Annotated in this window: 21 protein-coding genes and 6 pseudogenes (1 of these 27 running past the window's edge); 23 read left to right on the plus strand and 4 right to left on the minus strand. The window is 66.7% G+C overall.

Features of this window, described 5'->3' with window-relative positions; translation table 11 throughout:
* From NJ1_RS41125 to NJ1_RS13830, 17 genes and pseudogenes are all read left to right on the plus strand, one after another.
* A pseudogene (locus tag NJ1_RS41125) lies at positions 1-2,636 on the plus strand (type I polyketide synthase); the annotation flags it as partial.
* Between the two features lie 102 nt (positions 2,637-2,738).
* Positions 2,739-5,246 (plus strand): annotated as a pseudogene (locus tag NJ1_RS41130) (SDR family NAD(P)-dependent oxidoreductase); the annotation flags it as partial.
* 84 nt (positions 5,247-5,330) lie between these two features.
* A complete protein-coding gene (locus NJ1_RS41135; protein WP_422615756.1) occupies positions 5,331-6,062 on the plus strand; it encodes an acyl carrier protein in 732 nt (243 codons plus the stop codon).
* Positions 6,059-21,976: a type I polyketide synthase gene (locus tag NJ1_RS39005; protein WP_067693044.1), complete on the plus strand. Its 15,918-nt coding sequence runs from the start codon at positions 6,059-6,061 to the stop codon at positions 21,974-21,976. Before NJ1_RS41135 ends, NJ1_RS39005 begins: the two co-directional genes overlap by 4 nt.
* A gap of 131 nt (positions 21,977-22,107) precedes the next feature.
* Positions 22,108-24,570: pseudogene (locus NJ1_RS41140) on the plus strand (type I polyketide synthase); the annotation flags it as partial.
* A gap of 165 nt (positions 24,571-24,735) precedes the next feature.
* Positions 24,736-26,559: pseudogene (locus NJ1_RS41145) on the plus strand (type I polyketide synthase); the annotation flags it as partial.
* Positions 26,560-26,889: 330 nt separating this feature from the next.
* The gene (locus NJ1_RS41150; RefSeq protein ID WP_439957694.1) at positions 26,890-27,228 is read left to right on the plus strand and encodes an acyl carrier protein; all 339 of its coding nucleotides are present in this window, start codon (positions 26,890-26,892) and stop codon (positions 27,226-27,228) included.
* An 80-nt stretch (positions 27,229-27,308) separates the two neighbouring features.
* Positions 27,309-29,825, plus strand: a pseudogene (locus NJ1_RS41155) (type I polyketide synthase); the annotation flags it as partial.
* 168 nt (positions 29,826-29,993) lie between these two features.
* A pseudogene (locus NJ1_RS41160) lies at positions 29,994-31,823 on the plus strand (type I polyketide synthase); the annotation flags it as partial.
* Between the two features lie 282 nt (positions 31,824-32,105).
* Entirely contained in the window at positions 32,106-32,513 is a 408-nt protein-coding gene (locus tag NJ1_RS41165) for an acyl carrier protein (protein ID WP_439957695.1), read from the plus strand.
* A 12-nt stretch (positions 32,514-32,525) separates the two neighbouring features.
* Positions 32,526-38,639 (plus strand): type I polyketide synthase, encoded by a 6,114-nt coding sequence (locus NJ1_RS13800; RefSeq protein WP_067693053.1) that lies wholly within the window; start codon positions 32,526-32,528, stop codon positions 38,637-38,639.
* A complete protein-coding gene (gene asnB / locus NJ1_RS13805) occupies positions 38,627-40,468 on the plus strand; it encodes an asparagine synthase (glutamine-hydrolyzing) (RefSeq protein ID WP_067693056.1) in 1,842 nt (613 codons plus the stop codon). The genes NJ1_RS13800 and asnB (NJ1_RS13805) overlap by 13 nt, the downstream gene beginning before the upstream one ends.
* Before the next feature lie 225 nt (positions 40,469-40,693).
* Positions 40,694-41,272 carry a VOC family protein gene (locus tag NJ1_RS13810; RefSeq protein ID WP_067693060.1) on the plus strand — a complete coding sequence of 193 codons (579 nt, stop codon included), beginning with the start codon at positions 40,694-40,696 and terminating at the stop codon, positions 41,270-41,272.
* Between the two features lie 97 nt (positions 41,273-41,369).
* Positions 41,370-42,590 carry an FAD-dependent monooxygenase gene (locus NJ1_RS13815; protein WP_067693063.1) on the plus strand — a complete coding sequence of 407 codons (1,221 nt, stop codon included), beginning with the start codon at positions 41,370-41,372 and terminating at the stop codon, positions 42,588-42,590.
* Positions 42,587-43,375, plus strand: coding sequence for a 2,3-dihydro-2,3-dihydroxybenzoate dehydrogenase (locus tag NJ1_RS13820; RefSeq protein ID WP_084478162.1), 789 nt, complete (start codon positions 42,587-42,589; stop codon positions 43,373-43,375). Before NJ1_RS13815 ends, NJ1_RS13820 begins: the two co-directional genes overlap by 4 nt.
* Positions 43,376-43,424: 49 nt before the next feature.
* Complete coding sequence (locus NJ1_RS13825) at positions 43,425-44,057, plus strand: isochorismatase family protein (protein ID WP_084478223.1); 633 nt, start codon at positions 43,425-43,427, stop codon at positions 44,055-44,057.
* On the plus strand, positions 44,054-46,081 hold the full coding sequence (locus NJ1_RS13830) for an anthranilate synthase family protein (RefSeq protein ID WP_067693069.1): 2,028 nt from the start codon (positions 44,054-44,056) through the stop codon (positions 46,079-46,081). Before NJ1_RS13825 ends, NJ1_RS13830 begins: the two co-directional genes overlap by 4 nt.
* 17 nt (positions 46,082-46,098) lie before the next feature.
* On the opposite strand, the gene asnB (NJ1_RS13835) is transcribed toward NJ1_RS13830, so the two are convergent.
* The gene (gene asnB, locus NJ1_RS13835) at positions 46,099-47,955 is read right to left on the minus strand and encodes an asparagine synthase (glutamine-hydrolyzing) (RefSeq protein WP_422615752.1); all 1,857 of its coding nucleotides are present in this window, start codon (positions 47,953-47,955) and stop codon (positions 46,099-46,101) included.
* 242 nt (positions 47,956-48,197) lie between these two features.
* On the opposite strand from asnB (NJ1_RS13835), the gene NJ1_RS13840 reads away from it, so the two are divergent.
* The 4 genes from NJ1_RS13840 to NJ1_RS13855 all read left to right on the plus strand — a co-directional run bounded on the left by NJ1_RS13840 (position 48,198) and on the right by NJ1_RS13855 (position 51,005).
* Positions 48,198-49,229, plus strand: coding sequence for a methyltransferase (locus NJ1_RS13840; RefSeq protein WP_084478164.1), 1,032 nt, complete (start codon positions 48,198-48,200; stop codon positions 49,227-49,229).
* 98 nt (positions 49,230-49,327) lie between these two features.
* Positions 49,328-50,425 carry a cytochrome P450 gene (locus NJ1_RS13845; RefSeq protein WP_422615753.1) on the plus strand — a complete coding sequence of 366 codons (1,098 nt, stop codon included), beginning with the start codon at positions 49,328-49,330 and terminating at the stop codon, positions 50,423-50,425.
* 47 nt (positions 50,426-50,472) lie between these two features.
* A complete protein-coding gene (locus NJ1_RS13850) occupies positions 50,473-50,670 on the plus strand; it encodes a ferredoxin (protein ID WP_067693078.1) in 198 nt (65 codons plus the stop codon).
* A 5-nt stretch (positions 50,671-50,675) separates the two neighbouring features.
* Positions 50,676-51,005, plus strand: a complete 330-nt coding sequence (locus NJ1_RS13855) for a hypothetical protein (protein ID WP_157573947.1) — start codon at positions 50,676-50,678, stop codon at positions 51,003-51,005.
* A 166-nt stretch (positions 51,006-51,171) separates the two neighbouring features.
* Here NJ1_RS13855 and NJ1_RS13860 read toward each other — a convergent pair whose 3' ends face one another.
* Positions 51,172-52,191 (minus strand): asparaginase, encoded by a 1,020-nt coding sequence (locus tag NJ1_RS13860; RefSeq protein ID WP_218025190.1) that lies wholly within the window; start codon positions 52,189-52,191, stop codon positions 51,172-51,174.
* A gap of 311 nt (positions 52,192-52,502) precedes the next feature.
* On the opposite strand from NJ1_RS13860, the gene NJ1_RS13865 reads away from it, so the two are divergent.
* Together NJ1_RS13865 and aspT are read left to right on the plus strand one after the other, a co-directional pair.
* Positions 52,503-54,137: a bifunctional aspartate transaminase/aspartate 4-decarboxylase gene (locus NJ1_RS13865; protein WP_067693087.1), complete on the plus strand. Its 1,635-nt coding sequence runs from the start codon at positions 52,503-52,505 to the stop codon at positions 54,135-54,137.
* 30 nt (positions 54,138-54,167) lie between these two features.
* Positions 54,168-55,850: an aspartate-alanine antiporter gene (gene aspT / locus NJ1_RS13870; RefSeq protein ID WP_067693090.1), complete on the plus strand. Its 1,683-nt coding sequence runs from the start codon at positions 54,168-54,170 to the stop codon at positions 55,848-55,850.
* A gap of 5 nt (positions 55,851-55,855) precedes the next feature.
* Here aspT and NJ1_RS13875 read toward each other — a convergent pair whose 3' ends face one another.
* Together NJ1_RS13875 and NJ1_RS13880 are read right to left on the minus strand one after the other, a co-directional pair.
* Complete coding sequence (locus NJ1_RS13875) at positions 55,856-57,232, minus strand: HAMP domain-containing sensor histidine kinase (protein ID WP_067693093.1); 1,377 nt, start codon at positions 57,230-57,232, stop codon at positions 55,856-55,858.
* Between the two features lie 279 nt (positions 57,233-57,511).
* Positions 57,512-57,671, minus strand: the final stretch of a protein-coding gene (locus tag NJ1_RS13880; protein ID WP_157573948.1) for a hypothetical protein. 422 nt of this gene lie beyond the right edge of the window; the window shows 160 of its 582 coding nt (coding positions 423-582); its start codon lies beyond the right edge, outside the window — the gene reads right to left on this strand; the stop codon is at positions 57,512-57,514.

The raw sequence follows: 57,671 nt of genomic DNA on the forward strand, positions 1-57,671 counted from the left end.
AGGCGCTCGAAGATGCCGGGATCGAACCGGAGAGCTTGAAGGGAAGTGCGACAGGGGTTTACGCGGGCCTGATGTACCACGACTATCCGGACAGTGATGGGTTCGGCGCCGTGGCCTCGGGTCGGGTGTCGTATGCGCTGGGTCTGGAGGGTCCCGCCGTCACGGTGGATACGGCGTGTTCGTCGTCGCTGGTGGCGTTGCATCTGGCCGGGCAGGCGGTGCGGTCCGGTGAATGCGACCTGGCTCTGGTCGGCGGTGTGACCGTGATGGCGACACCACACATGTTCGTGGAGTTCTCGCGGCAGCAGGGGCTTTCGCCGGATGGGCGATGCCGTTCGTTCTCCGGTGCCGCCGATGGCACCGGGTGGGCCGAGGGTGTGGGCGTCCTGGTTGTCGAACGGCTGTCGCGTGCAACGGAGTTGGGTCATCGGGTGTTGGCGGTGGTGGCGGGTTCGGCGGTGAATCAGGATGGTGCGTCCAATGGTTTGACCGCGCCGAACGGTCCGTCGCAGCAGCGGGTGATTCGTCAGGCGCTGGCCAATGCGGGGCTCGATGTCGGTGATGTGGATGTGGTGGAGGCACATGGCACCGGTACGAGGTTGGGTGATCCGATCGAGGCGCAGGCGCTGTTGGCGACGTACGGTCAGCGCGAAGGTGGTGAGCCGCTGCGCTTGGGGTCGATCAAATCCAACATGGGTCACGCTCAGGCCGCTGCGGGTGTGGCGGGTGTGATCAAGATGGTGCAGGCCATGCGCTTCGAGCGGATGCCTGCGACGTTGCATGTGGATGAGCCGTCGCCGCATGTGGATTGGGCGTCGGGTCGGGTGGAGTTGTTGACCGAGGCGCGTGAGTGGCCGCGTAACGGTCGCCCTCGGCGTGCGGCGGTGTCCTCGTTCGGGATCTCGGGGACAAATGCCCATGTCATCCTCGAAGAACCACCGGCTGTCACGGAAATCGCGGCAGGGGAGAAGGATTCGGTGATACCGGAACCGCGGCCGCTGCCCTGGGTGATCTCCGCGAAGACCGCGGCGTCGCTGCGCGGACAGGCTGATCGGCTCCGGCGCTTCGGCAGTTCGTCCTCGGTGTCGGCCGCGGACGTGGCGGTGTCCCTGGCCGGCCGTTCGCTCTTCGAGCACCGAGCCGTCGTCATCGGTTCCGGTACAACGGAACTGCTCGCGGGATTGGACGCACTGGGCGCATACGGCACCACTGCCGGAGTGGTTACGGGCCGGGCGGAACCCGGACGCACCGGCCTGGTGTTCTCGGGGCAGGGCTCCCAGCGACTCGGAATGGGCAAGGAGCTGGCGTCCGCGTTCCCCGTGTTCGCTGCGGCGCTCGAGGAGGTCCTCGCGGAACTGGATCGCTGGCTGGATCGGCCTCTGCGCGAAGTCATGTGGGGTGGCGACGAGGCCCTGCTGCGTTCGACTCGGTACGCGCAGCCGGCGCTGTTCGCCGTCGAAGTCGCGCTCTTTCGGCTCGTGCGATCGTGGGGCGTCGGGGTCGATGCTGTCATGGGGCATTCGGTCGGCGAGATCGCCGCCGCGCATGTGGCCGGGGCGTTGTCCCTGATGGATTCGGCGCGCCTGGTGGCGGTGCGCGGCCGGCTCATGCAGGCCCTGCCCGCCGACGGAGCCATGCTCGCCATCCGTGCCCGCGAGAGCGACATCGAGGATCTGCTGTCCACCGACGTGAGCGTGGCGGCGGTGAACGGGCCTATGTCGCTGGTGATTTCGGGCGCCGTCGCCGCAGTCGAGGCAATCGCGAGACTCTGTGCCGAACGCGGTCACACGACGAGCAGACTGCGCGTCTCACATGCGTTCCACTCGGCACTCATGGATCCGATGCTCGAGGATTTCGCCGCCGAGATCGCCGGGATCTCGATCACCGAACCGCACATTCCGGTGCTGTCCAACCTGACCGGGCAACCAGCCGGTCCCGGCTACGCGACGCCTCGATACTGGGTGGAGCATGTGCGCCGACCGGTGAGATTCGCCGACGGTGTCGTGGCCATGTCCGCTGCGGGGGTGTCGCGTTTCCTCGAGATGGGTCCCGGCGCGGCGCTGACCGCGATGATCGCCGAATCGGTCGATCCCGCGGTGGCGGTCGCGAGCCTGCGTGCGACCGTTCCGGAGCCCTCGGCATTGCTGACCGCGGTCGCCCACCTGTTCACCGCGGGTGGGGCAGTGGACTGGAGCGCGGTGACCGACGGTGCCGGCGGCCGGCGAGTTTCGCTGCCGCCGTATGTGTTCGATCGGCAACGGTACTGGCGCGATCAGTCCTCGCGTACACCGATGGCCGGGCTCGGTCTCCCCACACTCGAACACCCGCTGCTGAACGTGGTGGTGGAGTCGCCGGACAGTCGCAGACTGGTGGTGACCGGTGGGCTGTCGCGCGCTGCGATGCCTTGGCTGGCCGACCATGCCGTGTTCGATCGGGTCCTGTTGCCGGGCACGGGATTCGTCGATCTCGTGACCGCTGTCGCCGAGCGGCTGGACGGTGCGATGGTGCGGGAGCTGACCATCACCGCACCGCTGGTGCTCACCGATGTTCCTGTCGCGCTGCGGATCATCGTCGATGAGCCCGATGCCGAACACGTACGAGCCGTCACTGTCTATGCCCGCGCGGAGGCTGGAACGGACAACGACACAGCGGAGATCGGCGCACGTCCGTGGTCCGTGCACGCCGAAGGACTCATCGCGCCACCGGAATCGGCTCCCCGGCCGGTGCCCGAGCTGCGAGACTGGCCGCCCGCCGGGGCCCGCGCGATGGATCTCGACCGAGCATACGAAACTCTGGCCGAGCGCGGTTATCGGTACGGGCCGGTATTTCAGGGGCTGTCGCGGGTGTGGCGTACCGATACCGCGACGTTCGTCGAGGCGGCCCTACCGGACGGCGGCGGCACGCCCGGGTTCGGCATTCATCCCGCGCTCCTGGACGCAGTGTTTCAGGCTGTGCTGCTGACCTCCGGTAACGACGAGCAAGTCGTCCTGCCGTTCGCATGGTCCGGTGTGCGGTTACACGCCGAGGGCGCGACCAAGGTCCGGGCGCGTTTGCAGGTCGTCGCACCCGGCAAGGTCACGCTCGACGTGGCGGATTCGTCCGGTCGTCCGGTCATGACAGTGGAATCGCTGTCGCTGCGGCCGATTTCGGCTGAGCGACTGGCGGGCGCCCTCGCGGCCACGGCAACCGAGGGCCTGCACCATATGCGCTGGATTTCGGTCGGCACCGATCTCGGTCGGGGCGGGACCACCGGGGTCCGAATCGCCGGCATCACCGAGCAGGACTGCCTGTCGCACTTGATGAACGGGGACGATCTACCCGGTGCGACGCACGAGGCGGTGGCATTGCGATGCGTACCCGACTCGGGAGTAGATCGCGCCACAACCGATCTCGACATGGCCGCGCGAGCCCACACTCTCACCGGACGTGCGCTGTCAGTGCTCCAGGAATGGCTGTCCGAGGATCGGTCCGCGAGGAGACTGGTGGTGCTCACCAGGGGAGCGGTCGAGACCGACGGCTGTCCGGCCACCGACCTGGCCGCTGCGGCGGTGTGGGGGCTGGTGTCGTCGGTTCAGTCCGAACATCCTGGTCGAATCGTGTTGCTGGACAGTGATATTCCGATCGATGGGACTGTTGTCGGGCGGGCGCTGGCGCGGGTGTCCGCAGAGGAATCGCAGATCGCCCTGCGGGGTGATCAGGTGCTGGTGCCGAGGCTCGAGCGCGTGGACACCGTAGCGGTCGTTCCCGCCGCCGGCCCGTGGCAGCTGGACGTCACCGAGGTGGGCACGCTGGAGAACGTCCGATTGCTCTCGACGGTTCACGAACCGCCGACGGCGGGTCAGGTGCGCGTCGCGACCCGAGCAGTCGGCCTGAATTTCCGCGATGCGCTCATCGCCTTGGGAATGTATCCCGGACAGGATGCCGGGATCGGCAGCGAGGCCGCCGGCGTGATCACGCAGGTGGGTCCGGGAGTGACCGGGTTCACGCCCGGAGACCGCGTCATGGGGATCTTCGGGGATGGGATCGGATCGGAGTCGACCACCGATCAGCGAATGATCGTACGGATTCCGTCCGGGTTGTCCTTCGCGCAGGCCGCGGCCGTCCCGGTGGCATTCGCCACCGCCTATCTCGGATTGTTCGAACTCGCCGACCTTCAGGCGCACGATCGCGTGCTCGTTCACGCGGCCACCGGCGGTGTGGGACACGCCGCGGTTCAACTCGCCCGATACCGTGGCGCCGAGGTCTTCGCCACGGCGAGTCCGGCGAAGTGGAGCGTGCTGCGGTCGATGGGTGTCGACGAGTCGCACATCGGCAACTCCCGGACGCTCGACTTCGAGTCGAAGTTTCTGGCGGCCACCGGGGGTCGCGGTGTGGACGTGGTATTGGACGCTCTCGCAGGCGAATTCGTCGACGCCTCGATGCGGCTGATGCCGCGTGGCGGCCGATTCATGGAGATGGGCAAAACCGATCCCCGCGACCCGCTGGTGATTGCCGCGAAGTACCCCGGCGTGGACTATCGACCCTTCGACCTGCTGCGCGTCGGCCCCGATCTCATTCAGCGGATTCTGACCGACCTCGTCGGTCTGTTCGACAGAGGCCTGCTCACACCCCCGCCGGTCATGCAGTGGGGCATCGAGAACGTGTGCGAGGCACTGCGATACCTGAGCCAGGCCCGGCACATCGGCAAGCTGGTGCTGACGGTTCCGCCCCCTGTTTCCGACGGCGCGGTACTGGTATCGGGTGGGACAGGTGGTCTGGGGGCGGTACTGGCCCAGCACCTCGTCGATGCGCATGGGGTGCGGGACCTGGTCCTGGTCAGCCGCAGCGGGCCGGACACACCCGATGTGGGCGTGCTGGTGGAGCGACTGCGCTCCGCCGGTGCACGGGTTCGAGTCGAGTCCTGCGATATCGCGGATCGAGTCGCGGTGAGCGGGTTGGTGTCTCGGATCGTCGCGTCGGGTCGGCTCACGGGCGTGGTGCACGCGGCGGGAGTGCTCGACGATGGTGTGTTCGAGTCGTTGACCGAGCATCGATTGCGGAGTGTGCTTGCTCCCAAGGTCGACGGTGGCTGGAACCTGCACGAGGCGACCGCGGGCCTCGATCTGTCGTTGTTCGCGGTGTTCTCCTCGATCGCGGGCGTCCTGGGCACACCTGGGCAGGCGAACTACGCCGCGGGCAACCGCTTCCTGGATGGGTTGGTCTCGTATCGGCGGACGCACGGACTGCCCGGCGTTTCCCTGGCCTGGGGTCTGTGGGATCAGGCCACGGGGATGACCGGGGGTTTGTCCGCTGACGACGTCTCACGGATGAACCGCACGGGTTTGGTCGCGATGACAACCGCGGAGGGTCTCACACTGTGGGATGCCGCGCTGGTTTCCGGTCACTCCCTGGTGGTCCCCGCCCGTGTGGACCGAATCAGCGTGCGTGCCTTGGCCGAACAACGCAGGTTGCCGCTTCTGCTGTCGAGGCTCGCTGGGGCCTCACGTGCGAAGGCTGCGTCGGATGATCAGGTGGACGAGCCCCGCCTGCTGGATCGCCTGGCCGGCGCGAGCGACGATCGCCGGTACGAACTCGCGTTGGACTTGGTGCGCGAGCAGGCCGCCGCGGTCCTGGGGCATTCCGGCTCGAATGCGATCGAGGCGCGAAAGCCGTTCGAGGAATTGGGCTTCGACTCGCTCGGCGCTGTCGAGTTCCGCAACCGTATGAACGCGAAGACCGGCCTGGCTTTGCCGACCACCGTCATGTTCGACTATCCCAACGCGGAAGCGCTCGCCCTGCACATCCGCGATCTGACTGCGAATTCCGCAGGGGCGCAACCGGATCAGTCCTCGGACGAAGAGACCGAACTGCGGCGACTGCTGCTCGGCATTCCCCTGTCGACCCTGCGGGAAACAGGGCTGCTGAGCAGTCTGATGGAACTTGCGGGTGCGCCCGCCCTCGACGTCGGTGACGGGGCCGACGGCGGGGATATCGACGGCATGGATGCCGAGAGTTTGATTCGCCGTGCCTTGAACGCCGACCTGTTCGATGAGCACGAATCTGCCGTGGAGGAAAACAAATGACCGGCGTCTCCGATTCGAATCTTCTCGACGCGCTGCGCGCCTCGATGAAGCAGGTGGAACGACTGCGCCGCGAGAACCGCGGCCTGCTCGGGAAATCGGCGCCGGAGCCCTTGGCGATCGTGGGTATGGGCTGCCGGTATCCGGGTGGTGTGACCTCCGCGCACGGACTGTGGGAGATGGTCGATTCCGCCGCCGACGCCATCGGGGACTTTCCTCGCCGGCGCGGCTGGGACGTGGACGGACTGTACGATCCGCAACCCGGCACGGCCGGGAAGACATACGCGCGCTCGGGTGGATTCCTTTACGACGCAGGCGAGTTCGACGCAGAGTTCTTCGGCATCAGCCCCCGGGAAGCCCTCGGGATGGATCCGCAGCAACGTCAGTTGCTCGAGGTGTCCTGGGAAGCGCTCGAGGACGCCGGTATCGACCCCGAGACGCTGCGCGGCACCAGTACGGGTGTTTATGTCGGCGTCGCCTCGCTGGCCAGATACGGCACGGCGGGCAACGGGATTCCCGCTACCGCGCCGAGTGTCGCGTCCGGTCGGGTGTCGTATGTGCTGGGTTTGGAAGGACCGGCCGTCACGGTGGATACGGCGTGTTCGTCGTCGCTGGTGGCGTTGCATCTGGCCGGGCAGGCGGTGCGGTCCGGGGAATGCGACCTCGCACTGGTAGGCGGCGTCACGGTGATGGCGACACCGGAACTGTTCGTGGAGTTCTCCCGGCAGCAGGGGCTTTCGGCCGATGGGCGATGCCGTTCGTTCTCGGCCTCGGCCGATGGGACGGGCTGGGGCGAGGGTGTGGGTGTGCTGGTTGTCGAACGACTTTCGCGCGCACAGCAATTGGGTCATCGGGTGTTGGCGGTGGTGGCGGGTTCGGCGGTGAATCAGGATGGTGCGTCCAATGGTTTGACCGCGCCGAACGGTCCCTCGCAGCAGCGGGTGATTCGTCAGGCGCTGAGCAATGCCGGACTCGGTATCGGTGATGTGGATGTGGTGGAGGCGCACGGGACCGGTACCAGGTTGGGTGATCCGATCGAGGCGCAGGCCCTTTTGGCGACGTACGGCCGGCGCGAAGGTGGTGAGCCGCTGCGTCTGGGTTCGATCAAGTCGAATTTCGGTCATACGCAGGCCGCTGCGGGTGTGGCGGGTGTGATCAAGATGGTGCAGGCCATGCGCTTCGAGCGGATGCCCGCGACGTTGCATGTGGATACGCCGTCGCCGCATGTGGAGTGGTCTGCGGGTCGGGTGGAGTTGTTGACCGAGGCGCGTGAGTGGCCGCGTAGTGGTCGCCCTCGGCGTGCGGCGGTGTCGTCGTTCGGGATCTCGGGGACCAATGCCCATGTCATCCTCGAAGAAGCGCCGCCGGTTGAAACAATTGCAGCCCAGCAAGACTCGGCGCTTCCGACGCAGATACTGCCGTGGGTGTTGTCTGCCAAGAGCGCCGCGTCGCTCACGGCACAGGCCGCCCGTCTTCGCGAATTCGTGACCGGCGCCGATGTCTCGGCCGCCGATGTCTCCGCGGCACTCGCCCGGCGCAGCGTATTCTCCTACCGCGCTGTCGTTCTCGGATCGGACCTCGCGCAGCTGACCGCCGGGTTGGATGCCGTGGTACCGGTGTCGCCCGTCGGTGCGACCGGACGGACCGCTCTGGTGTTTCCGGGGCAGGGTTCGCAGTGGATCGGCATGGGCCGGGAATTGCTGCACAGCTCGGCTGTATTCGCCGACCACATGCGTGCGGTCGATCAGGCGCTCTCGACGCTGGTGGAATGGTCGCTGCTGGAGGTGATTTCGGAAACCGCCGGGGACGTGGATCCCGAGCGGGTGGATGTGGTCCAGCCGCTGTTGTTCGCGATGATGACATCGCTGGCACGGTGGTGGGAATCGATCGGTGTTCGTCCCGACGTGGTGATCGGGCACTCTCAAGGTGAGATCGCGGCGGCGTACATAGCGGGTGGCCTCTCGCTGGAGGACGCGGTGCGGGTGGTGGTGGGACGCAGCCGCGCGATAGCGGCGATCGCCGGGTCGGGCGCGATGGTCTCGGTGGCCGTGCCGGCCGACCGGGCCCGTGAGTTGATCGGCGGCTGGGGCGCCGCCTTGAGTATCGCGGCGGTGAACGGCCCCGCCGCGACGGTGATCTCCGGCGACGCACTCGCGTGTGCCGAACTCGTCCTCGCGTGCGAACGCCAGGGGGTTCGGGCGCGACGGATTCCGGTGGACTATGCCTCACATTCGGAACAGGTCGCGCGGGTGCGGGATTCGGTCCTCGATGCGCTGGCCGGCATCACGCCGCGCACGGTGGCGGACGGTGGACCGGTGTTCGTCTCCACGGTCACCGGTCGGCCGATGGATACCGCGGAGTTGACCGCGGAGTACTGGTACACGAATCTGCGCGAGACGGTCGACTTCGAGCGGGCGGTGGAATCGGCGTTCGAGATCGGCTGCCGGATTTTCGTGGAGTCGAGCCCGCATCCGGTACTGACGACCAGTACTCACGACATCACCGGCATGCTGATCGAAAGCCGCGGCGACAGAGCGGAAGCCGGCACCGAATCCACGGAATACCCGGTGATAGTGGAGTCGTTGCGCCGTGACGACGGCGGCGAGCGACGCTTGCTCTCCTCCGCGGCGGCCGTGTTCACAGGAGGCGGCGCGGTCGACTGGCCCGCGATCGCCACGGCGGCCGGTGGACGATGGATATCGCTGCCTCCGTACGCCTTCGAGCATCGGCATTTCTGGCAGGCGGCGGCGACCGCCGACGCGGCGGGATTCGGTCTGCGCTCGGCCGAGCATCCGCTGCTGAGCCTCGCGATAGAACCCGCGGACGCGGGAGAGTTGGTGCTCACCGGCCGAGTCTCGCTCAGTGCTATGCCGTGGCTGGCCGATCACGCGGTGTTCGGGCGCGTACTGTTCCCCGGAACCGGATTCGTGGATCTGGTCCTGCACGCGGCCGACCAGCTCGATTGCGACCTGGTGCGGGAACTGACACTGCGCAGCCCCCTGATCGTGCCGTCCGAGGGCGCGATTCAGCTGCAGGTGATCGTGGGGGGCGAGACCGATGCGGTAGCCGAGCGCAGCCGCCGGGTGTCGGTCTACTCCCGACCCGACGACGGAGCCGGCCTCGAGTGGATCCTGCACGCCGAGGCCACGGTTGCGATGTCGGGCCACGACCGATCCGGCCGGACGGAGCAGGAGCTCCCCGTGTGGCCACCGGCGGGCGCGACGGCAGTGGACATCTCCGGCGTTTATGAGGATCTGAACTCGCGCGGGTACGAATACGGTCCGGCGTTCCAGGGCCTGATCGGTGTGTGGCGTGTCGCGGACGAGGTATTCGTCGAGGCGGCGTTGCCGAGTACCGAGGGCCCGCAATTCGCGTTGCATCCCGCCCTGCTCGATGCCGTTCTACACGCCCTGGCCATTACCTCCGACGCCGAGCGGGTGATGCTGCCCTTCGTGTGGTCAGGAGTGCGATTGCACGCGGTCGGTGCGCCACGGGTCCGAGCACGCGTGCGCCCGCTCGGCGGGGACAGCGTATCGATCGAGGTGTTCGACGCCGCCGGGCAACCGGTACTGACGGTGGAAACCTTACTGACGCGGCCGATTTCGGCAGATCAGCTCACGGAGGCCTCGAAGTCGATCGTCCCCGAGGGTTTGCATCGTGTGCGGTGGAACCCCGTCGTGGTCGACACGCTGAACGGTCGCACCGGAGGTATCCGATCGATAGAGCTGGCGGATGGCGGCATCGAGGACGACCCGTGGGCGCAGCTCCCGGATGAGATCTCCGATGTCGTTCTCCTGCGATGGGCGCCCGCGGACGCCGCCGCGGACCCGATCGCCGGTGTGCACGCAGGCCTGCCGCAGGTGATGCGCACGCTGCAATCGTGGCTCGGTGAGGAGCGCTTCGCCTCGACTCACCTGGTGGTGCTGACCACGACCGCTGTCGATACCGACGACACGGCCGTGCAGGATCTCGCCGGCGCCGCTGTGTGGGGCTTGGTGGCTTCGGCGCAGTCGGAGAATCCTGGCCGGATCACACTGCTGGACAGCGATGTCCACCTCACCGACGCCGAGGTCGCGCAGCTGCTGAGCCGGGTCGCAGACGACGAACCTCAGCTGGCATGGCATGACGGGAAACTGTTGCGGCCGCGTCTGGAGCCTGTCGAACGTGTCTCCACGGAACCGGAATCGGACGATCTACCGCGAATCGCGGACGGGGCGGTGTTGGTCACCGGCGGCACCGGCGGCCTGGGTGCGCTGGTGGCCCGGCATCTGGTGCTGGCCCACGGGGTACAGGACCTGGTGCTGACCAGCCGTCGTGGTCCGCAGGCGCCCGGCGTGGACTCGGTGGTGTCGGACCTGCGTGCTGCGGGTTCCCGGGTGCGGGTCATCGCCTGCGATGTCGCTGATCCGAATGCGGTGCGGGAATTGGTTTCCGGCATCACCGCCGGTGCCCGGCTCAGCGGCGTGGTGCACGCGGCCGGAGTGCTCGATGACGGTGTACTTCCCTCGCTGTCCACCGAACGACTACGCGCCGTTCTGCGTCCCAAGGCCGATGGCGGCTGGAACCTGCACCAGGCCACGGCCGGTCTTGATCTGTCGCTGTTCGTGGTGTTCTCCTCGATCGCGGGGGTGCTGGGCACCCCAGGACAGGCCAATTACGCGGCGGGAAATCGCTTCTTGGACGGACTTGTCTCCTACCGGCGCGCGCACGGGTTGCCGAGTGTCTCGCTGGCCTGGGGGTTGTGGGACAGGGCTACCGGCATGACCGGGCATCTGGACAGCGGCGCGGTCACGCGTATGAATCGTGAAGGGCTGGCGGCGATGTCGACCGCGCAGGGCCTGGCGCTGTGGGACGCGTCTCTGGCGAGTGGTCGTGCGCTGCTGGTGCCCGCCCGAATCGATCGCGCGGTCCTTCGGACACACGCGGGTGCCGGTCAGCTGCGGCCGCTGCTTTCCGGCCTGGTGGGCAACGCGCGTCGAGCGGTCGCCGGCGTCGCCGACGCCACCTCGATCGGGTTGCGCGAACAGCTGATGCGGGTTCCGGCCGAACACAGGTACCCCCTCGTGCTCGATCTGATCCGCACGCAAGCGGCGTCCGTACTCGGGCACGACACGTCGGCAGCAGTCGATCCCGACCGCGCCTTCAAGGACCTGGGGTTCGATTCGCTCTCCGCGTTGCAGTTCCGCAACGCGCTCTCTGCCGCGACCGGCCTTCGCCTGCGCTCCAGCCTGGTCTTCGACTATCCCGCCGCCGCGGTATTGGCGCGGTACCTGCTGCGGGAATGCGGCGCGAGCGAGCCGGTCACCGGGGTGAGGGCGGCAGTGGCGACAGCCGACGAGCCCCTGGTGATCGTGGGAATGGCGTGTAGGTATCCGGGTGGGGTGGATTCGCCGACCGCGCTGTGGTCCATGGTCGATCGTGAACTCGACGTGATCGGGAACTTCCCGGCCGACCGCGGCTGGGATATCGCCGCGCTGTACGACCCGATGCCGGGCCGGGCGGGCAAAACTTATACACGCTCGGGGGGATTCCTCTGTGACGCAGGAGATTTCGATCCATCTTTCTTCGGCATCAGCCCCAAGGAAGCGCTGGCGATGGATCCACAACAGCGGCTGTTGCTCGAGGCCTCGTGGGAGGCGCTCGAAGATGCCGGAATCGATCCGCACGGCCTCAAGGGTAGCCCCACCGGCGTTTATGCCGGTTTGATGTATCACGACTACCCCGATGCCGACGGGGTCGGGGCGATCGCGTCGGGGCGAATTTCCTACGTACTGGGCCTCGAGGGTCCCGCGGTGACGGTGGATACGGCGTGTTCGTCGTCGCTCGTCGCGTTGCACCTGGCCGGGCAGGCGGTGCGGGCGGGGGAGTGCGAACTGGCTTTGGTCGGGGGCGTCACCGTCATGGCGTCACCGGAAGTGTTCGTGGAATTCTCTCGGCAGCAAGGCCTTTCATCCGATGGGCGGTGCCGTTCGTTCTCGAGCGGGGCCGACGGCACGGGCTGGGCCGAGGGCGTCGGAGTACTCGTCGTGGAACGCCTCTCCCGTGCCGAGGAACTGGGTCATCGGGTGCTGGCGGTGGTGGCCGGTTCGGCGGTCAACCAGGACGGCGCGTCCAATGGTCTGACCGCGCCGAACGGCCCTGCACAGCAACGGGTGATCCAGCAAGCACTGGCCAACGCCGGGCTGGGTGTGGGTGATGTGGATGTGGTCGAGGCGCACGGGACGGCCACCACGCTCGGTGATCCGATCGAGGCCCAAGCACTGTTGGAAACTTACGGGCAGCGTGCGGGCGGTGAGCCGTTGTGGCTGGGTTCGATCAAATCGAACATGGGCCATGCCCAGGCCGCCGCAGGCGTGGCGGGTGTGATCAAGATGGTGCAGGCCATGCGCTTCGGGCGTATGCCCGCGACGCTGCACGTGGATGAGCCTTCGCCGCATGTGGATTGGTCGGCCGGCCGAGTGGAGTTGCTGACACGGCCTCGAGACTGGCCGCGCAATGGACGGCCTCGGCGAGCGGCGGTGTCGTCGTTCGGGATCTCGGGCACGAACGCTCACGTCATTCTGCAAGAGCCGGCCGTTCCGCCCGCGCCTCGGGGCGAGGGCCTGGACCCGGACGGATCTGTCGCCGCACGCACCGAGCGGGTCCTTCCGTTCGTGCTGTCGGGGAAATCCGCCCGGGCGGTCGCCGACCAGGGCACTCGCCTGCGGGAATACATTGCGGCCGAGGATGTCTCGACCGGAGACGTGTCGGTCTCGCTCACCGCTCGAACCGTCTTCGAGCACCGCGCCGTCGTGGTGGGAGCCGGAATCGGGGAGCTGCTGGCCGGACTCGAGGAACCGACGGTGACCGGGAGGGCGCGGGTCACGGGTACTCGCACGGCGCTGGTGTTTCCGGGTCAGGGTTCGCAGTGGATCGGCATGGGCAGGGAGCTGCTCGAGAGCTCTCCGGTGTTCGCCGAACATCTTTCGGCAGTGCAGGAGGTGTTGTCGGAGCTGGTGGATTGGTCACTGCTCGAAGTGGTGTCGGGGACGGCCGCTGACGTGGACTTCGAGCGGGTCGATGTCGTGCAGCCTGCGTTGTTCGCGGTGATGACCTCGCTGGCGACGATGTGGGAGTCGGTCGGGGTGCGCCCGGATGTGGTGATCGGTCATTCACAGGGGGAGATCGCGGCCGCATACGTCGCGGGCGCGCTCTCTCTGCAGGACGCCGTGCGGATCGTGGTGGGTCGCAGTCGTGCGATTTGCGCGATCGCGGGGTCCGGAGCGATGGTCTCGGTGGCGGCACCCGTGGACCGTGCCCGGAATTTGATCGCTGGCTGGGGCCCTGCCCTGAGCGTTGCGGCGGTGAACAGTCCTGCGGCGACGGTGATCTCCGGCGACGCGAACGCGTGTGCGGAGTTGATCGCCATGTGTGAGCGCCAAGGCGTGTGGGCCCGTCGCATCCCGGTGGACTATGCCTCGCACTCGTCGCATGTGGACTCGCTGAGGGAGTCCGTGCTCGAGGCGCTGTCGGGGATCGCTCCTCGGTCCGTCCCGGACGGCGGTCCGGTATTCATCTCGACCGTGACCGGACAGCCGATGGACACGGTCGGATTGACCGCTGAGTACTGGTTCACGAACCTGCGTGAGAGCGTGCGCTTCGATCAGGCGTTCGCGGCGGCGTTCGAGGCGGGATGTCGCGCGTTCGTGGAGTCGAGTCCGCATCCGGTGCTGACCACCGCGGTCCACGACAATCTCGACGTTCTCGCCGGTTCCGGATCTCAGGCGGGCGGCGATGCCGTTGTGGTGGGGACGCTCCGTCGTGAGGAGGGGGGATCGCGACGATTCCTCATCTCGGCAGCGGAGCTGTTCGTCGCCGGCGGCCCCCTCGACTGGGCAGCGGCGACGGCCGACTGCGGCGGTCGGCGGGTCTCGCTGCCGCCGTACGCCTTTCAGCATGAGCGGTATTGGCAGCTTCCGGACTCTGCCACCGACGCCTCGGGACTCGGGTTACGCGCCATGCCGCATGCACTGCTGGGCGCGATCGTGGACGTCCCGGACAGCGGACGCGTCGTCGTGTCCGGACGTTTGTCGGTCGCTACCATGCCCTGGCTGGCCGACCATGCGGTTTTCGGCCGGATCCTGTTCCCTGGAACGGGTTTCGTCGAACTGGCGACCGCCGTCGCGGACCGGGTCGGTTGCGATTCGGTCCGCGAACTGACCCTCACCGCGCCACTGCTGTTGGACGACAAATCCGTTCAGGTGTGCGTCGTGCTCGATGAACCCGGCGCCGACGGCGACCGGAGGGTGTCGATCCATTCCCGCATCCAGGGCGACACCGACGAGGGCGCCGCCGGAACGCGAGACTGGACCCTCCACGCCGAAGGTGTGATCGGCACAGCCGAGAGCATCCAGGGGCCCGAGGCGACGCCGAACTTCGCGCTCGATCCTCCACAGGGGGCGATCGCCGTCGACATCGCGGGAGCCTATGAGTTGCTGGCCGGTCGCGGCTACGACTACGGCCCGGCGTTCCGAGGGCTGAGCGCCGTCTGGAGCACCGAGGAGGAGATCTTCGTCGAGGCCGAGTTGCCCGGCGGCGACGGGACCGGTTTCGGGACGCATCCGGCTTTGCTGGACGCGCTGCTGCACGCGGTGCTCATCACCTCCGGTACCGATTCGGAAGTCCGGTTGCCCTTCGCCTGGTCGGGAATTCGATCGTTGGCAGTGGGCGCGACGCGGGTGCGTGCTCGGCTGCGCGCCACCGGCGCCGACACCTTCTCGATCGAGGTGGCGGACACGGCAGGCCGGCCGGTCATGACCGTGGACTCACTGCTCTCGCGCCCGGTCTCGCCCGGGCAATTGGCCGCGGGCCAGACCTCGGACGCGATTGAAGGGCTGCATCTGCTCGGTTGGATCGACGCCGAGACCGACACCCGGATTCGCGAGATCGGCGACATCCGAGTACTCGAAAGCGGTTCTTCGGCAACGGTGTTCGATGAGTTCTCGACGGCGATGGATGCCGCCGACACCGGGCCGCTCGCGGAGTTCTACGCGATCCGCTGCGCGGGCGCCGCGGCTGTGAACGCCGCCCCGCAGTCTGCCGACCTCGCCGTCGCCACACACGAGCTGACCGCATATGTCCTGCACGTCCTGCAGCACTGGCTGGGTGAGGCACGATTCGCGGATGCCCGTCTGGTGGTGGTGACACGAGGAGCGATCGAGACCCCCGGCACTCCCGTGACCGATCCGGCGGCAGCAGCGGTCTGGGGGTTGGTGGCCTCGGCGCAGACCGAGCACCCGGATCGAATCATTCTGCTCGACAGTGATATTCACGTGGACGAGACCGATATCGGGTGGGCGCTGAGCCGGATCGCGGCGACCGAGCCGCAGCTCGCACTACGTGGAGACGCGATCCTGCTGCCGCGCCTAATCGCGGCGGACCGCGGGCCGGCAGTGTCACGACCGGACGAACTCTGCCTCGGCGCCGGCGCGGTTCTGGTGTCCGGCGGCACCGGTGGCCTGGGTGCGCTGATGGCGCGGCATCTGGTCGACGCCTACGGCGCGCGCGACCTCGTGCTGACCAGTCGCAGCGGACTCGCCACACCGCAGGTGCATGCCGTGGTCTCCGAACTGGAAGCGGCCGGCGCCCAGGTTCGAGTGGTCTCGTGCGACGTGACCGATCGCGTCGCACTGAACGACCTGGTGTCGGAGATCGTGTCCTCACGGCGTTTGGTGGGCGTGGTGCATGCGGCCGGCGTCCTCGACGACGGCGTCATCGAGTCGTTGAGCGCTGCCCGATTGCGGGATGTACTGGCGCCCAAGGTCGACGGTGGCTGGAATCTGCATCTCGCGACGGCGGAACTCGAGCTGTCTCTGTTCGCGGTGTTCTCCTCGATCGCGGGCGTGCTGGGTACAGCGGGCCAGGCGAACTACGCGGCCGGCAACCGGTTCCTGGACGGCTTGATCTCGCACCGCCGTGCCAGTGGCTTGGCAGGGATTTCCCTGGCCTGGGGTCTGTGGGAGCAGGGAACCGGATTGACCGGGCGACTGAACTCGCATGACGTGTCACGGATGAACCGTGACGGCCTGACGTCGATGAGTGACGAACAAGGCCTGGCGCTGTGGGACGCGGTGCTGGACACCGGCGAACCGCTGGCGGTGCCCGCGCGACTGGACCGAACGGCGCTGCGAGCCCGAGCCGAGGAGGGCCGACTGCCGGCGCTGCTGTCCGGCCTTGTGCGCGTGGGACGCCGTGCCGCCACGAACACGGCGCCCGAGATCGGCAACGCACTGCGTGACCGCTTGGCGGCCCTCGAACCGGATCGCCGCTTGGACGCGGTGCTCGAGTTGGTGCGTGAGCAGGCGGCAGCGGTGCTGGGACACTCGGGGGCAGCCGCCATCGAACCCGATCGCGCTTTCAAGGAGTTGGGCTTCGACTCCTTGGACGCGGTGGGTTTCCGGGACCGCCTGGGCAACGCCACGGGCGTCAAACTGCCGGCGAGCGCGGTCTTCGACTACCCGTCACCAGATTCCCTGGCCCGATTCCTGTTCTCTGAGTTGGGGTTCGAGGACGAGTCGACCTCCGGACGCCGCGCCATGACGACCACGATCGACACGGCGGGTGATCCGCTGGCCATCGTGGGCATCGCATGCCGATATCCAGGTGGTGTGAATTCGGCCCGCGCACTGTGGGACATGGTGGACCGAGGTCTCGACGTGATCGGCGAGCTACCCGCCGACCGTGGCTGGGACCCAGCGCGGCTGTACGACCCCGAACCCGGGAAACCGGGGAAGTCCTACGCTCGAGCTGGTGGATTCCTCTATGACGCAGCGGAATTCGATGCCGACTTCTTCGGCATCAGCCCGCGCGAAGCTCTCGGTATGGACCCGCAGCAACGACTGCTGCTCGAGGTGTCGTGGGAGGCTCTCGAAGACGCGGGCATCGACCCGCACGACCTGAAGGGCAGCGACACCGGCGTCTTCACGGGGTTGGCATCGCCGCAGGGATACGGCGGTGAGGGCTTCGGAATCCCGTCTATCGCGGCAAGTGTCGCCTCCGGTCGGGTGTCCTATGTGCTGGGCCTGGAGGGCCCGGCGATGACGGTGGACACGGCGTGCTCGTCCTCGCTGGTGGCGCTGCATCTGGCCGGGCAGGCGGTGCGGTCGGGCGAGTGCGACCTGGCTCTGGTCGGCGGTGTCACGGTCATGTCGACACCGGAGGTATTCATTGAATTCTCACGGCAGCAGGGCCTTTCACCGGACGGGCGGTGCCGATCCTTCGACAGCGGCGCCGACGGCACCGGGTGGGCCGAGGGCGTGGGCGTGCTGGTCGTCGAACGGCTCTCACGCGCAGAGGAATTGGGGCACCGGGTGTTGGCGGTGGTGGCCGGGTCGGCGGTGAATCAGGATGGTGCGTCCAATGGTTTGACCGCGCCGAACGGTCCGTCGCAGCAGCGGGTGATTCGTCAGGCGTTGGCCAATGCCGGGCTCGATGTCGGTGATGTGGATGTGGTGGAGGCACACGGGACCGGTACCAGGCTCGGTGATCCGATCGAGGCGCAGGCGTTGCTGGCGACCTATGGTCGGCGTGAGGCTGGTGAGCCGCTGCGCTTGGGGTCGATCAAATCCAACATGGGTCACGCTCAGGCCGCTGCGGGTGTGGCGGGTGTGATCAAGATGGTGCAGGCGTTGCGCTTCGAGCGGATGCCTGCGACGTTGCATGTGGATACGCCGACTCCGCATGTGGAGTGGTCCGCGGGTCGGGTGGAGTTGCTCACCGAGGCGCGTGAGTGGCCGCGTAACGGTCGCCCTCGGCGTGCGGCGGTGTCCTCGTTCGGGATCTCGGGAACCAATGCTCACGTCATCCTCGAGGAAGCCCCGGCGGAGTCCGAATCCACAGCGGAATCCGTCGTCGCGACCTCGCCAGTGGTGCCGTGGACGCTGGCGGCGAAATCCATGCCCGCACTCTCCTCGCAGGCCACAGCGCTACTGGCGCACCTGGAGGCAGAGGAGGTCTCGAATCGAGAGATCGCCGCATCGCTGTTGTGCCGCAGTGTCTTCGATCACCGTGCGGTTGTGCTCGGTGCCGACCGCGCAGACCTGACGGCCGGTCTGGAGTCGTTGGCTACCGGTCTGCCGGGTCCCGGCGTGATCTCCGGTCGCGTCGTCCCCGGGCGCACCGCTGTGCTGTTCTCAGGTCAGGGTTCGCAGCGGCTGGGCATGGGTCGTGAACTGGCCGAAGCCTTTCCGGTGTTCGCGGAGGCCTTGGATTCGGTCCTGACCGAGGTGGATCGATGGCTGGATCGACCACTGCGAGAAGTGATGTGGGGCTCGGACGAAGCACTGCTCGAATCGACCCGATACGCGCAGCCGGCGCTGTTCGCCTTCGAGGTGGCCATGTTCGGGCTGCTGCGATCGTGGGGTGTGACCGTGGACGCCGTAGCGGGTCATTCGGTGGGCGAGATCGCCGCGGCGCACGTGGCAGGAGTGTTGTCGCTGTCCGATGCCGCGCGGTTGGCGGTGGTGCGCGGGCGTTCGATGCAGGCGCTACCGTCGGGCGGAGCGATGGCCGCGATCCAGGCGAGCGAAGCGGAAGTCACCGGTGAGCTGCGTGAGGGTGTCGATCTCGCGGCGGTCAACGCCGAAGGGGCCGTAGTGATTTCCGGAGTCGCCGCAGCGGTGGAGTCGGTGGCGGCGGTGTTCGCCGAGCGCGGACGCAAGACCTCGCGCCTGCGTGTCTCACATGCGTTTCACTCCGTGTTGATGGATCCGATGCTGACTCGGTTCGCCGATGACATCGCGGATCTGACCGTGTCGGCTCCACAGATTCCGGTGGTGTCGAATCTGACCGGGGAGCTCGCCGGAGACGGCTACGCGGAGACCGGCTACTGGGTCGATCATGTGCGCCGCTCGGTGCGGTTCGCCGCAGGGGTGGCGGCGCTGTCCGATGCGGGGATCACCCGCTTTCTCGAGGTCGGTCCGGACGCGATGCTGGCGCCGATGATCGCTCAGGGCGTGGACCCGGCTCGGACCCGAGTGATGGCCATGGCGCGCCGCGAGGTCGCCGAGGTGATGGCGGCGTTGTCGGGTGTGGCGGAACTGTATGTCGCGGGCGGCGCGATGGAGTGGTCCGCGCTCGCCCCCGAAGCACACCGACGCCGGGTGTCGTTGCCGCCGTACGCGTTCCAGCGCCGGCGGTACTGGCTCGATCAGCGCCCGCGGACCGATATCTCGCGACTGGGATTGCGTGCGGTCGACCATGCGCTGCTGGGCGCAGAGGTCGAGTCGCCGGACAGTGGCCGGATCGTGGTGACGGGCCGATTGTCGGTGGCTTCGGCGTCGTGGCTGTCCGATCACGCGGTGTTCGGCCGGGTGTTGCTGCCAGGAGCGGGTTTCGTGGATCTGATGGCGACCGTGGCCGATCGCGTGGATTGCGCCGTGGTGCGTGAACTGACGCTCACGACGCCGCTCGTTCTGACCGACTCGGCCATCGCGGTGCAGATCGTGGTCGCTGAACCGGCCCTCGACGGGACCCGCACGGCGACGGTATTCGGACGACCGGAGACCGAAACAGGTTCCGGGGCAGATGAATCCGCCGAGTGGACCATCCACGCCGAGGCGGTGCTCGCCCCTGCGGAGCAGAAGAACGTGCCGGAATCGACCACTTGGGCGGCGTGGCCGCCCCCGGGAGCGACAGCCCTCGACCTGACCGAGGTGTACGACCGCCTGGCCCGTCGCGGCTACGGTTACGGGCCGGTTTTTCGTGGGCTGGAGGGTGTCTGGCGCGACGGGGCGGATGTGTTCGTCGAAGCCGCGTTGCCCGGTGGCGACGGCTCCGGCTTCGGAATCCATCCCGCGCTCCTGGATGCGGTTCTGCACGCCGTCCTGATCACCTCGGCGGACTCGGATCGGACCGTTCTGCCCTTCGCGTGGTCCGGAATCGAATTGTTCGCGACGGGTGCGACCCGAGTCCGGGCTCGGCTCCGGACGACGGGCACCGACTGTGTCTCGGTCGAGATCGTCGATCCGGCCGGGTATCCGGTGCTGACGGTGGACTCGTTGCTGTCGCGGCCGGTATCGGCGGAACAGCTCGCCGCTGTATTGACGGACGTCCCAGTGAAGGGTCTGTACGAGACGCGGTGGGTTCCCGCCGCCGAAGAGCCGCGCCCCGACCCGGCGGAACTGCCGAACATTCAGGTGCTGCGTTGCATCGGAGACACTGTCGTCCCCGATGTGGCTGCCGAAGTCAACACGCGGGTAGCCGCCGTGCTGAGTTCCGTGCAGTCGTGGATGAGTGAACCCGGGTACCCCGATTCGCGTCTGATCGTCCTGACGAGGGGCGCGGTCGATACCGAGCTGGGAGGGGTCACCGACCTGGCCGGGGCAGCCGTTTGGGGATTGGTGGGTTCCGCGCAGGCAGAGAGCCCGGAGCGGATCGTTGTGCTCGACAGCGATATCGAGCTGGACGACGCGCAGATCGGGCGAGTGGTGAGTCGCGCACCGCGTGGGGAAACACAGCTCGCCCTTCGTGCGGGGGACATACTCGTCCCGCGGTTGACCGTCGTCGAAACACGGGGCGCAGACACGGAATCCACGCGTACTCCGCTCGGCGAAGGAATTGTGATCGTGACGGGCGGGACGACCGGCCTGGGTTCGGTCATCGCCCGGCATCTGGTCACCGCGCACGGCGCTCGGAATATCGTACTGACCAGCCGCCAGGGTGCCCGGACTCCGGGGGTCGAGCCGGTTGTCGAAGAACTGCGCACCGCGGGAGCGCGGGTGCGAGTCATGGCCTGCGACGTAGCCGACCGAACCGCGGTGCGCGAGCTGATCTCCGAGCTCCACGCGTCCGGGCCTCTGACCGGGGTGGTGCACGCGGCCGGAGTACTCGATGACGGTGTCATCGAGACGCTGACCGCCGATCGGCTGCACGCCGTAATGGCTCCCAAGGTCGGGGGTGCGTGGAACCTGCACGAGGCGACCGCGGACCTGAATCTGTCACTCTTCGTGGTGTTCTCGTCGATCGCGGGCGTCCTCGGTACCCCGGGACAGGCGAACTACGCGGCGGGAAACCGCTTCTTGGACGGGTTGATCTCGTATCGGCGGGCACAGGGCCTGTCGGGCACCTCACTCGCCTGGGGATTGTGGTCGCAGGAGACAGGGATGACTCGCCGGCTGACCGACGGCGACAGGTCACGTGTCGGCGGCGACGGACTCACCGCCATGACGACCGATCATGGTCTGGCGCTGTGGGACGCCGCGCTGGCCTCCGATCGAGCGCTGCTCGTGCCCGCGCGGCTGGACCCGGCGGCGCTGCGAACCCTGGCTGATCAACGGCGTCTTCCGGCGGCGTTGTCGAACCTGGTGCGCGCCGGACGCCGAGTGGCCGCCGCGACAGCCGGCACCGGTGGGCCCGATCTGCGGCAACGGGTGGCGGGGCTGGATGACGACCGTCGTCGAGACCTGCTGCTGAGCGTTGTGCGAGAACAGGTCGCCGCGGTTCTGGGACATGACGGGGCAGCCGCGATCGAGCCGGACCGCGCGTTCAAAGAACTCGGTTTCGATTCCCTGGCCGCAGTCGACTTCCGGAACCGTCTGGGCGTGACGGCGGGTCTCCGACTCCCCGCGAGCCTGATTTTCGACTACCCGGATCCGGCCGCACTGGTCGACTATCTGGCCGCTGAGTTGGTCGGCGGCACCCCCGCCCCGGAGTCCTACTCCGCCCATGCGGTGGACAACCTGCTCGGCGGTCTGGAGGCGGCCTTGACCGGGTCCGCGTGGGCTGGTCGCGACGACCCGACCACACAGCACGTGCTCACACGCCTCCGGGCGCTCACCGAGAGATGGACAGGGCTCACCGAGTCCGAGTCCGACCCGAACAGCGATATCGAATCGGCGAGCGGTGAGGAGCTCTTGGCGCTCATCGATCGCGAATTCTGAGCTCCGGCACTGCGATCGAAGGACTGAGACACATGGCCGACGAAGCCAAGTACACGCAGTATCTGAAACGGATGACGGTCGAGCTTCGAGAAGCCCGCAACCGGATACACGCACTCGAGCACGCGGCATCCGAACCCATGGCGATCGTGGGCATGGCGTGCCGGTATCCGGGCGGAGTGCACTCCGCGGCCGATCTGTGGACGATGGTCGATCGACGTGCGGAGGGCATCGGCAGTTTTCCGTCCGACCGTGGCTGGGATGTGGCGGGACTGTACGATCCGGAGCCGGGCGTGCCCGGCAAGACGTACACGTGCTCTGGTGGATTCCTCTACGACGCAGGGGATTTCGACGCCGCGTTCTTCGGGATCAGCCCTCGCGAAGCCATGACGATGGACCCACAGCAGCGTCTGTTGCTCGAGACGTCATGGGAGGCGCTCGAGGACGCCGGGATCGAGCCGGGGTCCCTGCGCGGATCGGACACGGGTGTGTTCTCGGGGGTGATGTATCACGATTACGGCCCGATGGAGCAGGCCGGCTCGGTGGTGTCGGGCCGAATCGCCTACACCCTGGGCCTGCAGGGCCCGGCGGTGACCGTGGATACCGCGTGCTCCTCCTCTCTGGTCGCATTGCACACGGCGGCGCAGTCGTTGCGATCGAGGGAGTGCGGTCTTGCCCTCGTCGGCGGGGTCACCGTGATGTCGAAACCGGACATCTTCGTGGAGTTCTCCCGGCAGCAGGGGCTTTCGCCGGATGGGCGATGCCGTTCGTTCTCCGGTGCCGCCGATGGCACCGGGTGGGCCGAGGGTGTGGGCGTCCTGGTCGTGGAAAGGCTTTCGCGTGCAACGGAGTTGGGTCATCGGGTGTTGGCGGTGGTGGCGGGTTCGGCGGTGAATCAGGATGGTGCGTCCAATGGTTTGACCGCTCCGAATGGTCCGTCGCAGCAGCGGGTGATTCGTCAGGCGTTGGCCAATGCCGGACTCGGTATCGGTGATGTGGATGTGGTGGAGGCACATGGCACCGGTACCAGGCTCGGTGATCCGATCGAGGCGCAAGCGTTGCTGGCGACCTATGGCCGGCGCGAGCACGGTGAGCCGCTGCGTCTGGGTTCGATCAAGTCGAATATGGGTCACACCCAGGCGGCCGCGGGTGTGGCGGGTGTGATCAAGATGGTGCAGGCGTTGCGCTTCGAGCGGATGCCTGCGACGTTGCATGTGGATGAGCCGTCGCCGCATGTGGATTGGGCGTCGGGTCGGGTGGAGTTGTTGACCGAGGCGCGTGAGTGGCCGCGTAACGGTCGCCCTCGGCGTGCGGCGGTGTCCTCGTTCGGGATCTCGGGGACCAATGCTCACGTCATCCTCGAAGAGGCACCGGATATCGACACCGCTGTGCCGGAATACATTCGGCCGCAACATGATCCATCGGCCTGGGTGATTTCTGGGAAAACTGCCACCGCCCTGGCGGAGCAGGCCGCGCGACTGCACCGCTTCGTCGCTGATTCCGATGTCTCCGCAGTGGACGTGGCCGGCTCGCTGACGGCTCGCTCCGTGTTCGACCATCGCGCGGTGATTCTGGGCAGCGACAAGAGCGAACTCATCGCAGGGCTGGAATCGGTCGCCGCCGGGCGCTCGCGGTCGAATGTGGTGTCGGGACAAGCGATCACCGGCCGCACGGGTGTGTTGTTCTCCGGGCAGGGATCACAGCGGTTGGGCATGGGCAGGGAACTCGCCGAGGCGTTTCCGGCATTCGCGAGGGCGTTCGACGAGGTGGTCGAGGAAGCCGACCGGTGGCTGGATCGTCCACTGCGCGACGTGATGTGGGGCTCGGACGAGGCGGTGTTGGAGCAGACGGAGTTCGCGCAACCCGCACTGTTCGTGTTCGAGGCAGCGCTGTTCGCCCTGCTGAGATCATGGGGCCTCGCGGTGGACGCGGTGGCCGGTCATTCGGTGGGCGAGATCACCGCGGCCTATGTGTCGGGAGCGCTGACGCTCGCGGATGCGGCGCGGTTGGTGGTGGTGCGGGGCCGGTTGATGCAGGCTCTGCCTCCGGGCGGAGCGATGGTGGCGATCGCGGCCGAAGAATCGGAGATCGCCGAGTTCCTCGCACCCGAGGTGAGTCTGGCGGCAATCAACGCAGCGTCCTCCGTGGTGATTTCCGGTACCGCCGGTGCAGTGGAATCGGTGGCGGCGAAGTTCGCGGCCCGGGGGCGCAAGACCACCCGGCTGCGTGTGTCGCATGCCTTTCATTCGCATCTGATGGACCCGATGCTCGAGCGGTTCGCTGCCGACATCGTGGGAATCACGGTGTCGCGCCCCGGAATGCCGGTCGTGTCCAACCTGTCGGGGCAGATGGCCGGGCAGGGGTGGGCGACGCCCGACTACTGGAAGGCGCATGTGGCCTCCCCGGTTCGGTTCGCCGACGGTATAGCCGCCCTGAACCGATTGGGGGTGACCCGCTTCGTCGAGGTCGGCCCGGGGTCGGCGCTCACGGCGATGGTCGGGGAGTCCATCGACCCCGACTCGGCTATGGCCGTGGCGGCAATGCGGAATTCGATCCCGGAACCTGTCGCGGTGTCGACGGCTCTCGCGCGGGTGTTCGCGGCAGGGGCCGAGGTGGCGTGGCCCGCCGTGATCGGCCATGACGTGAAGAGGCGAATATCTCTGCCACCCTATGCGTTTCAACGAAAGCGATATTGGTTCAGCTCGCGACGTCAGGAGAATGCGGCGGGCCTCGGGCTGCGCGACACCGGTCACCCTCTGGTTGGGGCGGTCATGGACAGCGCGGTGGAACCCGGCGTCGTGCTGTCCGGGCGCCTGTCGCTGGGCGAGCATCCGTGGCTGGCCGATCACGAAGTGCTGGGCCAGGTGTTGTTCCCCGGCACCGGATTCGTGGATCTGGCTCTGCGCGCGGGCGAGGAGGTCGGCTGCCGAGGTGTGTCCGAACTGACGCTGCTCGCGCCGCTGATTCTCCCTGGCGATGGCGTAGTCCGGATCCAGGTGGTGCTGCGTGCGAACGCGGTGGCGCGGGAGCACACGGTGTCGGTGTACTCCCGCGCCGAGGACGCGTCCGAGTGGACACTGCACGCCCGTGGAGTGGTATCGGAGAGTACGGCTTCCGACGATTCCTTCGATTGGGCGACCTGGCCGCCGGCGGGTGCGGAACCCGTGGACGTGGAATCGGCCTACGACGTACTGGCAGAGCTGGGTTTCGGCTACGGTCCGATGTTCCGAGGCCTGCGATCGGCATGGCTGCGCGAGGGCGAGGCATTTGCCGAAGTCGAGCTGGGCGAGGGCATGTCGGCTTCGGGATTTGTGGTGCATCCAGCACTGCTGGACGCGGCCATGCACACCTCGTTGCTGGCAGGTGGTCGATTGATGCTGCCGTTCTCCTGGTCCGGGGTCGCGGTGCCCGCGCGGGCCGTGGATCGATTGCGAGTGCGGGTGGTGACGGTGGGGGAGGACTCACGGTCGGTGCACGCGGCAGACGAGTCGGGCCGACTGGTGCTGTCGGTGGCCTCGCTGGCCGGGCGTGCGGCTTCTCGTGAGCAGCTCGTCGCCGGTGGGGTGCGCGATGCGCTGTTCGGGATCGAATGGAACTCGGTCGTGGTGCCCGCATCCGCTGTCCCGATGCGAACCGCCGTATGGCGGGACGGCGGCGAAACCGATCCCTCGGCCGAACTCGTCCTGCTCCGGGCCGACGGTGACGAACGGACGTCGCCGCGCGATCGGGTCGTTCGTGTGCTCACGGCTGTGCAGCAATGGCTGGCGGACGAGCGTTTCGAGTCCTCGCGCATGATCGTGGCAACCCGCGGCGCAGTGGCCCTGCCCGGTGAGGATGTGAAAGATCTTGCAGGGGCACCGATCTGGGGGCTGGTGCGCGCCGCGCAAGCGGAACACCCGGGTCGGATTCTTCTTCTCGACAGCGATGTCGAAGAGCTGGACGTCGCTGCGACAGTGGCGACGGGCGAACCGGAGTTGGCTCTTCGTGACGGCAATGGCTGGGTGCCACGACTGGCGCCTATCGCCACCTCCGGTGCTCCGGCGCCGGTCGAGATCGACGGCACCATCGTGATCAGCGGCGGCACCGGTGGTTTGGGTGCAGTGCTTGCCCGTCACCTGGTCCGCGTCCACGGCGTGAAACATCTGCTGCTTCTGGGCAGACGGGGAATCGCGGCTCCGGGAGCGGAGACGTTGCGGCGGGACCTCACCGAGGCAGGCGCCTCGGTACGGATCGAAGTCTGTGATGTCGCCGATGCCGAGCGGCTGCGCGAGACCCTGGGCACGATCCCCACCCACGCACCGCTGACCGGCGTGATTCACACCGCGGGTGTGCTCGACGCGGGAGTGATCGGCGCCCTGACGCCCGAGCGCGTGGACGCCACACTGCACGCGAAAGTCGACGGCGCCTGGAACCTGCACGAGCAGACGGCGAACGCGAACCTTCGAATGTTCGTGCTCTTCTCCTCCGTCGGCGGCCAGATCCTCGCCGGCGGCCAGGGCGGGTACGCCGCGGCCAACGCATACCTCGACGCGCTGGCCACGCATCGTCACGCCAATGGTCAGGTCGCCACCGCTCTGGCGTGGGGGCCGTGGGCCGATATGCGGATGGGCGCCGACATCACCGATCGGCAAATGCGCCGGATCCGCCGTCAGGGCGTCATTCCCTTGAGCACGGTCCAGGGGCTCGCGCTGTTCGATACCGCTGTGGCTCAGTCGGATCCGGCGCTGACTCCGGTCCGTCTCGACCGCGCCACGATCAGCGCGCGCACCGATGAGCTACCCGCCCTGCTGCGGGGCCTCGCCCGAACCGTGTCGCGTCGCGAGTCCGGCCACGAGAAGAGGTCATCACAGGCAGAGGACCTGCGGCAGCTGGCCCATCCCGAGAGGCAGGATCGGCTTCTCGGGCTTGTTCTCGACATGGCTGCCGAGGTCCTGTCGTACGACGGGGGCGATCTCGCAGCGGAGAGCGCGTTCCAGGATCTCGGCTTCGACTCCCTCAGTGCCATGGAATTCCGCAACAAGATCAAGTCAGCGACGGGGCTGCCGGTACCCGTCACCGCGATCTTCGATTACCCGACGCCACGCGATCTGGCGAAATACCTGGCCGCGCAGTTCGGCGAGGACGAATCGGTGCCCCTACCGGAGGCGGCGGAAGGTGCGCAACCGAGCCCGGAATTCGAAAGCATGGATGCGGGCGAACTGGTGCGGCGATTCCTCGACCCTCGACCCGACGCCATGGAAGGCGTTCAATCATGACCTCGAACGAAGAACTGATCCAAGCCCTGCGCACCGCAGCTCGTCAGCACGACACCCTGCTGCGAGAGAACGCCGAACTGCGCCGCAGAGACACCGAACCCGTTGCGATCGTGGGCATGGCCTGCCGGTTTCCGGGCGGGGTGAATTCCGCGTCCGAGCTGTGGGACGCGGTGAGCAACGGTCGTGACCTGGTCGGTGATTTCCCCACCGATCGCGGATGGGACATCGACCGTCTCTATGATCCCGAACCGGGCAAGACCGGCACGACCTACACTCGATCCGGCGGATTCCTCTCCGGCGCAGCCGATTTCGATGCCGACTTCTTCGGCATCAGTCCCCGCGAGGCCGTCGCCATGGATCCACAGCAACGCCAACTCCTCGAGGTGTCCTGGGAAGCACTCGAGGACGCGGGTATGGATCCGAAAGCGTTGCGCGGCAGCGATACCGGGGTCTACATCGGATCCTTCTCCTGGGACTACCTGCCGCGCATGGGCGAGGTCTCGCACGAGCTGTACGACTACATCCTGACCGCCAACGGCGGGTCCGTCCTGTCCGGGCGAGTTGCCTACCTTCTGGGCCTCGAGGGCCCGACGGTCATGGTCGACACGGCATGTTCTTCCTCCCTGGTGGCGTTGCACCTGGCCGCGCAGGCCGTGCGCGGCCGGGAGTGCACACTGGCCCTGGTCGGTGGCGTCACGATCATGTCTACGCCCGGCATGGTGCTGGGTTTCGCTCGGCAACAAGGACTTTCGCCCGACGGTCGCTGTCGCTCGTTCGCCGGTGAGGCGGACGGGGTGGGGCTCTCGGAGGGTGTGGGTGTGCTGGTGGTCGAGCGGCTCTCTCGCGCACGGGAGTTGGGCCATCGTGTGCTGGCGGTGGTGGTGGGTTCCGGCGTGAATCAGGATGGCGCGTCCAATGGTTTGACCGCTCCGAACGGTCCGTCGCAGCAGCGGGTGATCCGCAAAGCGCTGGCCGATGCCGGGCTGGGTGTCGGTGATGTGGATGTGGTGGAGGCGCACGGGACCGGTACCAGGTTGGGTGATCCGATCGAGGCGCAGGCGCTGTTGGCGACGTACGGCCGGCGCGAAGGTGGTGAGCCGCTGCGTCTGGGTTCGATCAAGTCGAATATGGGTCACACCCAGGCGGCCGCGGGTGTGGCGGGTGTGATCAAGATGGTGCAGGCCATGCAGTTCGAGCGGATGCCCGCGACGTTGCATGTGGATACGCCGACTCCGCATGTGGAGTGGTCCGCGGGTCGGGTGGAGTTGCTCACCGAAGCGCGCGACTGGCCCGCGAACGGCATCACCCGCCGTGCGGCCGTGTCGTCATTCGGCCTGTCGGGAACGAACGCCCATGTGATCATCGAGGAAGCCCCGCGGGAAACCGATGCGGTTGCGGTAGAGAACGATTCGCGCGAATCCGTGCTGCCGTGGGTGTTCTCGGGGAAGACGGCCGCGGCGCTGCTCGCGCAGACCGGGCGGGTTCTTGATTCCCTCTCCGCCGGTGAGGCGCCGGCCGCGAATCTGGCGGCGTCGCTCGCGCGACGCTCGGTGTTCGAGCACCGAGCGGTCGTGCTCGGCACCGGGACCACGGAGCTGATGGCCGGCGCACGGGCGATGCACACCGGCCTGCCTCATCCCGGTGTGGTGTCCGGTCGTGTGCTGTCGGGTCGTACGGGCTTGGTGTTCTCGGGCCAGGGGTCACAGCGGTTGGGGATGGGTCGTGAACTGGCCGAGGCGTTTCCGGCGTTCGCGGTGGCGCTGGACGAGGTGGTCACGGAGGTGGATCGGTGGCTGGACCGTCCGCTGCGTGAGGTGATGTGGGGTGCGGACGAGGCGTTGCTGGAGCGAACGGAGTTCGCGCAGCCGGCCCTGTTCGCGTTCGAGGTGGCGTTGTTCGGCCTGTTGCGGTCGTGGGGTCTGGTCGTGGACGCGGTGGCCGGTCATTCGGTGGGTGAGATCGCCGCGGCCCATGTGTCAGGCGCGTTGTCGCTGTCGGATGCCGCGCGACTGGTGGCAGCGCGCGGCCGTCTGATGGGGGCTCTGCCCTCGGGCGGAGCGATGGTGGCGATCGCGGCGAGCGAGCGCGAGGTCGCTGAGTTCCTGTCGACGGAGGTGAGTGTGGCGGCGGTGAACTCCCCGACTTCAGTGGTGATCTCCGGGACCGTTGCTGCCGTGGAGTCGGTGGCGGCGATATTCGCGGGCCGGGGGCGCAAGACGTCGCGGCTGCGGGTGTCGCATGCCTTTCATTCGCATCTGATGGAGCCCATGCTCGAACGGTTCGCCACCGAGGTCGCGGGAATCACGGCGGTCCGGCCGCGAATCCCGCTCGTATCGAACGTGACCGGGCAACGCACCACTGACGGTTACGCGGATGTCGGCTACTGGCTGGACCATGTGCGGCAACCGGTTCGATTCGCCGACGGTGTGGACGCGATGAGGGCCGCAGGCATCACCCGGTTTCTGGAGGTCGGTCCCGCCCCCTCGCTCTCCGCCTCGATGGCTCAGAGTGTCGATCCGCGAGGGACGCGGGTGACGACCACCGCCAGGAGTGGCACGGGCGAACCCACCGCGCTGCTGACAGGTCTGGCGGACCTGTTCGTCGCGGGCGGTGCGATCGATTGGCGGCTGGTCATCGGATCTCAGGGCGGACGATGGATAGCGCTGCCGCCGTACGCATTTCAACATGAGCGGTTCTGGCTGGCGCCACATCCACGAACCGACGCCGCGGGCCTCGGGCTGAAAAGCGCGGAGCACCCGCTGGTGAGCGCGGTGGTGGACTCGGCCCTGGACGGCGGGGTGATACTCACCGGAACCGTGTCCCTGGCAACTCACGCCTGGCTGGGCGATCACACGGTGCTGGGGCAGGTGGTGTTCCCCGGCGCCGGATTCGTGGAGCTCGCCCTGCGCGCGGGCGCCGAGGTCGGCTGCGACACCTTGTCGGAGCTGACGATCGTGGCGCCACTCGTGCTCGAGGACACCGGAACCGTACGGATCCAAGTGGTTGTCGAGTCCGAAGGGACCGGCCCGGCGGTCTCGGTGTTCTCCAGTGCCACAGACGATTCCGGATGGACGCTGCATGCTCGCGGGGCGCTGGCGTGTGGCGGCGAGCCGCGATCGGCCGAGTGGGCCCAGTGGCCACCGGTGGACGCGGAGCCGGTGGATGTGAGGTCGGGGTACGACGCACTGGACGAGTTGGGCTTGGGCTACGGCCCGGTGTTCCGCGGGGTGCGATCGGCATGGCGGCGAGGCGAGGAGGTCTTCTCGGAGATCGAGTTGGCCGATGCGGGCTCAGCGTCCGGATTCCTGGTGCACCCGGCGTTGCTCGATGCCGCGATGCACGCGTCGGTGATGGTGGCAGGACAGCTCGTGCTGCCCTTCGCCTGGTCGGGGGTGACGCGCGGCGTCGGCGGCGCGACTCGATTGCGGGTACGTGCGGCAGTGGCGGGGGACAAGTCGCTGAGTGTCGAGATATCCGACGAGACAGGGCATCGGGTGCTCGGGGTGAAGTCGGTGACCGGTCGCCCGGTCACGCGGGAACAGCTCGCCGTCAGCGGTCGGCGGGATTCGTTGTTCGGACTCGAATGGTCCGATCTCGAACCCCCGACCGCGACCGATGATCCTGTCCCGGCGGCGATAGTGGATTGGCCGCCGAGTGCACTCGAGGCCGCCACAGCAGGCGCCGTTGTGCTGCGGTGTGCTCCGGACCCGCACACCGATGTCGGTCGCTTGCGGCACCGGGTCGGTGCCGTGCTGGAGGTGTTGCAGGCCTGGCTGGCGGATCCGCGGGTGGATCGATCGCGACTGGTCGTGGTGACGCAGGGGGCGGTCGGCCTGCCCGGCTCCGACGTGAGCGATCTGGCGGGATCGCCGATCTGGGGCCTGGTACGCGCCGCGCAGTCGGAGCACCCTGGACGAATCATCCTCGTCGATGCCGACGACGCGGATCCGGATGTGTCCGCGGTGCTCGCCGCGAACGAGCCGCAGATCGTCCTGCGCGAGGGCCGGATGCTCGTGCCGCGGCTGGTGCCCGTGGACGCGCCCGCCGATATGCCGGAGATCGAGACCGGCGGCACCATCCTGATCACCGGCGGCACCGGCGGTCTCGGTGCGGCGGCGGCACGTCATCTGGTGCGGGAGCACCGCGTTCGCCGTCTGCTGCTACTGAGCAGACAGGGGATGGCCGCCCCGGGCGCCTCGGAACTGTATGCGGAGTTGACGGACGCCGGTGCGGCAGTGCGAATCGAGTCGTGTGATGTCGCCGATCACGAGCGACTACGCGAAATCCTGGACGGGATTCCCTCCCACGCGCCCCTGACCGGTGTGCTCCACACCGCCGGCGTGCTGGAGGACAGCGTGGTGACGTCGTTGACGCGGTCCGGAATCGACACGGTCTTCGCTCCCAAGGTCGACGGCGCCTGGAATCTGCACCAGCTGACCAAGGACATGGACCTCACGATGTTCGTTCTGTACTCCTCGGTGTCGGGCGTCCTGGGTGGACCGGGTCAGGGAAACTACGCTGCCGCGAACGCGTTTCTCGATGCCCTCGCCATACACCGGCGAGCCCATGGATCGGCCGCCGTCTCGTTGGCCTGGGGTCCCTGGGCACAGGAGGGAATGGCTGCGCGCCTGGCCGAAGCGAACCGCAGCCGACTGAACCGATCCGGGCTGGCCGAGTTGACTTCCACCGAGGGGCTGAGCCTTCTCGACCAGGCTCTTGCGGGTGGGAAGAGTCATTGTGTGCCAGTGCGTTTGGATCGGAGCGCGCTCGCCGCGGTCGACACGCCGCCACCGATCTTCGAGAAGATCCTGCGTCGGGAACGTGGCCGCGGGCCCGCGCGCGCCGGAGCCGGCGACGCCGCTGCAGCCCTGCGGGCAATGGATGTCGCGGCTCGGCGCCGGACACTGCTCGATCAGGTGCGCGGGCACGCGGCCGCGATCCTCGGCTACGCGGGTGCGCACCTCATCGACGCCGACCGGCCGTTCCAGGAGATGGGTTTCGACTCGCTGACCGCTGTCGAATTCCGCAATCGACTGAGCACAGCGATCGACGCCGGTCTACCGGCAACGCTCGTATTCGACTACCCGACATCACGGACCCTGGCCGATCACCTGGCCGAACTGGTCCAACCCGAGAGCGCCGCCGCCGATTTCACGCAGCGGACCGCAGCCGGTGGTGAGGCGACAGCTCGCGCCCGGTCCGCCGCCTCGGTCGGCCGGATTCGGGACATGGATGAAGAAGACCTGATCCGCCTCGCGCTCGGCGACGCGTACAGCGAGAAGTAGGCGGTGACAGTCATGACGAACTCCGACACCAGGCTGGTCGATGCGCTGCGCGCGTCGTTGATCGAGGTCGAACAGCTTCGTTCCGCTCACCGTGTGGTGACCGAGCCGTTGGCGATAGTGGGCATGGCGTGCAGATATCCAGGTGGGGTCGATTCCCCTGCGGCACTGTGGGCGATGGTCGAGCAGGGACAGGACGGCATCGGTGATTTCCCGGCTGATCGTGGCTGGGACACCGCACGTATCTACGATCCCGAACCCGGAGTGCCGGGCAAGACGTACACACGCTCGGGCGGATTTCTGTGCGGCGCGGGCGACTTCGACGCTGGATTCTTCGGTATCAGCCCCAGAGACGCCCTCGAGATCGATCCGCAACAGCGGTTGCTGCTGGAAGTGTCGTGGGAGGCGCTCGAGGACGCCGGAATAGATCCGAAGTCCCTGCGGGGTTCCGACACGGGTGTGTTCGCGGGGGCGATGTATCACGACTACGGGCAGATGGAGCAGGCCGGATCGGTGATCTCGGGCCGGGTCGCCTACACACTGGGACTCGAGGGCCCCGCGGTGACGGTCGACACCGCCTGCTCGTCCTCGCTCGTTGCCCTGCATCTGGCCCGGCAAGCCGTGCGCGCGGGCGAATGCGAGCTGGCCCTTGTCGGGGGAGTCACGGTGATGGCGACTCCTCAGATGTTCGTGGAATTCTCACGACAGCAAGGGCTTTCACCGGACGGACGCTGCCGGTCGTTCGACGCCGGCGCGAACGGCACCGGCTGGGCCGAGGGCGTGGGTGTCCTGGTGGTCGAGCGGCTTTCTCGCGCGAAGGAATTGGGCCATCCGATACTGGCGGTGGTCGCCGGGTCGGCGGTGAATCAGGATGGCGCGTCGAATGGTTTGACTGCTCCGAATGGTCCGTCGCAGCAGCGGGTGATTCGTCAGGCGTTGGCCGATGCGGGGCTGGGTGTCGGTGATGTGGATGTGGTGGAGGCGCACGGGACCGGTACCAGGTTGGGTGATCCGATCGAAGCGCAAGCGTTGCTCGCCACCTACGGCCGGCGTGAGGATGGTGACCCGCTGTGGCTGGGCTCGATCAAGTCGAACATGGGCCACGCTCAGGCCGCCGCCGGCGTGGCGGGTGTGATCAAATTGGTCCAGGCGATGAGGTTCGAGCGCATGCCCGCGACGCTGCATGTGAAAGAACCTTCGCCGCACGTGGATTGGGCGTCGGGCCGGGTGGAGTTGCTCACCGAGGCTCGCGACTGGCCGCGTTCCGGTCGCGTACGTCGTGCGGCGGTGTCATCCTTCGGGATCTCGGGAACCAACGCTCACCTCATCCTGGAAGAACCGGCGCCGAACTCCGCGCCCGAGCGGATACACCCGAGCACACGATCACTGGAACATGCTCTGCCATGGGTGATCTCGGCCCGAACGCCGGCCGCGCTGAGGGCACAGGCCGGTCGATTGCTGGAATTCTGTGCTGCGGACTATTCGCCGCTGACCGATACGGCCGCAACGCTCAGTCGGCGTTCGCTGTTCGAGCACCGTGCGGTCGTGATCGGCACCGACCACGCGGATCTGGTGGCCGGTCTGAAATCGGTGCACGCCGGAGATACCGCATCGGCCGATGCGGTGAGGACGGGTCGTGTTCGGGACACGAGCGGCCGGATCGCCATGGTGTTCCCGGGACAGGGCTCGCAGTGGGTGGGTATGGGCCGGGAACTGATGGACAGTTCGCCGATATTCGCCGAGCACATGCGCACGATGGATACCGCGCTGTCGCAGTCGGTCGAATGGTCTCTGCTAGAGGTGATTTCGGGCACGGGCGAGGTGGACGCCGAACGGGTGGATGTGCTCCAGCCGGTCCTGTTCGCGGTGATGACCTCACTCGCTCGTCTCTGGGAATCGGTCGGGATCCGCCCCGACGTGGTACTCGGTCATTCCCAGGGTGAGATCGCCGCCGCTTATATCGCGGGTGGCCTGTCGCTCGAGGACGCCGTGCGGGTGGTCGTGGGTCGCAGTCGCGCGATCGCCGAGATCGCCGGCACCGGTGCGATGGTGTCGGTGGCAGCGCCGGTCGAACGCGCGCGGGAGTTGATCGCGGATCAAGGCTCCGCGTTGAGCATCGCGGCGGTGAACGGTCCTGCGGCGACGGTGATCTCGGGGGACGTGGGCGCGTGTGCGGCTCTGGTGTCCCGGTGCGAGCGCGAGAATGTGCGGGCACGTGCGATTTCCGTGGACTACGCATCGCATTCGCCGCACGTGGAACGGCTTCGGGACTCGGTGATCGAGGCGTTGGCCGGACTCACCCCGCGCACCGGTGCGAGCGACGGCCCGGTGTTCGTCTCGACGGTGACCGGCGAAGCATTCGATACCGCGGGATTGACCGCAGAGTACTGGTTCACGAATCTACGCGAGAGCGTGCGCTTCGACAGGGCCCTCGCCACCGCCGTCGTGTTGGGGTGCGAGACGTTCGTGGAGTCGAGCCCCCATCCGGTGCTGACCACCGCCGTCGAGGATACGCTCGCCTCTCTCGACGGCGGTGCGGACAGCGACAAGACCGTTGTGGAGTCGGTTCGCCGTGACGACGGTGGCTGGGCACGTTTTCTCCTGTCCGCGGCCGCGGTGTTCGTCACAGGTGTTGATCTGGACTGGACCGCCCTCACCGCAGGCCCGGCGGGGCATCGAGTTTCGCTGCCGCCGTATGCGTTTCAACATCGGCACTACTGGAACTCGGCCCGGTCCCGAAGCGATACCGCCGGGCTGGGACTGCGGCCGATCTCGCATCCGCTGCTGGGTGCGGTGATGGATACCCCCGATACGGATCGTGTCCTGGTGACAGGTCGATTGTCCGCAGCCACCACGCCATGGTTGAGCGATCACGCGGTGCTGGGCCGAACCCTGTTTCCGGGCACCGGTTTCATCGAGTTGGTCACGGCGGCAGCAGACCAGGTCGGATGCGGGCACGTGCGGGAGCTGACGATCACCACGCCATTGATGCCGGAAGACACCGCTGTGCGGTTGTGCGCTCTGATCGAAGAACCGACGGCGGAGAAAACCCGGGTGATTCGTGTCTACTCCCGGCCTGATTCGGAGGGCGATGTCCCAGCCGACCTCGGCGACACCGTCTGGACACTGCACGCCGAAGCCGTTGTCGCACCGCCACAGCCGACACCGCCGCAGGAATCGGCGGTGTGGCCTCCCGCCGATGCGACGCCGCTGGATATCGGCGACGTGTACGACCGGCTGGCCGAGCTCGGCTACGACTACGGTCCCGCGTTCCGAGGTTTGCGCGCCGCGTGGCAGCGAGGTGCGACCGTCTTTGCCGAGGTGACGCTGCCCGAGGAGGTCGATCGCACCGGCTATGGCATACATCCGGCGCTGCTCGATGCCGCCATGCACGCGTCGTTGCTCACCGGTGAGGAATTGATCCTTCCGATGGAGTGGACCGATGTGGCGCTGTTCGCGCCGGGCGTGTCCCGGCTCCGGGTGCGGGCCGAGCGAGAGGGGCCCAACAGCATGACCGTCGATCTGACCGACTCGGCAGGTCTGCCGGTCCTGCGCGTGGGTGCGGTGACCGGGCGAGCGGTCACCGCGGCGCAGCTGGGGCGAACCGGGTTGCGGGACAGACTGTTCGGCGTCGAGTGGCGCGATCGGACCCTGCCATCGCAGGTACCGGCGGTCGTGACATCCGAATGGGAGGACGTTCGAGCGGGCGGCGCGCCGGGCGAGGCCGTGGTCCTGCGGTGCCCGCCGGGCTCCGGAGAACCACCCGAGGCGGTACGTGAGACGCTCGGTCGTACTCTCGCCGCGCTGCAATGGTGGGGGGAGCACCAGGACTTCGCCGAGATACCGTTGGTCGTCGTCACCGCTGGTGCGGTCGGCTTTCCCGCGGGAAGCGGTCCGGAACTGTCACTCGCACCGGTGTGGGGTCTGGTTCGCGCGGCGCAGGCGGAGAATCCCGGGCGAGTGTTCCTGGTCGATACCGACTTCCACAACGACGTCGATGTCGCGCGGATCGTGGCGGCGGCCGAACCCGAGGTGGTGTTACGTGGTGGTCGCGCGCGCGTGCCCCGGTGGGTGTCCGTCGCCGGCGAGGTCACCGAGGCCGAACCGCACTCTGCTGGAGCGGTTCTCATCACCGGCGGCCTCAGCGGGCTGGGTGCGGAGACGGCCAGGCACATGGTGCGGGCCCACGGCGTACGCCGGCTGATTCTCACCAGTCGTCGTGGACCCGATGCCCCGGAGGCGGATGCTCTGGTCGCGGAACTCGAACAGCTCGGTGCGCGTGTGCGGGTCGTCTCCTGTGACGTGTCCGATCGTGAGTCGCTGCGAAGAACACTGTCGGAGTCTGCGTTCGGTGAGCCGCTCGTCGGTGTCGTGCATGCTGCCGGCATCTGGGACAGCGGAACCATCGCTCGATTGACTCCCGAAGGCTTGGACGCGGTGCTGCGCGCGAAGGTGAGCGGAGCGTGGAATCTGCACGAGCTGACCAGCGATGCGGAGCTGTCGTTCTTCGTTCTGTTCTCCTCGGTCGGCGGCCAGATCCTGGCGGGCGGTCAGGGCGGTTACGCCGCGGCGAACGTGTTCATGGACGCGCTCGCGACGCATCGGCACGGACTGGGTCTGCCTGCGACATCGATGGCTTGGGGTCCCTGGCAGGACGCTCGGATGGGAGTCGAAGCCAGTGCCCAGCAGATCGCCCGCATCCGCGATCACGGCCTGGTGCCCTTGGAACGGGCAGAGGGGCTCGATCTGTTCGACGCCGCGCTCGCGACCGGCCGCCCCGTCGTCGCACCCGTCCGGCTCGACCGCGCCGCGCTGCGCGGTACCGCGCAGGAGATCCCGGCATTGCTGCGCGGGCTCGTACCGCCGGCATCCCGCAGTCTGGACCCGTCGGGGCGCGCACCGGGCAGAATCTCTCTCGCCGGCCTGGACGAGCCCGCCCAGCAGGCGTATCTCACCGACCTGGTTGTTTCCACCGTGCGCGACATCCTCGGTTACGACGATTCGGTGGTTGTGGGTCCCCGCACCGCACTGCAGGATCTCGGGTTCGACTCGCTGAGCGCGGCGGCGTTCCGCAATCGACTCAGAGCGACAACGGGAACCACTCTGCCGGTCACCGTGGTTTTCGACCATCCCACCCCGGCCGAAATCGCGACACGTCTGCTGGCAACCATGACCAGCGGTGCGAGCGGTGCGCGCGCAGGGTCGGACCGGCCTCTCGAGGACACGGTGGGCGGGTTGTTCGCCGCTGCCGTGGCCGACGGAAGGATCGACGCGGGAATGGGTCTGCTGCGGACGGCCGCCGCGCTGCGACCGACCTTCTCCACGAGTGACGACCTGCGAGAGCAGATCCGCGCGGTGCGTCTGGCAGACGGTCCGCACCGTCCGGCGATCATCTGCCTGAGCACTCCCGCCGCCACCGGTGGACCACACCAGTACGCCCGTTTCAGCGCCGCCTACAACGGAATCCGACCTGTACACGCATTGCCGCTGCCCGGCTTCGCGCCGAACCAGCAGTTGCCGCGTGACCTCGCCGCCGCGGTGGACGTGCTCGCGGCGGCCGTTCGCCGCGCGGCGGGAAGTGAAGATTTCGTGATGCTCGGTTATTCGGCGGGCGGTCTACTCGCGTGCGCGGTAGCCAGGCACCTCGAGGTGTCGGGGTCGGCATCGGCGCTGCGCGGGGTCGTTCTGCTCGACACCTTCGCTCCCACGTCCGATGGCATGGGTGTTCCGGTCGACCAACTGTTGACGGGTCTGTACGAAAACGATTCCGCTGCGGTAGAACTGGATGGCACGCGATTGTCCGGAATGGCCGGATGGGGCCGGCTGCTCAGCGATATCACCGATCCGAGTACCGAATCGCCCGCAGTGATGATTCGTTGCGAGCGGCCATTTTTCAGTGCCGTGTCCGAAAATGGTGACCGGCAACCGATATCGACCACTCGACTGACCGACGCGCAGGAGCTGGTGTCCGTCGATTCCGATCATTTCGAGCTGTTGGGCGCGGATGCGGAAATCACGGCTGCGGCTGTATCCCGGTGGATCGACGGTGTATGCGAACAGAAGTCGCCGACTGCAGCAACGACCACGAAGACATCATTCGATCAAGGAGAAACCGCATGGGCGGAATAGCCGGTTGGATTTCGTTCGATTCCGACCTGACCCGAAAGACGGAGACCATCGAGGCGATGACCGCCGCGGTCGCGCATCGCGGTCCCGATGGTTCCGGAACCTATGTCCGCCGGCACGTGGTCCTGGGACACCGGCGCCTGGCGGTGATCGACGCGGAGGGAGGTGCGCAGCCGATGCGTGCGCGGACACCCTCGGGGGAGGTGGTGCTGGTCTACAGCGGTGAGATCTACAACTGTCCCGAGCTGCGTGCCGAACTGATCGCACTGGGCCATACCTTCGGTACTTCCTCGGACACCGAGGTGTTGCTGCGCGGGTACCTGCAGTGGGGTGACTCGGTCGTGGACCATCTCAACGGCATGTTCGCCTTCGCGATCTGGGATGAGCGCGAGGAGAAACTCGTGATCGTGCGAGACCGGATGGGGGTCAAACCGCTCTACTTCTACCCGACGCCCGACGGCGTGCTGATCGGCTCCGAACCGAAGGCGATTCTCGCGAACCCACTGGTACGCAAGGTGATCGACACCGACTCTCTGCGGGAGCTGTTCGCGATCACCAAACCGCCGGGCTGGGCCATCTGGAAGGGCATGGCCGAGGTGCGCCCCGGGACGATGATCACCGTGGACCGGCGGGGTCTGCATGTGCGCACCTACTGGAAACTCACGCCGCATCCCCACACCGACGACCAGGAGACCACGGTCGCCCGGGTGCGAGAGTTGTTGGAGGACATCGTCGACCGCCAGTTGCGTGCGGACGTTCCGGTGTCGGTGCCGCTTTCGGGCGGATTGGATTCCTCGGTGATCACCGCGCTGGCGGCCGCCCGTCTGGGCGAGCAGGGTCGCAAACTTCGTACCTTCTCCGCCAATTACCAGCGCCAGGAGTCGATCTTCACACCGGACGAATTGCGCGACAATCCAGACTCGCCCTTCGTTCGTGAGATGGCCGATCTCCTGCAGACCGTGCACACCGACGTGATGGTGGACGTCGCAGAGCACAGCGCCCCGGCGGCCAGGCGCGCTATCGTCAGCGCGGCCGACGTCCCGCTCGCCCTGGCCGATCTGGACTCCTCGCTCTATCTGTTCCTGAAATCCGTGCGCGCCGAATCGACCGTGGCTCTGGCGGGCACGGTAGCCGATGAACTGTTCGGCGGATACCGGTGGTTCTTCGACGAGGAATCGGTGCAGGCCGACACCTTCGCGTGGTTGGCGTACCGCAGCGCCTACAGCGGCGATCGACTGGCCGAGCTGGCGCCGCACATGAAAGCGCGCCTGGATGTGCCGGGCTTCATTCACGACCAGTACGCCGGTGCGGTCGCGGAAGTGGAACAGCTCGGTGACGAGACCCCTGTCGAACGCCGCATGCGGGAGATGTGTCACATCCATCTGACCCGGCTGGGCCGGATCCATCTGTTCCGGATGAGCCGCGCGTCGATGGCCCTGGGACTGGAGGTCCGCGAACCGTTCTGCGATCACCGCCTCGTGGAATACGTCTACAACACACCGTGGTCGATGAAGAGTTTCGACGGACGGGAGAAGAGCATTCTGCGGCACGCGACGGCGGATCTGCTGCCGGAATCCGTCGTGTGGCGAACCAAGAGCCCTTATCCGTCGACGCAAGATCCTCGATACGCCGAGGCGATGCAGCGGCAGCTGCGAGAGCTGCTGGGGCAGAAGGACAACGCCGTATTCGAATTCTTCGACCGGCAGTGGGTTCAGGACGGGGTGGATATGGCCCCCGATCGCGTTCCAGGCAATGTCCGGGCCGGGCTGGACCGCGTGCTGAACCTGAGTCAGTGGCTCGAGGTGTATCAGCCCGAAGTCTTACTCGACTGAGCAGTCTCCATTTGTCGAGATGAGTCGCGCAGAATGTGACCGGCGGTGTCACGCGCGAACTCGTACCGATGATATTTCTTGAATCATTATGCCGCCGATGGTTTATCGGCCATGCCCGAAATACGTGCGCAGGGCCGTATTTTTCAATTGCTCACGGACAGCGACAATTTCGAAGAACGCGCGTTAGTATCGACGCGTCGTTTCAAATCAGGTGGAGGTAAGTCAGTGGAAAGTCAGGAAAACAAAGAGTTCGAGCTGCGTGGTTTCAATCATGTCGGATTGATTTGTGACGACATGGAGCGGACCGTCGAATTCTATTCAGGTGTTCTGGGTATGCCCTTGGTGAAGACGATCGAGTTGCCCAAAATGCCGGCGGGAGGGCAGCAGTTCGTCTTCGACGTGGGCAACGGCAACGTCCTGACCTTCTTCTGGTTCGTCAACCGGCCCGGTGCACTGCCGGGCTACTTCAATCCGCCGCCGACCGAGGGGGTGGACGAGGAGAAGTGGCAGACCCGAGTGAGTGCGGTCAACCACATCGCGTTCGACGTACCGCCGGAGAAGTTCGAGGAATACCGGGAGCGCTTGGTCGCCAAGGGGATCCGGGTCGATGAGATGAACCACGACAACAGTCCCTCGACCGTGGCGCAGGATGTGAACCCGGACGTCTTCCACCGCTCGCTCTACTTCCAGGACCCCGATGGCATCCTGTTGGAATTCGCTTGCTGGATAAGGGACTTCGGCGACGGCGACGTGGCTCACGATCCCCGCCGCGCCACCGACCGCCCCGCGCAGCCGGTCGGCTGATTCTCGGGCAGAGACTCCGTCGCGCGACGGAGTCTCTGCCGTTTCCTTTCGTGGCGCCCGCGCGGCGCCCGACCGGCCCGTTCGTGGGAAGTGTTCTATGAGGTCGAAATACGATGTGATCGTGGTTGGCGCGAGATGCGCGGGATCGACCACGGCAATGTTGCTGGCACGCAAGGGATATCGCGTACTCGCCGTCGATCGAGCCACGTTTCCGAGTGACGCGCTCTCGACGCACATGATCAACGCGCCGGGTGTCGCGGCGTTGCGTCGCTTCGGCCTGCTCGAAGCCGTCATCGCGGCCGGCACTCCGGCGATCGACAAATTCACCTTCAATTTCGCGCTGGCGGACGGCTCTGTGAGTCTGTCGGGTCGCCCGTTGCCCAGCGATGGCATCCGCACCGGGTACGCGCCCAGGAGAACGCTGCTGGACAAGATTCTGGTCGATGCCGCGATAGCGGCGGGTGTCGAAATCCGCGAGGGCTGCACTGTGGACGACCTGATCGTCCAGGACGATGTCGTGGTCGGGATCCGCGGGCATGATCGGCGCGGCGGCATCGTGCAGGAACACGCACAGCTGGTGATCGGCGCTGACGGGCGCTCCTCGCGGGTGGCGAAGCTTGTCGGCGCCCAGGAATATCACACGCAACCCCGGCTGCAATACCAGTACTTCACATACTGGAGCGGGTTGCCCACCGACGGCTTCGAGATCTACAGCCTGCCCTCCCGGTGCTGGGCCGCGATCCCGACCAACGACGACCTCACCTTGGTCGTGGTCTGCTGGCCACACGCCGAGCGTCACGCCTTCCGCGCCGACATCGAGGGCAACTACCGTGCGACGCTGGAACTGTGGCCCGAGTTCGCACGGCGGGTGGATCACGCCACGAGAGTGGAACCCTTCAGCGGCGCCGCCTGCGCCAACTATTTCCGCAAGCCGTTCGGCCCCGGATGGGCGCTCGTCGGTGACGCGGCATACAACCGGGATCCGATTACCGCACAGGGCATCAGCGACGCGTTCGAAGGGGCGGAACTGCTGACCGCCGCCGTGCATTCCCACCTCCACGACAATGCGCCTTTCGAGGTGGCGATGGCCGACTATCAACGAGTTCGTGATCAGCGGCGTCTGCCCCTGTACGAGCACACAGCCCAACTGGCCCGCCTGCAGGCGCCGTCCCCGGAGCTCGAGCGGTTGCTGCTGGCGGCCCGGAAGGATCAGGACGCCATGGACGGATTCGTCAGTGTGGGAGCCGGAACAGTCTCTCCCGCAGAGTATTTCGGTCCTGTAAATGTCACTGAGCTACTGGAACGGGTGGGGCGATGAACCACGACATGCAATACAGCGGAAAAGTCGCGATGGTGACCGGAGCCGCCGGCGGTATCGGCTCGGCGATCGTCGCCGAACTCGGCCGCCGGGGCATCTCGGTGGCCGCGGTGGATCGTGAGGTCGCTGCGCTGACGCGGGTGGCGGAGGCATGCGCCGAGACCGGAGCGCACGTACAGGTGTGCGCCGCCGATGTCGGCTCCACCGCCGAGATCGGACACCTCGTGGACCGGGTCGAGAACGAACTCGGCCCCATCGAATACCTGGTGAACGCCGCGGGAGTGCTGCACCCTGCCGCCGCGCTGGATGTCACCGAGGACGAGTGGGATCGAACCTTCGAGGTGAACGCCCGCGGGGTGTACGTGGTCACCTCCGCGGTCACCCGTGCCATGGTGAGTCGATCACGCGGCGCGGTGGTCACCATCGGCTCGAACGCCTCCCGCACTCCGCGGATGGGGATGGCCGTCTACGCCGCGACCAAGGCCGCGGCCACCATGTACACCAAATGCCTGGGTCTCGAGGTCGCTCGGTACGGGATTCGCTGCAATGTCGTCTCCCCGGGTTCCACCGACACCCCGATGCTGCGCTCGTTGTGGTCGCAGGGCCATGGCGAGGAGGCCACCGTGCACGGAGATCTCGACGCGTACCGAGTGGGCATCCCCCTGGGCAGGATCGCGAGCTCCTCGGACATTGCGAACGCGGTCGCCTTCCTGCTGTCCGATCACGCCCGGCACATCACGATGCACGATCTGACTGTCGATGGTGGGGCTGGTCTCGGTGTCTAGCAATCAGATCGCGCCGCAGGCGCGCATTCCCGACATCGACTCCTACCCGATGCCCACCGCATTCGAACTGCCGGTCAACACGGCGCAGTGGGAGGCGGATCCGGCGCGTGCGGTGTTGCTGATCCACGATATGCAGCGATTCTTCCTGCGCCCCTTTCCCACCGACGCCGAGCCGGGCCGGACCTTGCTCGCCAACGCGGTGTCGCTACGTGAAAGGTGTTCGAGCGCAGGCATTCCTGTGTGCTACACCGCGCAGCCCGGCTCGATGACGCCGGTGCAGCGCGGGCTGCTTCGCGACTTCTGGGGACCCGGGATGACAGTGTCCCCGGCTGATCGGGAGGTGGTCGACGAGCTCGCGCCCTCGGCCCGGGACTGGCGGCTGACCAAGTGGCGCTACAGTGCTTTTCACAAGTCCGATCTGCTCGAGCGGATGCGAGCGGCCGGACGTGATCAGCTGGTGATCTGCGGGGTGTACGCGCATGTCGGAGTTCTGATCACAGCCTGCGACGCGTTCTCCTTCGATATCCAGCCGTTCCTGGCTGCGGACGCGATCGCCGATTTCAGCCTGGACGAGCATCGGCTGGCTCTGGACTACGCGGCCCGCAGATGCGCGATGGTGGCCACCACCGAGAGCCTGCTGACCCAGTTGGCGCGTCCGCGCACGCCGGGAGAACAACGATGAACGGCGATCTGCTGCAGGCGATTCTGACGGACGAACCGCCTCCGTTCGCGCTACTGCGACGCGCGTGCCCGCGCGGCACCGACCGGATCGACGTGCTGCTGGGTGATATCGCCGAAGCGCGATCGCTGTCCGAGATCGATACGCTGTGCACGCCGCGGGGGACCGGAGCCCGGCACGACGTGCTCGCGCTGGTGCCCTATCGGCAGATCGCCGAGCGCGGATTCGACTGTGTGGACGACGGAGAACCGCTGCTGCTGATGAAGATTCGACAGCAGGATCGAATCTCGACGCACCAGGCGCTGAGCGCGATTCCGGTCCGGCCGATCTCGGTCACCGGCGGGCGTTTCGATCTGAGCGATCGTGAATACGGCGATATGGTGCGCCGGATCCTCGCCGACGAAATCGGCAAAGGTGTGGGAGCGAACTTCGTCGCCAAGCGATCCTACTTCGCCGAGATCAGCGACTACCGCCCTCAGCACGCGCTGACCCTGTTTCGCCGGCTGCTGGAGGCGGAGTCGGGCGCGTACTGGACCTTTCTCGTGCACACCGGCACGCGCACCTTCGTCGGGGCGACGCCCGAACAGCACCTGAATCTGGACCGGGGTGTATTGGCGATGAACCCGATCAGCGGCACGTACCGCTACCCGGACTCGGGACCATCGCTGCCCGGAATCCTGGACTTCCTCTCGGACCTGAAGGAGTCCGATGAGCTGTACATGGTGGTGGACGAGGAACTGAAGATGATGGCCGGGCTGTGTGAGTCGGGCGGGCGTCTGGTCGGGCCGTACCTCAAGGAGATGAGCAAACTCGCGCACACCGAGTACTTCATCGAAGGCAATACCATCCGCCGACCGGCGGATCTGTTGCGTCAGACCATGTTCGCGCCGACCGTGGTGGGCAGTCCGCTCGAGAGCGCCTGTCGTGTCATCAGCCGATACGAGCCGACCGGACGCGGGTATTACAGCGGGGTCATCGCCCTGATCGGCGAGGACGAGCACGGTGGCGAACGCATGGATTCGGCCATTCTGATCCGTGCGGCGGACATCGACGCCGACGGCCGGATGAAGGTCGCCGTGGGAGCCACCATCGTGCGGCATTCGGACCCCGATTCCGAAGCGGCCGAGACCCGGGCGAAGGCCTCTGCGGTACTGGCCGCCCTCGGCGCGCAGTCGGCGGCGCGCTTCGCCGACCACCCCGAGGTCGTATCGCTGTTGAACCAGCGCAACGAGAGGGTGTCGCGGTTCTGGCGCAAGCCCACCGAGGCGGTGACGTCCGTGAACGGCCCCGTCGACTACGGCCGGATTCTGGTGGTGGACGCCGAGGACACCTTCACCGCGATGCTCGGACACCAACTGCGCACGTTGGGGGCGGTGGTGACGATTCGTCGCTTCGACGAGGACTACGACGTGGCCGATTACGATCTGGTGGTCATGGGCCCGGGGCCCGGTGACCCGCGTGCCGCATCGAACGGGAAGATCGCCGCACTGCGCCGCACTCTGGATCGGCTGCTGCACGAGAGCCGGCCGTTCCTTGCGGTGTGCCTGAGCCATCAGGTGCTCGGAGATCTGCTGGGCATGCGTCTGGCCCGGCGGGTGTACCCCAATCAGGGCGTCCAGCGACCAGTTGATCTGTTCGGCAGCGTGCACCGGGTCGGCTTCTACAACAGTTTCAGTGTGCATTCGGGAACCGACACTCTCTGCCGCCCCGGCATGAGCGGACAGATTCAGGTCTCACGGGACGCGACCACCGGCGAAGTCCACGCGCTGCGCGGTCCGGGTTTCTACTCGGTGCAGTTCCATCCGGAATCGGTCCTCACTCTCGACGGCGAGGTGATTCTGGCGCGGATGCTCTCGGAGCTGCGCTCGGGCGCCGAAGTCGTGTCGTTCGACCGGATTCCGAAACATCGCACCGCCGGAAACCCGCTGCTGAACGGGTTGATCGGGGAGATTCTCCTGTTGGCGCCCGGCCCGGAATCGGTGCCCTACGATCAGCCCTCGACACTGCGGGCACGGCGGTCCGGCTGACGCCGGACCGCGGCGGCTCACTCGAGCACCACCTCGATATCGTGCTCCGTCACAATTCGGTTGAAAGCGACCAATCGTTCCAGCACTATCCGGGCGCTCCAGGGGCCGCCGACGCACAGCGAGCCGGACGGGGCGGCGAGCAATTCACGAACATCGCTCTCGTGCACCAGCTTCAGAGCCGGCGATCCCGGCTCGAGGAGCTGCTCGACCTGTCGGCGCAGCGCGTTCTCGTACGCGACATCCTGGGTCGACGGGTAAGGGGTCTTGCGGCGTTGCACGACCGACTCGGGCAGCAGATCGGCGACCGCCGCGCGCAGCAGGCTCTTCTCGTATCCATCGAACGTCTTCATCGACCAGGGTGTGTTGAAGACGTACTCGACCAGACGGTGATCGGTGAAGGGCACCCGAACCTCGAGCCCCACCGCCATGCTCACCCGGTCCTTGCGATCCAGCAGCATGCTCTCCCAGCGAGTCAGATGCAGGTAGGTGATCTCGCGCATACGCGCCTCGTGGCCGGATTCGCCCGACAGCCGGGGACATTCGGCGACAGCCTCGGTATACCGCTGTTTGAGGTGCTCGTCCAGGCCGAGCCCCTCCCAGAGCCCGAGGGAGTGCAGGGCGGCGATCCCGCCGGACTTGGCCGCGGAGGTGAACCATGGGAACGCGTCGGCCGCCACCGCATCCGGGTCGTGGAACTGGTTGTAACCGCCGAAGAGTTCATCGGCGGCTTCGCCCGACAGCGCCACCGTTGCCGCGGTGCGAACCGCGCGGCACAGCAGGTACAGCGAATACTCCATATCGCTGATGATCACCGGGAGGTCGAACGCGTCCAGGACCGCGGTCTGCACCGCGGGATCCACGAGTTCGGTGTTGTCCAGCTCGACGACCACGTGATCGACGCCGAGGTGCGCGGCTACCTCCAGCGCGTACGGGGTGTCGGGATCCTTCCACGCGGCATTGGCGGTGAATCGCTCTGTGTGACCGGCGAAGTCGACCGAATACGTGCGCAGCGCGGGAGCGCCCCGTTCGGCGAGCACCTTGGCGGCCAGTGCCGTGATGGCACTGGAATCGAGCCCGCCCGACAGCAGCGAGCAGATCGGCACGTCAGCGATCAGCTGCCGCTGGACGATATCCTCGAGCAGCTCTCGGACGTGGGCGATGGTCGCGTCCAGATCGTCGGTGTGCTCACGGGCTGCCAGCTTCCAGTAGACGATCTTCTCGATGCCGTCGGCGGCGACCTTGACCACGGTGCCGGGCCGGACCTCGAACATGCCGCGAAAGGGAGCCAGCTCGGGAGTTTTCGTCATGGTGAAGAACTCGCGCAGGCCGTTGCGGTCGATAACGGCGGGGATGTCCGGGTGCGCCAGAATAGCTTTCGGCTCCGATCCGAAAACGACGCCGCCGTCCAGGAACTGGTAGTACAGCGGCTTCACTCCGAAACGGTCGCGGACGAGAAGCAGCTCCTCGCTTCGGCAATCCCACAATGCGAACGCGAAAATTCCGTTCAGGCGGGCTGGAAAGTCACTTCCCCACTGCAGGTATGCCCGCAGAACGACCTCGGTATCACTTTCGGTCCGGAACGTGTGACCGAGTGTGCGCAATTCTTCCCGTAATTCGATGAAGTTGTAGACCTCGCCGGTGTAGCTGATCACCACTTCATCGGCCACCATCGGCTGCCGGCCTCCGGCGAGGTCGATCACCGACAGACGCCGGTGTCCGAGCAACGCGTGCGCGGACACCCATATCCCCTCGTCGTCGGGCCCTCGGTTGACCATCGTGGCAGTCATCGCGGAGACCGTGTCGACGCTGGGCGCCAGGTTCCTGCGGTGGTCGACCCATCCCGTTAGTCCGCACATATCTTCCAGTTCCTTCATTGATCCGGTGTCGATATCGCTGGATTCTGTGACGCCGGAGAATCGAATACACCGACGAACTATGGACTGCTGTCCCATGTCGAGCGAAAGGTGAAGTGTCACAAGCGATGTGTTCGCCGACCGTATCTCAGTCGCCTGGGTGCGGCAACGTGCTCGAGGTGTGAAACAACGGTCTCGACAACAGAACTCGGGTTTGCGAGTATTCGGTCATCTGATCGAGTGTGCATCGAGGAGTTTGTTCAATGGTTGAGTCGACTACCAATAAGCCCGCGGCTATCGCGTTGATGGAAATGATCGGAAACGGCTCCTTCGCGCAGGCGATATACGTGGCAGCGGATCTCGCGATCGCGGATGTGCTCGCGGCCGGTCCTATGACCGCCGCGGACATCGCTGAGAAGATCAGTGCGAACGCTGATGCGGTACACCGGTTGTTGCGATTGCTGTCGAGTCGCGGAGTCTTCGCTCTCGAGGCTGACGGCAGGTACGCACTCAACGAGCTGTCGGATCCGCTGCGATCCGACGCGGAGGTCTCGGTGCGACCGTGGTCGTTGTTCGTCGGGTCCCCGGAGCATCGAGAGCACTGGTCGCATCTGTCCGAGGGCATCCGCACCGGTGAGGCCGTGGTCCCGGCGGTGCGCGGAGTGCCCTTCTTCGAATTCACGCGGCAGAATCCCGCGTTCGGGAAGGTCTTCAACGACGCGCAGACCAGTGTGTCCGGGATGACCCTGAAGGCGGTGCTCGGCTCCTACGACTTCTCGCGATATTCGACGATCGTCGATGTGGGTGGCGGGCACGGTCGGCTGCTGAGCGAGGTTCTGCTGAGTGCACCCGACTCCTCCGGTGTGCTCTACGACCTGCCCGCCGTGGTCGATGGTGCGCAGGTGCGCATGGAAAGCCTCGGTCTGGCCGAGCGGTGCACGGTTCAGCCCGGATCGTTCTTCGAGAGCGTTCCCGCCGGCGGGGACGCGTACATTCTCAAGCACATCATTCACGACTGGAACGACGCGGATTCCGTGCGGATCCTGCGCAACATCTGCCAGGCCATGTCGGCGGAGAGTCGCCTGATTCTCATCGAAATCGTTCTGCCGGAAGGAAATACGCCGCATCTCGGTTTGCTGACCGACCTGAATCTGCTGGCGCTGTTCGGAGGTAAGGAACGTACCGAACAGCAGTATCGGGACTTGTTCACCGAAGCCGGCCTGACCATCGAACGCGTCCTGCCGACCGGCGGACCGGCGGGGATCATCGAGGCCCGGGTAGCGCGGGCCTCATGAACGGTGCGATCGATGCTCCGGCCTTCCCGATGGCCCGTGAGCGAGGATGCCCATTCGATCCGCCACCGCAGCTGCGCCGGTCCGAGCGAATCTCCCGGGTGCGTATCTGGGATGGCAGCGAGCCCTGGCTGATCACCGAATACGACGATGTCCGTGCGCTACTGGGGGACCCGAGGGTGAGCGCGGACGCGACCAGGGCCGGCTACCCGATCTCGACGGTGGCCTTGCGCGCCGCTGTTCAGCGGAATCGCCCGTTCATGTCGATGGATGATCCCGAGCACGCGGAATACCGGCGTCTGCTGACGGGGTATTTCTCGGTCAAACGGCTGGAACGAATGCGTCCGCGGATTCAACAGACAGCCGATCGGCTGCTGGACGAGATGCTGGCTCAGCCGATCCGCGCGGCGGATCTGATCTCGGCGTTCGCGCTACCCCTGCCGTCGCTGGTCATCTGCGAGTTGCTCGGTGTGCCCTATGCCGAGCGCGATCGATTCCACCGGCTCGCCGGCACGTCGATCTCGACCGTCACCTCCGCGGAGGAGGCCGGCATGGCCGCGGAGGAGCTGCTCGGGCTCATTCGGGCGGTGGTCATCGAACGACAGGCGAAGCCGGCGGACGACATCCTCAGCCATCTGACGCAGTCCGGTCGTCTCTCCGTCGATGAGATCACCGGCATCGGCAAGATTCTGTTGATGGCCGGGCACGAGACATCGGCCAATATGATCTCGCTCGGCACCGCCCTGCTGCTCGCGAACCCGGAACAGGCTGCGGCGCTTCGTGATGACGACGATCCCTCGGTCGTTGCGAGCGCCGTGGAGGAACTGCTGAGATTCTTGACCGTGGTCCACCACGGCCGCCGCAGGCTCGCGGTGGCGGACATCGAGATCGGCGGTGTCCGGATCGAAGCCGGTGAGGGGTTGATCCTGGCGATCGAGACAGCCAACCGTGATCCGCGTGCCTTCCCGGGCGACCCCGATGTCCTGGATATTCGGCGAAATGCGCGGAGTCACCTGGCATTCGCGTTCGGACCCCATCAGTGCCTGGGGCAGACCCTGGCGCGAATGGAACTGCAGGTCGCCTACGGCACCCTGTTCCGCCGGGTTCCCTCGCTGGCTCTGGCCACCCCGGTCCATGAGTTGCCCTTCAAACACGATATGCGGATCTACGGGCTGCACGCGTTGCCGGTGACGTGGTGACCGCGGTGATCGTCCGCCGTACGAGCCTTGATGAATAGGAGTTCCGCATGCGCGTCGTAGTCGACCGCGGTAGATGCATCGGTGCGGGCCAGTGCGTCTATGTGGCACCGGAGATTTTCGACCAGGATGACGACGGACTCGTCATCCTGCTCAAGGAGGATGTCGTGAAGGACAGCGACACCGAAGACGTACGGCAGGCCGAGATTCTGTGCCCCGCCCGGGCCATCATTCCCGCGAGGAGATGACCGCGATGGCGCAGTACATGTTGTTGTATCGAGGTCCGGCGCGGCCCCTGGAGAATTTCCCAGCAGAGCAGGTCCAGTCTCAGATGCGCGCGTGGGCGCTGTGGACCGAACAGCTCGGGAGTGCACTGTTGTCGCTGGGCGAACCGTTCAGTGCGCGAAGCGCTTTGGTCGGCGACGGTTCCGAGGTGATGGCCACCGAACTCAACGGTTACTCGATCATCGAGGCGGACACCATCACCCATGCCCGCTCGCTGTGTGCTGAACACCCCTATCTCAACGGCGAATCGAGCACGTTCGTCATCGAGATCTTCGAGCTCACCCCGATGGGCCGATGATGCCGGGCACGCCGGCTCGGCACGAGCGCGTGTGGTCGCTCGTGGGTCGGTATCTTCGCGAGAGTCTCATCGCAATCGGAATGTGCACGGCACCGGTGGTTCCGACCTGCCGAGAACCGGAAGGTGGACTACCGCAGCCCGACCTGCGGTAGTCCGCTCGTGACGCTCAGCTGTCCCCGAAAGCCTGCTGCACCTTCGCCACATCGGTGATTCCGTCGGAGAGCAACAGCTGCAACAGGATTCGCGATTTCGCGGGGTTCAGTCCCAGCGCGGAGACGGTGCCGAGTTCGTCGTCGTTCAATTCGGCGTTGCGCACGACGCTTCCGGATCCGACTCGGCTGGAACGCACGACCAGCACGCCTCGTTTCGCGGCTGCGCTGAGGGCGTCGACGACTGGTTTGGCGGTATTGCCGTCTCCGACACCGGCCAGGACGATGCCGAGCGCGCCGTGGCCGAGTGCGTCGTCGACCTGGGTCGCGTCCATACCGGCATGGGAGTAGACGATGTCGACGTGCGGCAGGGGAGCCTTGCCGGGAACCGGGAACGTGAGTCGCGGTTGCGTGGTGGCGGGCCCCGCGAACTGGACCGCCGCCGCGTCGACGTGACCGATCGGCCCGCTGTTCGGGGAGGTGAAGGTCTGCACGCTGGTGGTATTGGACTTGGTGACGTCCTTCGCGCCGTGAATGGTGTCGTTGAGCACGACCATGGTCCCGCGTCCGCGTGCCTGGGAGTCGGCCGCCACCTGCACCGCGGAGCGCAGGTTCGCCGGACCGTCGGCGCTCAGTGCCGTGGACGGACGCATCGATCCGACCAGCACGACCGGCTTGTCGCTCGCGACCACGTGATCGAGGAAGAACGCGGTCTCCTCGATCGTGTCGGTCCCGTGCGTGACCACCACCCCGTCGGCCTGATCGCCGGCGAAGATCTCGTCGATCTTGTGTGCCAGATCCAGCCACACCTGGTCGTTCATGTCCTGGCTGCCGATATTGGAAATCTGCACCGCCTGCAGAGTCGCGATCTTGTCGAGTCCGGGCACGGCGTCGATCAGGTCCTGCGCGGTGGCCTGACCCGCGGTGTAGCCGACCGCGGAGTTCGCATTGGCCTTGCCCGCGATCGTGCCGCCGGTCGCCAGAATGGTGATGCGCGGCAGCGCGCCCGGCGCGACCGTGGAACTCGACGCGGCCACCGGTGCCGGATTCTCGGAATCGTTCCCGCATCCCGTGAGCAGAACAGCCGCGCACGCAGCCGCACCGGCGATACGAAGAATGGATTGTCGCGCCATAGTCAACCCCTCGGTGGGTACGTGAGCATGGGAATCGCATTCAGCAGCGGTGGAAATCCTAGTGCCGGGTAGCAGCCGCAGGCGATGACCGCACGATGACAACCCGGTCTCGATCCCCGACAATCCGTGTGAAATACACCGCGGCGTGATCTGGTCGTGTCACGGTATTGGCCGGATACGGGATCGACCGGACTTCGATATGCGGAGGTTGGACGATGAGTGTGGACGACCAGGTCGATCGGGCGACCGAGAAGAAATACGAGACGCTCAGCCCGTTCGAGCTGAAAGACGAGCTCATCGATCTGGCCGATGAGCATATGCACAAGACCGCGCACGCGATGATCAACGCGGGCCGTGGCAATCCCAACTGGACCTCCCTCACCGCCCGCGAGGCCTTCTATCTGCTCGGCCGATTCGCCGCGTCGGAGGCCAAGCGCGACTGGGACGAATTCCCCGGCCTCGCGGGAATGCCGCAGCCGGACGGAATCGCCGCGCGCCTGGACGAATTCCTCACCGCCGAATCCGAGAGCGACGCGGTGAAATTGCTGCGGGGCGCGGTCGAATACGGCACCGCCACCCTGGGTTTCGAGGCCGACGCCTGGGTCGGCGAACTGGCCGATGCCATCCACGGCGACCACTATCCGGTCCCGGACCGCATGCTGACCCACATCGAACAGGTGGTGCACGCCTACCTCGACCTGGCGATGGGTGGTGCGCCCGCGAGCGGCTGGGATCTGTTCGCGACCGAGGGTGGCACCGCCGCCATGTGCTACCTGTTCGACAGTTGCGTGGTGAACGGGATGCTCGCTCCGGGCGACCGTATCGCGATCATGACCCCGATCTTCACGCCGTATCTCGAGATACCGCATCTCGATCGTTTCCAATTCGACGTGGTCGAGGTGAAAGCGGACAAGGACGCCTCCGACGGCATGCACACCTGGCAGTACCCGCCCGAGGAAATCGAGAAGCTGACCGACCCGAGCGTCAAGGCGCTGTTCCTGGTCAATCCCTCGAATCCGCCGTCGGTAATGCTGGATTCGGCGACGCTGGAACGGATCTCGCAGATCGTGGCCGAGGAGAATCCGAATCTGACGATCATCACCGACGATGTGTACGGCACATTCGTCGAGGGTTTCCAATCGCTGATGTCCGCCGCGGCGTCGAATACGATCGGCGTCTATTCCTTCAGCAAGTATTTCGGTTGCACCGGATGGCGTCTGGGTGTCATCGCGGTGGCCAAGGACAACATCTTCGATACTCGAATCGCGAATATGCCGGAGGCGGAACGAGATCGGCTGACGAAGCGCTATTCCACGATCGCCCTCGAACCGGAGAAACTGAAGTTCATCGACCGCATGGTCGCCGATTCGCGCGATGTCGCGCTCAATCACACGGCGGGATTGTCCACGCCCCAACAGGTTCAGATGGCGCTGTTCGCACTCGGCGACCTGCTCGACAAGGACGCGCAGCACCGCAAGAACTGCGAGGCGATCATCGCGCGCCGACTGCAGGCACTCTGCGACGGCCTGCGGATCCCGGTGCCCGTGGATCCGAACGCCGCCAATTACTACGTCGAGATCGACCTCATGGTGTGGGTGAAGCAGCACTGGAGTCACGAATTCGCGCAGTGGCTCGTCTCGGAGCACGAACCGGTCGATCCGGTGTTCCGGCTGGCCGAACAGGGGTCGATCGTGCTGCTCAACGGCGGCGGTTTCGACGGACCGCAGTGGTCGGTGCGGGTGTCGCTGGCCAATCTCCGGCAGGACAGCTACACCGAGATCGGTCACTCGCTGCGCGAGATCATGGGCGAATACCACCGCGAGTTCCAGAACCGCGCCACCGCACGCTGACCCGGTCCCGCTCACCCGAAGGACGACTCGATGCATGCGATAAAGACGTTCCTGCAGGACAGCCCCGAAATCGCGCTGTTCCTCTGCCTGGCACTGGGATACGCGGTCGGCAAGATCCGGATCTGGAAACTGTCGCTGGGCGGCGTGGCCGGAACCTTGATCGTGGCGATCTTCGTCGGCATGGCGGGACACATCACGGTGAACGACCAGGTGAAGAATATCGCCTTCGCGATGTTCATCTTCACCCTCGGGTACATCTCCGGGCCGATCTTCTTCTCCAGTCTCAACCGCAAGAGCCTCAAGTACGGCACCTTCACACTGATCGAGATCGCCAGCGTGCTGGTGATCACCGCGCTGGCGACCCTCATCATGAAGCTCGACCCCGGTACCGCGTCGGGTCTGCTGGCCGGTGGGGCCACCGAGTCCGCGGCGGTCGGCACCGCGACCGACGCCATCGCGCGGCTGGATCGGCCGGCCGCGGAGATCAGCGCGCTACAGGCGAATGTCGGTACGGCCTACTCGATTTCGTACATCTGCGGGCTGATCGTCATCGTGCTGCTCTCGAGTCAGGTGTTCCCGCTCATCATGCGCATCAATCTGCGGGACGAGGCGGCGAGGTTGTGGAAACAGCTGGGCGGAGGTGCCGATGACGCCGATGGGCAGGTGCCGGCCGCTCCTGATCTGGTCGGCCGTGCGTTCCAGGTGCAGCGGGTAGCCGGGCGCACTCTCGCGGCGGTGACCTCCGATCTCGGCGGCCGGCTGACGATCGAGCGAATCCTGCGCGGCGGCAAGGCCGTTGCCGTCAGCGACGACCTGGAGTTGCGCGCCGGTGATCAAGTCCTGGTGGTGGGTCCGCGCGAGGCCATGGTGCCCGCGGAGGACGCGATCGGTCCGGAAATCGTGCCGGGCAAGGACCTCGAGACCACGCTCGAGGTGGACCAGGTGGTGCTCGACCATCGCGCGGAGAAATCCACCACCCTCGGCGCCCTGGAACAGAAGCTGGGCAATCGCCTGTACGTGACCGGGGTGGTGCGCGAGGACAAGGAGCTCCCGCTGCGGTCGGGCATGGCGGTGCAGCGGGGTGACACCGTGCGACTGACAGGGGCGAAAAGTGACCTGGCCGAGAGTGTTTCGGCGCTGGGCTACCGGCTCGATCCCACGGTCAAAGCCGACATCATCTACATCTCGCTGGGCATCGCGCTCGGTTTCATGATCGGTAAGATCGTGGTCCCGGTCGGGAGCATTCCACTCACGCTCGGCACCGGCGGCGGCTGCCTGCTGACCGGATTGCTGTTCGGCTGGTTCCGTTCCCGGAACCCGGAGATCGGCCAGTATGCCCCCGCCGCGGCCGATGTCATCAAAACCCTCGGTCTGTCGGTGTTCATCGCGGTCGTCGGCCTGACCTCGGGACCGCAGGCGGTGGATCTGGTCGAGAAGTTCGGCTGGGGGCTTCCCATCGCGGGTGTGCTCATGACGGCTGTTCCCGCGTGCATCTCACTGCTCGTCGCGTGGAAGTTCATGAAGCTCCCCGCACCGTTGGCGCTGGGAGCCATTACCGGACAACAGTGTTCGACTCCGGGCATCACCGCTGTCCAGCAGGTGGCGGGCAACGCCACCCCGCTGATGTCCTACACGATCGTCTACGCGCTCTCGAATGTCGCGTTGCCCCTGCTGGGACCGATCGCCGTCGCCATGACCGAAGCCATTTCCTGAGTTCTTCACGAGGCGCCGTGCTGTCCCGGCAATACGATTCGGACGAGGGTTCCCCCTCGCTCGGAGGACTCGGCCGCGATGGTGCCACCGTGCTTGGTCACCACCTGTTTCACGATCGCGAGCCCGAGCCCCGAGCCGGGCATCGAGCGGGCGGCGGTGGCGCGATAGAACCGCTCGAAGACCAGGTCGCGTTCGGCCGGATCGATACCTGGGCCGGCGTCGTCGACCGTGAATTCCAGTAGGCCACGGCCGTTCTCGGCCATGCGCACCAGGACGATCGAACCGTCCGGGCTCCATTTCGCGGCATTGTCCAGGACATTGAGCAGGGCGCGTTCGAGCCCGGCTTCGTCGCCGTACACCATCCACGGGCGCAGGGAGACCTGGAATTCGATGCGACCGCGCCGCCGCCGAGCCCGCTCCAGGGCGTGCTCGGCGACAGCGGCCAGATCGACGCGCTCGTACTGGATGTTCGGTGCTTCCTCGCGGGCCAGATCCACCAGATCGCCTACCAGAGTGGACAATTCCTCGATCTGGCCCATCACGTCGTCACGCAGTTCGGCCATGTCCTGATCGGGGATCTGCGGAGAGCCCGGACGGCTCGATGCGATCAGCAGTTCGGCATTGGTGCGCAATGACGTCAGGGGCGTCTTGAGTTCGTGTCCGGCATCGGCGACCAGGCGGCGCTGGCGCTCGCGGGAGTCGCCCAGGGCCCGCAGCATCGTGTTGAATCGTTCGGTGAGCTGGGCGAGTTCGTCATCGCCGGTCACCGGAATCGGTGCCAGATCGTCCGTGCGCGCCACCCGCTGGGTGGCGGCGGTCAGCCGCGCGACGGGCCGCAATCCGGTGCGCGCCACCGCGGTTCCGGCCGCGGCCGCCAGGAGCACACCGCCGCCGCCGACCACGAACAGCAGCAGCGCGAGCCGGTTGAGCGCCTCCCGCGTGGGATCGAGCCGCTGCTCGATCACCAGCGTCGCACCGGAATTGGTGTGCTGGGCCAGCACCCGCCGGTCCCCGACGGTGCGCAGGGAGAATTCGGTATCCCCGCGCGCCACCGAGAACTCCTGCTCACCCAGCGGCGGCGCCGAATCCTGTCCCACGACCAGACCACCCGCCCCGAGGTCCGGGTAGATCAGGGTGATCCCGATATCGTCGGAGAACAGACTCCCCAGCGTGCGCGCCTCCAGATAGGTCATCCGGTCAGCGTTCTTGTTGATCATGAACGCGGCCCGGGTCCGAAGCTGCGCATCGACATTCGCATACAGCGCCCGCGCGACCAACGCATACGCCGCGATCGACGTGATCGCCACCGCGACCGCCACCACCGACGCCGCCAGCAACGTGACCCGCCAATGCAGGGTCACCGTCCCCCCGATCGGCGCCATCACCCGGCCGGCGTCGCCCTCGGTCCGCCCGCCTCGACGCCCGGCCCTACGCACGACTCGAGACCGAAAGACCCGGAAACAGAAAACGATCGATACCCCGACGGCACATCCCCCCAGTCTGCCGACCACGACTGAGAGCCATCTGAGCGCCCGGCACTTTCCCGGCCATCCCGATCGGGACCGGCTCACCCGCGAGCAGTGTCCGTCCCATCGCCGCCCGGTCCACCGCAGCGGGCAACGGCCGGGTTCACGCGAGGGTCCCGGCGCGAATCGGTGGAGTCACGGCGGTGGGAGAGGCCGCATTCGGTGCCGGATCGCGAGCATGTGATTGCGTGGGGTCCATTCGTCGACCCATTCCGGTGCCGGGAGGGCGGATTCGGTGACGTCGAGATCGGCGCGGGCGGCGGTGCTGAAGTCCTTGCGGAGGCGGTAGGCCTCT

Source organism: Nocardia jejuensis NBRC 103114 (assembly GCF_001613145.1).
In the GTDB taxonomy this organism is placed as follows: Bacteria; Actinomycetota; Actinomycetes; order Mycobacteriales; family Mycobacteriaceae; genus Nocardia; species Nocardia jejuensis.

Coding starts and splice junctions, on each gene's coding strand:
- NJ1_RS41150 (WP_439957694.1), top strand. CDS start 26,890: ATGGCTGCCGAGGTCCTGTCGTACGACGGGGGCGATCTCGCAGCGGAG.
- NJ1_RS13825 (WP_084478223.1), top strand. CDS start 43,425: ATGCCCACCGCATTCGAACTGCCGGTCAACACGGCGCAGTGGGAGGCG.
- NJ1_RS13855 (WP_157573947.1), top strand. CDS start 50,676: ATGGCGCAGTACATGTTGTTGTATCGAGGTCCGGCGCGGCCCCTGGAG.
- NJ1_RS13830 (WP_067693069.1), top strand. CDS start 44,054: ATGAACGGCGATCTGCTGCAGGCGATTCTGACGGACGAACCGCCTCCG.
- NJ1_RS39005 (WP_067693044.1), top strand. CDS start 6,059: ATGACCGGCGTCTCCGATTCGAATCTTCTCGACGCGCTGCGCGCCTCG.
- NJ1_RS13875 (WP_067693093.1), bottom strand. CDS start 57,232: ATGGCGCCGATCGGGGGGACGGTGACCCTGCATTGGCGGGTCACGTTG.
- NJ1_RS41135 (WP_422615756.1), top strand. CDS start 5,331: ATGACAACCGCGGAGGGTCTCACACTGTGGGATGCCGCGCTGGTTTCC.
- NJ1_RS13800 (WP_067693053.1), top strand. CDS start 32,526: ATGACGAACTCCGACACCAGGCTGGTCGATGCGCTGCGCGCGTCGTTG.
- asnB (WP_422615752.1), bottom strand. CDS start 47,955: ATGAAGGAACTGGAAGATATGTGCGGACTAACGGGATGGGTCGACCAC.
- NJ1_RS13850 (WP_067693078.1), top strand. CDS start 50,473: ATGCGCGTCGTAGTCGACCGCGGTAGATGCATCGGTGCGGGCCAGTGC.
- NJ1_RS13840 (WP_084478164.1), top strand. CDS start 48,198: ATGGTTGAGTCGACTACCAATAAGCCCGCGGCTATCGCGTTGATGGAA.
- NJ1_RS13815 (WP_067693063.1), top strand. CDS start 41,370: ATGAGGTCGAAATACGATGTGATCGTGGTTGGCGCGAGATGCGCGGGA.
- aspT (WP_067693090.1), top strand. CDS start 54,168: ATGCATGCGATAAAGACGTTCCTGCAGGACAGCCCCGAAATCGCGCTG.
- asnB (WP_067693056.1), top strand. CDS start 38,627: ATGGGCGGAATAGCCGGTTGGATTTCGTTCGATTCCGACCTGACCCGA.
- NJ1_RS13865 (WP_067693087.1), top strand. CDS start 52,503: ATGAGTGTGGACGACCAGGTCGATCGGGCGACCGAGAAGAAATACGAG.
- NJ1_RS41165 (WP_439957695.1), top strand. CDS start 32,106: ATGGATGTCGCGGCTCGGCGCCGGACACTGCTCGATCAGGTGCGCGGG.
- NJ1_RS13820 (WP_084478162.1), top strand. CDS start 42,587: ATGAACCACGACATGCAATACAGCGGAAAAGTCGCGATGGTGACCGGA.